The following is a 40,935-nucleotide window of genomic DNA, read 5'->3' as shown; positions in this document are numbered from 1 at the left end:
GAGTAGCGACCCGGAAGTGCGAGGAGTAGCGACCCGGAAGTGCGAGGAGTAGCGACCCGGAAGTGCGAGGAGTAGCGACCCGGAAGTGCGAGGAGTAGCGACCCGGAAGTGCGAGGAGTAGCGACCCGGAAGTGCGAGGAGTAGCGACCCGGAAGTGCGAGGAGTAGCGACGCGGCGGGGAACGGTCGGTTCGCCCTCAGAAGTTCACGGCCTCGATGTGTTCGCTGACGGCGGCCTGTCCCATCGCGGTGAGGCGGGGGCCGGATTCGTCGTCCGCCACGAGTCCCTTCTCGATGAGGTCGTTCAGGAGGACCGTGAGGCGGCTGGCGTCGAGGCCGAGGACGGTGGCGACGTTGGCGTCCGGGCCGCTGGAGTAGATGGCGACGAGCGCCTCGACCGCTTCCTCGGTGAGGTCGACGTCCGCGAGTTCCTGCTTGAGGTGGGTGTACCGGAGGCGGATGAACCGCCCGAGGAGGTTCATCTTCCGGCCGGAGTCGAGCGCGAGTTCGGTGGTGACCTGCTGGCCGGCGTCGCCGAGGTGGCGGACCGAGAGAATCTTTCGCGTGGTGCCGCCGACGTCGCGGTCGACGCGCTCGAAGTGGGTGACAGTGGAGATGTCCAGGGAGAACCCGGCGTCGCCGCGCACCGCGACCGTGCCCGGGGAGACGGCGAGCGCGCCCGACGCGAACGACTGGTCGGTGACGCGGCCGCCGCGGCGCGCCGGGTGTTTCGCGTACACGGTCGACCCGTTGAGGAGGCCCTTGAACACGAGGACGACGAAGCGCTCGACGGTGTCGCCGGCGCCCTCGATGACGGCGACGCGGCGGTCCCCGTCGCGCTCGTAGGCGACGGTGACCGTGTCGTCGAAGAACTCCGCGAGGTCGCCGGGCGCTGTCTCGTGCTGGACGTCGAAGACGCCGCCCAGGGGGATGGTCGTCGTTTCGTCCCCGGTGGCGAGCACGATGCGGCGCTTGCTCATGACGACGCGGCCGCGCACGGGCTCGGCGTGCGTCGCCGTGTCCGGGACGAACGACGTGACGAAGTCCGCGATGGCTGATTCCGACATCTCTCCCCCGTTCTCGACGCCAACTCGTCTGTGAGGTAGAATAAACGTTACTCCTCGCTCGGCGGAGCCCCCCGCGGTCGTCGCCCCACCGGTGCTACGCCTCTGGCAGCCGCCGGTAGATGCGGATCCGGGGGTCGGCGGCCTCGAAGCGCTCCTTGACGCCGCCGGGCAGCGTCTCGGTCTGCCCGAGGACGAGGTGGCCGCCGGGCCTGATCGAGGAGCTGACTGTCTCCAGGATGGGGCGCTTGTACTGCTTGTCGATGTAGATGCAGACGTTCCGGCAGGCCACCAGGTCGAAGCCGGACTTTGGGTCGCCGGTGATGAGGTCGTGGCGTTCGAACGTCACGAGGTCTCTGACGTGGTCGGCGACGACGAAGCCGCGGTCGCCGCGCTCCTCGACGTACGCCATCGGGTCGTCGAGGAAGTCCAGCTGGTCGCGGATGTCGGCGGTCCGCGTGCTCTCGTAGTAGCCGCGCCGAGCGCGCTCGAGGGCGTCCTCGTCGATGTCCGTCGCGAGGATGTCGACGTCCCGCGCGGGGATGCCGGCGTCCAGCGCGAGCATCGCGATGGAGTACGGTTCGCGGCCGTCCGCGCACGCGGCCGACCACACGGAGACCCGCCCGTCCGCGGCTTCCTCGACGAGGACGTCCCGGAGCGCGGTCCAGACCTTCGCGTCGCGGAAGAACTGGGTGACGTTCACGCTGAGCGTGTCCAGGAGTTCGGCGCGTTCCTCGTCGTCCTCGCGGAGCACGTCGAGGTACTCGGCGTACGAGTCCGCGCCGCGGCGCCGCATGCGCGCGGAGACGCGGCGGTCCAGGTAGGCGTCGTCGTAGTAGCTGCTCGCGAAGTCCGTCTCGGCCTCGACGAACGCCAGCAGGTCCTCGAACGAGCTCATATCGTCTCCACCTCGCTGTCGACGCGTGATATCTGCAGGTCGCCGCTCGCCGGGGAAAAGGACACCGACCTGCCGCTGTGCCCGCCGGTCTCGGCGGCGACCAGCGGCACGCCGGCGTCCTCGAGCACGCGCCGCGCCGCCTCGACGTTCCGCTGGCCGATGGCGCCGCCGACGGAGATGTCGAGCATCGCGGAGCCGCCGACGACCTTCGCGGCGACCCGGTCGGGGCTGGCGCCGCGTCGGTAGAGCGCGGACAGCAGCTCGTCGAGGCCGGCGTCGACGTACTTCGCGGGCGTCTCGACGGGCGACGGCGCCTCCGGGAGCATCGCGTGCAACAGCCCGCCGACCGCCCTCTCCGGGTCGTAGACGCCGACCGCGACGCAGGACCCGAGTCCGCTCGTGACGAGCGCGGCCTCGCCCTCCGCCACCCGCCAGTCGGCGACGCTGACCCGGACCTTCTGCGCGCCGCTATTCACGTCCGTCACCCCGGTCTCCGGACGCGTCCTCCGGCGGGAAGTCGGGCTGGTCGCTGCCGGCGTGGCTGTCGGTGGTCTCACCGTCGGCGAGTGCGTCGGCGACCTCGCCGAGCGCGTCGACGTCCCGGGGGCTCGGGAACGCGCAGACGCGGCACGTCAGGTCGGCCCCGAGCGCGACGGTGGCGTCCACGACGGTGACCGCGTCCGCTTGCCGGCCGTACGCGGCCGCCACCGTGTCCAGGACCGCGCGGCCGTCGTCGCGGACGTGCGAGGGCGTCGAGACGTCGATGGTGGTGTCGACGGCGTTCGCCCAGCCGTCGACGACGCCGCTGGCCGCGACGTTCCCGAGTTCCGCGACCGCGCTCTCGGCGATCGCTGGGTCGTAGTCGTCCCCGGGGAGGACCGCGTCCGCGACGACGCCCGGTTCGCGCTCGTCGAACAGCACCGCGACGACGGCGTCGACGGCGCCCTCGGTTTCGAACACCGCGCCCTCGTAGGCGTCGTCGTCGAGCAGGGCGGGCACGCGCTGCACGGGCACGAAGCCGAGGTGGGACTCGACGCCGTCCGGGTCGAGGCCGGTCATCACGGCGAGGTGGTCGGCGACGGCGGCGGCGCTCTCCGCGGTCAACTGGGCGTACGCCGCGAACCGCTCGGCGGACGGCGCGTCGGCCCCGCCGTCGAGGTACGCGAGGAACGGGTCGACGTCCGGGAGGACGGCGAACTGGCACGCGCCGTCGACGTCCGCGAGCGCGACGCGGCTCTCGAAGACGAACGCGGCGCCGTCGGCGACCGCCGCGTCGTCGACCACGGCCGCCGGGTCCGCGACCGTCTCCGGCGGGTCGACGTCGATGGTGCCGTCGACCTGCTCGGCCCAGGCGTCGACGAAGCCGCTGGTCAGGATGTTCGCGACCTCCGGGAGCGCGCCGTCGCCCGTGCCGAGCGCGTCGGCGACGCGGGCCGCGAACGACCGCTCGTAGGAGACGACCGCTCGCCCGGAGAGCGCGCCGTCGAACGGCACCGCGATGCGAGTGGCCGCGTCCCCGAGGAACGCCGACAGCCCGTCGGCGTCGACGAGCGTCACGCGCGTCAGGTCGCAGTACGCCGGCACGCCCGTCAGTGCCTCCAGGGAGTCGGCCGCGCGGCCGCCGCCGCGGTCGCCGGTCCGGCCGAACGCCGCCAGCGAGTCGAGGGCCACCCGCATCAGATGTCGTTGATCATCGAGACGAACTCCTCGACGTCCGGGAACGAGTAGATCTTCGCCTCAACGTCCGCGTCCGGCGCGTGCAGCGTCGCGTCGAACACCATCGCGATCTCGTGGTCGTTCGGTTCGACGCAGTGCGCGACGATGTCGTCGCCGGCCGCCCGGAAGAGGTTCGGCGTGGAGATGTCGATGGTGCGCCCGAGGACGTTCGCCCAGCCGTCGATGAACCCGCTGGTCATGATGTTCCCGACCTCCTTGATGGCCGAGCGCTCCATGTCGCTGTACGCGCCGCCGTCGCTGTCCACGCCGCCCATCATCGTGGACGCGACGCGGCGCGCGCTCCGGTCGTCGAACAGCACCAGCACGGAGCCGTAGGGCTCCTCGAGCAGCGGCACGTTCACGCCGACCTGCTTCTCGGCGCCGAGGTGCTCGGCGAGGTCCTCGACGTCGAGGACGTTGATCTTCGTGATCTGCATCTCCGTGTCCACGCCCGTCAGCTGGCTGAGGTTGTCCGCGACCGTGGTCGCGCCCTCGCGTGCGAGCTTGTTCACCGTCTGCAGGCGCCGGATGTCGATCATCGTGCTCATGCTTACAGGGTGGAGACGTCCAGGATGGTGACCACGTCGCCCTCGCCGAGCACGGCCGCGCCGGACAGCCCCGGGATGCCCGAGAGGATGCCCTCGAAGGGCTTGACGACGACCTCCTCCTGGCCGCGGACGTCGTCGCAGTGCAGCGCGACCTGGCGCTCCGTGTCCCGGACGCGGACGAGCATGCCGTCGCCGTTCCTCGTCTCCCCGGGGACGTTCAGGGCGTCGCCCAGCCGGATCAGTGGGTAGACCGTCTCGTCGTACGTTACGACCTCCTCGCCGTCGACGGTCTGCACCGACGTCATCCGCGAGATCTCGTCGACGGTCTTGATGGGGATGCCGTACTCCTCGCCGCCGCTCTCCACGAACAGCACCTTCACGATGGCGACCGTGACCGGCAGCGTCATCGTGAACGTCGTGCCCTCGCCGGGGACGCTGGAGACGGCGACGGAGCCGTCGAGGCGCGTCACCGTGTCGCGGACGACGTCCATGCCGACGCCGCGGCCCGAGACGTCCGTGACCTCGTCGTTCGTGGAGAACCCCGGGTGGAAGACGAGGTCCTCGACCGCCGCGTCGTCGAGTTCCTCGGCCTCCTCGCGGCTCAGCACGCCCTTCTCGACGGCCTTCTCGCGGACGCGCTCGCGGTCGATGCCGCCGCCGTCGTCCCGGACCTCGATGACGACCTGGTCGCGGTTGCGCTCCGCGGAGAGGGTCACCGTCCCCTCCGGGTCCTTGCCGTTCGCCTCGCGCACCTCGGGGTCCTCGATGCCGTGGTCGACGGCGTTCCGCAGCAGGTGCATCAGGGGGTCGCTGATCTCCGTGAGGATGGTGCGGTCGAGTTCGACGTCGTCGCCCTCCACGACGAAGTCGATCTCCTTGCCCTGCTCGCGCGCGAGGTCGCGGACGAGCCGCGGGAACTTCCCGACGATCTTCTGCATCGGGACCAGCCGCATGTCCATCACGGTGTCCTGGAGGCTCCCCGAGATCTTGTCGAGCTCGTCGAGCTCGTCTTCGACCTGCCGCGTGCTGTCCTCGACGCCGCGTCGCAGCTTGATGCGCGTGGTGACGAGCTGTTCGACGAGCCCGTGGAGCTCGTCGAGCCGGTCGACGTCGACGCGCACGGACTGGATCTCGGTGTCCGTCGAGGCGACCGCGGAACTCCCGTCCGCGCCGCCGCCACTACTGCCGCCGGACGCACTCACGCTACCGCCGTCGCCACCGCCGGCCGTCTGCTCGTCGCTCTCGGCCGTCCCCTCGTCGGCGACCGTCTCGGCTTCGCCGTCGTCCGTGTCGCCGTCGCCGCGCTCGCTGCTGGACTGCTCGCCGTCGTCGCGCTCGCTCTCGCCGCCCGCACTGACCTCGGCGCCGTCCAGTTCGGCGACGGTGGCGTCGTCCAGTTTCGGGAAGCCGCGGACGGTCGCGGCGACGTCGTCGACCTCGCCGGCGACCACGAGGTCGAAGCCCTCGTCGTAGTCGCCGTCGTTGATGGCGTCCGGGCCCGGCGCCGTGCCGAGCAGGTCGAACGCCTCCTCGGCGGCCTCCAGGACGAACATGCCGTCGACGCCCTTCATCTGGGAGCCCGCCATCGAGACGCGGACGTGGAAGACGGGGTCGTCGACGCTCGCGACGGTCTCGCGGTCGACGACCGCGTACGGGTCGACGCCCGCCGCGCCGCCGCGCTCCGCGTCGTCGGCCGGTTGGTCGCCGGCACCGGCCTCGCCTTCGTCGAGGACGGCGCGGACGCGCTCGACCGTTCCGGAGACGTCGCGCTGGACGTCGCCGGTCGCCTCGATCTCGTCGAGGCAGGCCTCGATCTCGTCGACGCCCTCGAAGATGCGGTCCATGCGGTCGCCCGTGACCTCGAGGTCGCCCTGGCGCATCGCGTCCAGGAGGTCCTCGACGGCGTGCGCGAGGTCGCTTGCGTCCTCGAAGCCCATCGCGCCGAAGTTCCCCTTGAGGGTGTGGGCGGTGCGGAAGATGGCGTCCATCGCCGCCTCGTCGTCCGGGTCGGACTCCAGTTCGAGCAGCGCGTTGTTCAGTCTCGTGACGTGTTCTTCGCCCTCGCGAACGAACGCTTCCAGGTAGTCGTCCATCAGGAACTCCTCCGTATCGAGTCGGTGATCGCTTCGGTCAGCCGGTCGGCGGGCAGCACGTCGTCGACGCAGCCGGTCTCGATGGCGCGCTGCGGGATGCCGAACACGGCGCTGGTCTCCTCGTCCTGGGCGAGCGTCGTGCCGCCCGCCTCCTTCACGGCCTCCACGCCGGCCGCGCCGTCGGTCCCCATGCCGGTGAGGACGGCCGCGACCAGCGGGTCGGTGACGCGGTCCGCCGCCGACTCCATCGTCACGTCGATGGCGGGCCGGACGCTGTGCTTCCGCTCGTTCTGGTCGAGGCGGACGCGGAGGCGCCCCCTCGAGTAGCCGGCGACGCGCATGTGGTAGTCGCCGCGCGCGACCAGTCCCTCGCCGCCGCCGATGCGCGCGCCGTCCTCGGCCTCCGCGATGTCGTACTCGCTGGCGTGATCGAGGCGCCTCGCGAACCGACTGGTGAACTGTGCCGGCATGTGCTGGACGACCAGCACGCGGAAGTCGGCCGCGCGCGGCAGCGAGCCGAGAATCGACTCCACGACGTTCGGGCCGCCCGTCGACGCGCCGATGAGCAGCGTCGGGTGGTCGACGAACGCCTCGTCGTCGACGGCGTCGCCGGACGTCGACGCGGTCTGCTCGACGCCGTGGCCTGCGGTCGGGTCGGCCGCCGCGACGTCCTCGACCGCGGCGACCAGTTCCTCGCTGTGGCCGGACAGCTCCGTGGAGATGGTGCCGCCGGGCTTCGCGAACGTGTCCACGGCGCCCTTCTCCATCGCCTCCAGGGTGGCGTCGGCGTCCTCCGTCGTGAGCGCCGACAGCATCAGCACCGGCACCGGGTGGCGGTCCATGATCTCCTCGACGGCCTCGATGCCGTCCATCTCCGGCATCTCGACGTCCATCGTCACCACGTCCGGGTCGAGGCGCTCGACGGCCTCGACGGCCTCCCTGCCGTTCCCGGCGGTGTCCACGACGTCGACGCCGCCGTCCGCGAGGATGTCGCTGATGACCGTCCGCATGAAGTGCGAGTCGTCGACCACCAGCGCCTCGGTCATGCCGCCAGGACGTCGGAGATGGCGTCCATCACGCTGGGCTTCTGGAACGGCTTCGTGATGTAGCCGTCCGCGCCGGCCTTCACGGCCTTCTTCATCTTCTCCTCCTGGCCGATGCTCGTGCACATGATGACGTGGGCGCCCGGGTCGTGGTCCTTGATCTCGGCGGTCGCCTCGATGCCGTCCCGGATCGGCATCACGATGTCCATCATCACGAGGTCGGGGTCGTACTCCCGGTACATCTCGACGGCTTCCACCCCGTTCTCGGCCTCGTCGACGATCTCGAACTCCTCCTCGAGGATCTCGCGGAGCAGATTCCGCATAAACTCCGAGTCGTCCACCAGTAGGACCTGCTTCGCCATGCTACGGGCGTTCGGGGAAGGGGCTAATAAAGTCTCGTCGCCGATTATCAGCGCTGATTGTCGCCGCCGTCGCCGACCGCGTCGACGAGGCGCTCGATGTCCAGCCAGAGCACGAGGTCGACGGCGGCGTCCTCGACGGCCTCGTCCTCGTCGACGCCCTCGGGGAGCTTCCGGATGACGCCCTTCACGAGGTCGCGCTCGACGGCGGACGTGCCGATGCGCTCGACCGCGTCGCCGCGGTCGACCTGCGCCTCGGGGTAGCCCGAGACCTCGGTGACCTCCGCGACCCGGAGCCCGATCTTCTGCTTGTCGTCGGCGCGGTCGAGCACGAGGATGTTGTCGGAGGCGAGGTCGCCGCCGATGGCGAGGAACTCCCGGGGGTCGACGATTGCCGTGGTCTCCCCGCGGAGGTCCATCACGCCCTCGACGGCGTCCGGGGCGCGCGGCACTCGCGTCACCTGCTTGGACTCGACGATGCTGTCGACGGCGTCGATGTCGATGGCGCAGACCTCGTCGCCGAGCTCGAACTCGACGACGTGGGCGGCGTTCTGGACGACGCCGCCGGCCTCCTCGAGGTTCATCATGCCCGACGAACGGACAACCACGGCCAAGAAGCTTTCGCGGCGGTTATCAGCCGCGACAATCAGCCGGTCCGACCGGGCCTGCCCTACCGGTCGGGGAACGCGAGGCCGCCGTCCTCCGAGACGGCGGCGACGAGGTCGGAAACGGAGTCGTTCGGGCCGATGTCGTTGGCCTCCAGGTACGCGACGAGGCGCTCGGTCGGGTACCTGACCTGGACGCTGGACTCCGAGAGGAGGATGCCGAGCGCCTCGTCGACGGGCGTGCCGGCGGCGACCTGCTGGGCGTACCAGACGAGCAGGCCGTCGAACGCGGCGCCGATGTCGTCGGTCGCGAGCTCCTGGTGGGCGACGGTGTCCCCGGACTTCGCGGCGATGCGGTACGCGTAGGCGGCGTCGTGGTCGGCGAGTTCGTCGCGGAGCCACCGCTTGACGTCGCGACCGGTGGTCTCCGGGTCGGAGCCCGACCCGGTGTCGGGGTCGGCTTCGTCCGCCGCCGAACCGGCCGCGGTGTCCCCGTCGGCGTCGCCACCACCGTCACCGCCACCGCTCTCGGCGTCCCGCTGGGGGTCCGGCGCGTCGGGTTCGCGGTCGGCGCCGATGACGTAGCGGTCGTCGCCGATGGCCGCGACCTCCTCGCGGGCCTCGATGTCGAGTTCGTCCGGCGAGAGCACGTCGCCCTCCCGGTCCGGGTCGCCGCCCTGAGCCATGCGTGAGCGTTGACGGCCGCGAGTATAAAGTCTGTCGCGGGTCTGTCTCGGCTCCGTGCGGGCGACGCGACAACTGGTGGGGAGAGGGTCCGTCGCTACTGGTGGGGAGAGGGTCCGTCGCTACTGGTGGGGAGAGGGTCCGTCACGGTCGACCGGAGCGAGACTCCGTCGCGGTCGACCGCGAAAAGATATTCTCACGGCACTTTTAGGAGGCAAATTTTAATACTCGTACGATAACACGATGTGACTGTCATGGTGAGACACACCAGGCGCACGTTCCTGAAGGTGAGCGGGTCCCTGCTGGGGGGAGTCGCCGTCGGGTCGACGGTCACCGCGGCCGAGTCCGCGGAGCGGTTCCTCGTCGACACGAAGCGGGGGTCCGCCGGGCGGCTCGAGCGGAGCGACCTCGCGGTCGTCCACGACCTCCCGGAGGTCGACCTCGCGGTCGTCGAGGGGAGCGAGTCGGCGCTGGCGGACTCGAAGTTCGACTACGCGCCGGACACGACGTACGAACTCGACCTCCCCGTCGACGACGCGCCCGTCGAGGCCGAGGAGAGCGCGACCGACGAACCCCTGTACCCGCTCCAGTGGGACAAGCACGTCCAGGGCGTCCCGGACGTCCACGAGACCACGCGCGGCGAGGGGACGCGCGTGGCAATCGTCGACACCGGCGTGGCGGCCGGCCATCCCGACCTCGCGCACGCCGTCGACGAGGACCGCTCGCGGGACTTCACGGGCGACGGCTACGGCAGCGGCGGTCCGTACGGCGGCTACCACGGGACGCACGTCGCCGGCATCGTCGCGGCCAGCGACGAGAACGAGGCCGGCGTCGTCGGCACCGCGCCCGGCACGGAGATCGTCGACTGCCGCGTGTTCTCGCAGACCGGGAGCGCGTCGTTCGCGGACATGATGGCGGCGCTCGTCTACAGCGCGCGCATCGAGTGCGACGCCGTCAACATGAGCATCGGCGCGTACCCCGTCTCCCGGGCGGGCCTCGGGTCGTTCTACGGGAAGGTCCTCAACCGCACGACGACGTACGCGAACAGACAGGGGACGCTGCTGGTGGTCTCGGCCGGCAACGACGCCGCCGACCTCCAGCACGACGGCCCGGTCGTCAGCCTCCCGAACGAGGCCGCCCAGGCGCTGTCCGTCAGCGCGACCGGCCCAATCGGCTTCCAGTGGGGCGAGGAGGGGCTCGAAGACGGGCCGCGGAGCCCGGCGTACTACACGAACTACGGCACGAACGCGGTCGACCTCGCCGCACCGGGCGGCGACGTCGACCTCGAGGCCGCCGCGGAAGACGAGGTTCCCTGGTACTACGACCTCGTGCTGAACACCGTCGCCGAACCGGAGTTCAGCGACGACGGCGAGTACCTCGGTGCAATTTACGACTACAACTGGGTCGCCGGCACGTCGATGGCGGCGCCGCAGGTCGCCGGCGCCGTCGCGCTCGTGAAGAGCGTGGCGCCTGACCTGAACGCGAACCAGGTCGAGAGCGTCCTCGAGCGCACCGCCGACGTTCCGGACGGCTACGACAAGACGTACTACGGGAGCGGGTTCCTGAACCCGCTGGCTGCCGTCGAGGACGTCGAGTAGCCCGCCGACTGCTCCGCGTCGCCGACTGCCACACGCACTTTTTTCGCGGCAGGTGTCGAACGGTATGACATGTCGTGGTACGCAGTCGACGCCCTGGAAGACGCCCTGGACGAGGCACGCGCCCTCCTGTTGCCGTTCGACGCCGGCGTCTGGGTCCGGCTGGCCGTGGTCGCGCTGTTCGCCGGCCTGTCGCCGCCGCAGACGCCGACCGTGTCCGTCGACGCGCCGCCGCAGGCGGTCCTCGAGTACGGCCGCGAGGTGACCGACCCGGCGTTCCTCGCGGCGGCGCTCGCGCTGGTCGCCGCCGTCGCGGTGGTCGGACTGGCGTTCGCCGCAGTCGGGTCCGTGATGGAGTTCGTGCTCGTGGACGCGCTGCGGTCGCGGGACGTGCGAATCCGCGAGCCGTTCGGCGCGCGACTCGGCGCGGGCCTCCGGCTGTTCGGCTTCCGGATCCTGGTCGGCGTGGCGGTCCTGCTCGCCGTCCTCGGGGTCGCCGTCCCGGCCTGGCTGGCCGCCGTCACGGGGACGCCGCTGCCGCTGCTCGCGCTGGTCGTGACCGTGCCGCTGGTCGTCGTCGCCGGCCTCGCGGCGGCGGTCGTCCTGGAGTTCACGACGGCGTTCGTCGTGCCGCTGATGGCCGAGCACGGCGGCGGCGTGCTGGCGACGTGGCGCGAGCTCGCGCCCACGTTGCGCGCCGAGTGGCGGCAGTTCGGCGTTTACGCGCTCGTGAAGCTCGTGTTGCTGTTCGGCGCCAGCCTCGTGTTCGGCATCGCGGCCGCCGTCGTCGCCGTGCCCGTCGGCCTGTTCGTCGTGCTCGGCGCGCTCAACCCGCTCGCGTTCCTCGCGGTCGCGGCCGCCGTCGTCGTCGGCGTAGCGGTGCTCGCCGCCGTCAGCGTCCCCGTGGTGACGTTCGTCCGGTACCACTCGCTGTGCACGCTCGACGCCTCGGGCGCGGACTTCGCGCTGCGCCGAACGCGCTAGCCCGCCTCACTCTCCGGTGAGCGCGGCGAGCAACTCGATGGCGAGGCCCTTGTCGAGCGGGTCGTTGGCGTTCCCGCACTGGGGGGACTGCACGCACGCCGGACACCCCGACTCGCAGTCGCAGGCCCGGAGCATCGCGAGCGTGCGCTCGGCGAGGACGGCGACCTCGTCGAAGCCGGCGCGCGCGAGGCCGACGCCGCCCGGGTAGCCGTCGTAGACGAAGACCGTGGGCCGGCCCGTGTGCGGGTGGACGGGCGTCGACAGGCCGCCGACGTCGCCGCGGTCGCAGAGGAGCGCCGTGGGGAACATCGAGATCATCGCGTGCTCGGCGGCGTGGATGGCGCCCGGGAGGTCGCCGCCCTCGCGGAGCGCCGTCTCGACGTCCGGCGGCACGGTGAAGTAGAGCGCGCGCGTCTCCAGGGTCTGCGGCGGCAGGTCGACGGACATCGTGCCCAGCGACTCGCCGCGCTGGGGGTCGCGGCGCTCGTAGCCCGTGACCTGCTCGGTGAGCGTGACGGCCGCGAACCGCACCGGGACGTCGTCGCGGGCCAGCGGCGCGCGCTCCGCGCGGTCCTCGCGGACCGCCAGCTGCTTGTCCGTGAGGACGCGCGTGTAGTGGTCCGCCCACGTCGGCTGGAGGGTCGCGACGCGGCGTTCGAGGTCGAGGTCCGTGACCTCGTAGCGCTGGCCCTGGTGGTGGTAGACGGCGCCCGGGTGGGCGTCCCGGAGCGCGTCCGCGAACTGCAGCGACGCGACGGCGTCCCCCGAGGGGTCGAGCAACTGGACCTCGCGGTCGTCGATGGAGCGCAGGCTCAGCTCGTGCTGGGGGCTGCCGTCGCCGGCGTACGTCCACCGCGTCCCGTATTCGGTGTCGCGGCGCTCCAGCAGACCCCGGCGTTCGAGTGCGTCCACGCGCTCGTCGAACCGCGGGAAGTAGTCGGCGTCCCCGGGGGACAGCCAGTTCTCGCGCGCGGCGCTCTGGAGGTGGGGGTCGAGGAGGTGCTCGTTCGCCGGGTCGACGATTGCGTCCTCCGGGTCGCCGGCGAACAGCGCCTCGGGGTGGGCCATCACGTACTGGTCGAGCTGGTCCTCGCCGGCGACGAGGACCACGGCGGCCGGGTCGGTGCCGCGGCCGGCGCGGCCCGCTCGCTGGAACGTGTTCATCCGCGTGCCCGGGTAGCCGTCCAGGAGGACGGCGTCGAGGCCGCCGACGTCGACGCCGAGTTCGAGCGCGCTCGTCGTCCAGACGCCGCGCAGGCTGCCGTCGTGCAGGTCGGCCTCGAGGCCGCGCCGCCGGTCGTCGGTGAGCGCCGCCTGGTAGGCCGCGATCCGGTCCGCGAACTCGCGCTCGCAGCGCTCGCGGAGGTCGTCGGCGGACGCGGTGGCGTTCCGCTCGGCGCCCTGCCGGGAGCGCGTGAACGCGAGCGTCTGGTGGCCCGCCGTCACGAGGTCGGCCATCAGCCGCCGCGTCTCGACGTGGTTCGACCGGCGCCGCCCCTCGCCGCCGGACTGCTCGGGCGGGTTCCACAGCACCCAGTGGCGCGGCCCGCGCTCGCTCGCGTCCTCGTCGACGAGCGCGAACCCGTCGGCCGGCCGGCCGGTGACCCGGGCCGCGTGCTCGACGGGGTTCCCGATGGTCGCCGAACAGCAGACGAACTGGGGGTCGTCTTCCCCCGACGGTCGGCGCCCTCCGGACCCGGCACCGCCGCCGAACCGCTCGCAGACCCGCCTGAGTCGCCGCAGGACGTGCGCGACGTGGCCGCCGAAGACGCCGCGGTACTCGTGGACCTCGTCGAGGACGACCGTCTCCAGGCCCGAGAAGAACCACTCCCAGAGCCGGTGGGCGTGCGGCAGGAGCGCGTAGTGCAGCATCTCGGGGTTCGTCAGGAGGACGGTCGGCCGGCGGTCGCGCACGCCGCGCTTCTCGGACTGCGAGAGGCGGCCGGTGTACGTCTCGACGGAGACGCGGCTGCCGAACCCGAGGTCGGCGGCGAGGTCGGAGAGCGTGTCGTGCTGGTCGGCGACGAGGGCGTTCTGGGGCGCGACGTAGAGCGTGCGGCCGCCGCGGTCCATCGCGCGCTCGAACGCCGGCACGGTGTACGCGAGGCTCTTCCCGCTCGCCGTCGGCGTCGCGAGCACGACGTCGTCGCCGTCCCGGACCGCTTCGACGGCGTCGGCCTGGTGGTCGTAGAGGGCGTCGATGCCGCGGTCGGCGAGCGCCGACTCGAGGCGCTCCTCGACGTCGACGTCCCGGGTGCTGGCCTCGCGGCCGGGGAGCGTGCGGTCGTCGACGACCTGGCCCGCGTAGTGGGGGCGGTCGCGCAGCCAGTCGGCGAAGTCGTCCACGCAGGCGAGTGCGTGCCGCTTCGCCTAACGGCTTCCGGTGGCCGACTGACATCGACTCCGGTGGCCGACTGACATCGACTCCGGTGGCCGACTGACATCGACTCCGGTGGCCGACGAACTGCGGAAGAGGGCACGGGACGCGTCCGCCGGCGAGCGACAACTACTTTCCCGCCGGCGCGCGGACTCGCAGCCATGTTCCCGCGGCTGGAGTACCTCGAGTGGATTTCCGGGCGGCCGGAGGTCGCGCTGTACGACCTCGGGTCCAGCGACCTGCGCGGCGACCGCGACCACGAGCCCGAGGCGGTGCCCGGGCCGCTGGCGGGCCTGGACGACCCGCCGCGCGGCGCGACCCTGGAGACGATGATCGCCGGCGAGTACGGCGTCGAACCCGAGCAGGTGCTCGTGACCGCCGGCGCGACGATGGCGAACGCCGTCGCGGCCGCGACCGCGCTCGACCGCGCGGAGCCCGAGAACGACGAGGGGACGGACGGCGAGGGGGCGGCCGCCTCGCACGTGCTCGTCGAGAAACCCGGGTACGAGCCGCTCGTGAAGACGCCGGCCGCGTTCGGCGCGTCCGTCGACCGGTTCCTGCGCGGCGACGACTACGGGCTCGCCGTCGACCGCGTCGAGAACGCGCTCGTCGACGCGACGGCGCTCGTGACCGTGACGAACCGCCACAACCCCAGCGGCGTGCGCGCCGACCGCGAGACGCTCGCCGACCTCGCCGGCGTCGTCGCGGACGCCGACGCCCGCCTGCTCGTCGACGAGGTGTACGCGCCCTTCGGGACCGGCGACCGCGAGGGCGCGTTCGGCGGTCCGACCGCCGCCGGCCTCGAGCGGGCCGTGGTGACGAACTCGCTGACGAAGTACTGGGGGCTGGGCGACCTCCGCGTCGGGTGGCTGGTCGCCGACGAGGCGTTCGTCGACCACGCGCGTTCGGTCGCCCACCACTTCGCGGCCGTCGCTGGGCCCAGTCGCGCTCTCGGGCGGCGCGCGCTCCACAACGCCGACCACCTCGACGCGCGCGCCAGCGGGCTCGTCGAGGACAACCACGCGCTCCTCCGGGAGTTCCTGGACGCGCGCGACGACGTCGAGGGGTTCGTCTCCGAGGGCTGCACGTACGCGTTCCTCGACCCCGAGCACGCGGACGGCGACGAGCTCGCGGCGGACGCCTGGGAGGAGGGACTGCTCGTCGTCCCCGGTCGGTTCTTCGACGACGACGGCCGCGTGCGCGTGAGCCTCGGCCGCAGCCCCGCGGAGGTCGCGCCCGCGCTCGACGCGCTCGGCGACCTGCTCGACCGGTACGCCTGAGGGGGCGTCGGGCCGACCGCGAGGCCGGCGTCGGACGCCCGCGGGACGTAGCTCGAACACTTAAGGGGCACCGCGACAATCACGACGACATGGACTCCGAAGCAGACGAGATCACCTCGCTGGTCGGCCGCGAGGTGTACTCCAACAACGGCGTCTTCGTGGGGGAAGTCGAGGACGTCCGCCTGAACCTCGACACCGAAGTGGTCAACGGCCTCGCGCTCAGCGAACTCAACCCCGACCTGTTCGCCGCGGAAGCGACCGGCGAGAAGGGCGTCATCATCCCGTACCGCTGGGTCCGCGCCGTCGGCGACGTCGTCCTCATCAACGACGTCGTGGAGCGCTACGAGTCGAGCGACGAGGAGACAGAAGTCGCTGCGTAGCCCGGCCCGCCAGTCACTCCGCGTCGAGGGCGGCGAGCACGGCGTCGAACACGCGTTCGCCGTCGACGGCCAGCGACTCGCAGCGCGCGGTCACCTCGTCGACGTAGTCGTCGTCGGCGACCAGCCCTTCGTTCGACCGGACGGTGAACACCGACGCGTCCAGCGCCGCCCGCGCGTGGTGTGCGCCGATGGCAGCGTCGGCGGCGGCGGGCCCGACGCCGTCCTCGGTGACGACAACCGCCGCCTCCAGGACCGTCAGCGCGGCCTCGGCCGTCGCGAGCGGGACGCCGAGCGCGCGCTTCGCCGCGGCGTCGCCGCCGGGCCCCTCGGCCTCCCGGCCGAACAGCTCGTCGACGACCGCCGCGTCCGCGTCCGCGAGCGCCAGCAGGCGCTCGCGCTGCCCCGCGAGCGTCTCCCGGGCGTCCCCCATCGCCGTCGCCGCGTCGCCGTCGCGCGCGTCGGCGTGGATGCAGGCCATCTCGCACAGCGACGCGCCGACCGCGCCGACGACCGCGGTCGCCGAGCCGCCGGCCGGCGTCACGCGCTCGGAGGCGATGCCGTCGAGGAACTCCGCGAGCGTCAGCGCGTCGACGTTCATGGGTGGGAAGCGACGAAGGACTCGAGCTCCCGCCGGGCGTCGCCGTCCATCGGCGGCTCGCTGTAGTCGTCGAGGCGGTCCGCGACGCGTTCGCGGCCGAGTTCGAACGCGGACTTCCGGTCGTCGGTCGCCCAGTCGTCGTGGGCGCGCTTGTCCACGACCGCTGCCTGGTGGAAGGAACCGGCGCCGTCGCCGGCGCCGTCGACGAAGTGGCCGCCCGGGTCGGTCGCCGCGATGCGGTCCAGCGAGACGTCCGCGTCCGCCGTCGAGACGCCGGCGCGGAGGCGGTCGAGTGCGCGCAGCGCCTCGCAGTCGAGGACGAACTTCTCCGGTGAGACCGCCGAGTACGACTCGAGGACGCCGGCCGCGTTCAGCACGAAGTCGACGCCGCTGAACGCCGTCACGGCGTTGACGAGCGTCGACTCGAAGCCGCTCTGGTAGTCGACGAGCTTGGCGTCCGAGAGCCCGCCGCCGCCGCGGGACGGCAGCCCGTAGTGGCGGGCGAGCTGTGCGGCGAACGCCGCGAACAGCGCGGACTCGGGGCCGCCGATGGAAAGCGACCCGTACCGGCTGTCGACGCTCGCGGACGGGACGCCGTAGACGACCGGCGTCCCGGGGTTCGCGAGCTGTGCGAGCGTCGCGGCGACCAGCGTCTCGGCGTTCGCCTGCGCGAGCGCCGCTGGCAGCGACGGCGGCGCGGACGCGCCCGCCATCGTGAACGAGGAGACGACGAGCGGCTGGCCGTGGTCGGCGTACGTCAGGAGGCCGCCGAGGTTGTCGGCGTCGATGCGCCGCGGCGGCACGGTGTTGACGAGGCCGGCGACCGTCGGCTCGGAGAGCCCGGCGCCGTCGGTCGCGATGGCGACCGCCTCCATGCAGGCCTCGGCGGCGTCGCTGCCGTGCGTCGGCCCCATCACGGGCTTGTCCGTGAGGACGAGCGAGCGCTCCAGCATCGCGAGGTGTCGGTCCTCGCGCGGGACGTCGGTCGGCTCGCAGAGGTTGTAGCCGGCGCACGTGATGGCGTCCTCGGCGTGCGCGAGTTTCACGAGCGTCTCGTAGTCGGCCAGCGACGCGTCCCGGCGCCCGCCCGCTGCGGTCCGGACGCGGGACGGACCGAACCCCGGCGAGCGCACCGGCGGGGCGTCGCCGCCGACGACGACGTCGTTGTCCGGGTTGCGCGCGTGGAGCGTGAACGTCTCCGGTGCGGCGTCGAGGGCGTCACCGACCACGCCGCGCGGTAGCGTCGCGACGTCGTCGCGGTCGACGCTGCCGCCGTTCTCGACGACCAGTTCGCGCGCCCGCGGGTGGCACAGCTGGATGCCGAGCCGTTCGACGATCTGCATCGACCAGTCGTGGACGGTCCGGACGGCGTCGTCGTCGAGCCACTCCAGGGGGCCGGGCGGCGACGTTGCGGTGTGTGACTCCGCCACGCCTGTGGTGTTCCGCGGTGCGGCACATAAGGGTTCCCGGCAGCCGTCGTCGGCGTCGTCGACGGCCGCGGCCGTGAGGTGGACGCTGGCGGACGACAGGGGTGCTCTCTCGGGTTCCCGGTCGAGGCGCGCCGTCTTCAAGAGTCCACGCGCCTGTCACGTATTGGTTCGGCGGCGGACCCCCTCCCGGCCGACGTGACGGCCTGACCGCGGCGGCGCTGGCGAGTGGGCGTCGCGCTGTTGGAGCGGCGGTGTGCGCGGCGGCGCTGGCGAGTGGGCGTCGCGCTGCAGAGGAACGAAGTGGGTGCGGCGGCGCCGACAGTCAGTCGTCGGCGGGCGCGTCGCCGTCGCTCGGCTCGACGTTGACCTCGATCTCGGCCGCGGCGGCCTTGTACTCGGGGATCTTCGCGCGCTCGTCGAGGACGTCGTTCGTGAGCAGGTTCGCGGACGCGGCCGCGAAGTGCGGCGTCGTCCACACCGACCCCTCCTTGATGTCCTCGGTGACGTTCGCGGTGACCGTGATCTCGCCGCGGCGGGACCTGAGCGTGACCTCGTCGCCGTCCTCGACGCCGTAGCGCTCGGCGTCGCCCGGGTGGACGTCGACGAAGTTCTCCGGCGTCTGGCGGTTCAGGGTCGGCGACCGCCTGCTCATCGTCCCCGTGTTGTAGTGCTCCTCGAGGCGCGCCGTCGTCAGGATGAGCGGGTACTCCTCGTCCGGCGTCTCCTTCGGCGGCTGGTGGCGGACGCCCTCGATCTGGCCGAGCCCGGACTCGGTCTCGAATTCGTCCTCGTAGAGGTAGGGATCGCCCTCGTCGCCGGGCTCGTAGCACGGCCAGTGGATGCCCTCCTCGCCGAGCGCGTCGTAGGTCATCCCGTGGTAGATGGGACAGACCTCGCGGAGCTCCTCGAAGACCTCCTCGGGCGTGTCGAAGTCGAAGGAGCCGTCGCCGAACAGCCGCTCGCCGACCTCGGTGAGGATGTCGAGGTCGTGGCGCGTGTTCTCGTGGACCTTCTGCACGGGGCGCATCCGCTGGACGCGGCGGTCCGTGTTCGTGACGGTGCCGCCGCGTTCGGCCCACGACGTCGCCGGCAGCACGACGTCCGCGTACTCGGCGGTCTCCGTCATGAAGATGTCCTGGACGACCATGAACTCGAGGTCGGCGAGGCGCTCGGCGACCCGGTTCGCGTCCGGCTCGCTCATGATCGGGTTCTCGCCCATCACGTAGAGGCCGTGGACGGACTCGCCGGCCTCGTGGGAGATCTCGACGTTCGTCAGCCCGGGCTCGTCCGGCACCTCGAACCCCCAGACGTCCTCGACGGACTCGCGGGCCTCGTCGTCGTCGACGAGCTGGTAGCCCGGGAGCACGTTCGGCATCGCGCCGACGTCGCTGGTGCCCTGGACGTTGTTCTGGCCGCGCAGCGGATTGACGCCCGTGCCCGGCCGGCCGACGTTCCCGGTGACCAGGGCGAGGTTGATCTCGTTCTGGACGTTGTCGACGCCGCAGGTGTGCTGGCTCATCCCCATCCCGGTGAAGATGGCGGCGTTGTTCGCCTTCGCGTACTTCTCGGCGGCCAGCTCGATGTCCTCGAGGGGGACGCCGCACTCCTCGGCGGCGGCCTCCTTGTCGAAGTCCGCGAGCGTCTCCTCGAGGTGCTCGAAGCCCTCGGTGCGCTCGGCGAGGAACTCCTCGTCCACCCAGTCGTTCTCCAGGACGGTCTTCAGGACGACGTTCAACAGCGGGATGTCCGTCCCGGGCTCGACCTGGAGGTGCATGTGGCGGTCTGTCTCCTGGATCTCGAACGACCGCGTGGTCTTGTTCGCGTGCGGGTCGACCTGGATGACGGTCGCGCCCTCAAGGACCGCCTGCCGGAAGTACTGGCTGTTCGCGATGGGGTGTTGTTCGCCGGGGTTCGCGCCGTGGATCCAGAAGACGTCGGCGGCCTCCTCGAGGTCCGCCATGCTGTTCGTCATCGCCCCCATCCCGAGGCTCGTGCGCAGCGCCCACACCGTCGACGCGTGGCACATGCGCGTGCAGTTGTCGACGTTGTTCGTGCCGTAGCGGCGCGCGAGCTTCTGGACGAGGTAGTTCTCCTCGTTCATCGTCTTCGAGGAGCCGTAGAACCCCATCGCGTCGGGCTCGTACTCCTCGCGGATGCGGGACATCTCGTCGACGACCCGCGACAGCGCCTCGTCCCACGTCGCCTCGCGGAACTCCCCGTCCTCTCTGATCAGGGGCTCGGTCAGGCGGTCCTCGTGGTCGACGACCTCGGTCGCCGCGCCGCCCTTGATGCAGACGCGGCCCTCGTTGACGGGCGCGTCGCCCCACGGCATGAACCGCATGTCGGCCGGCTCGTCGCCGGGGTCGACCTGGATGCCGCAGCCGACTCCGCAGTACGGACAGATCGTCTTGACTGGTTCCTGTTCGTCACTGGACATGGGTCAGGTGGTGGACGTGCGGGCGTTCATTGGCGCTCTCTCACGTGGAGGTTCGGGGCCACGAGTAAGAATCTTTCCGGGAGCGTGGGCGCGAGGCGGACTTGTCGAGCGCGCGCGGCCGTCGCGGCGGTTCGCCACGCAGGCGCGGTCCGCGGGGAAAACGTTCACGCGACTGGCCGGCGAACCCGCCGGCGATGGAACTCACCCGGGACGTCGTGGAGACGAGAGCCGCCGAGTACGCGGACGAGGAGCCGTTGTACGCCGTCGAGCGCGAACAGGTGGAGACGTTCCCGGACGCGGTCCGCGACGGCGAGTACGGCTGGCGGGACGCCGAGTGGGTACTGCAGTGGTACTTCCGGCGGTTCCTCGGCGCGTACCCGGACGCCGAACGGCGCGCCGTCGAGGCGGCGTTCGGCGAGAACGACTACGAGGCGCTGCGAGACGCGCTCGACGCCGCTGTGTCCGCGGAAGCGGTCGCCGCGCGAGTCGACGCGCTGACCGGGCTGGCCGGCGTGGACGTCCGCGTCGCGTCGGCGTTCCTCCAATTCCTCTTCCCGGAACGACACGTTGTGGTTGGCGACCGCGAGTGGGGGGTGCTGGTCGCCGCGGACGAACTGGCCGACCCCTATCCGGACGCGCTCGACGCGGCAGACTACGAGACGTTCGACGACGCGTGCCTGGCGCTCCAGCAGCGCCTCGGCGTCGACGCGTGGGCCCTCTACCGCGCGCTCTGGCGCCTCGGCGCCGAGTGAACGGCGACCGGGCGCCGCTATTCGACCGCGTCGAACACTGGGTTCCCGGCGAACAGGCCGTCCGGGTCCCAGTCCGCCTTCACGGCGCGGAGCCGGTCGTAGTTCCCGCCGTAGCCGGCGCGAACGCGCGGAGCGTCCTCGTCGTCCGCGAGGAAGTTCAGCGGCGCCGCGCCGGTCGCGTACGGGCGGACCGCCGCGTGGAACTCGTCCACCCAGTCGACGTGTTCGTCGTCCGCTCCGGGGTCGGTCCATCTCGCTTCGACGAGCACGTGGTGGTCGGCATCCCGGTGCGGGTACGCCGTTTCGTCGCGGGACGGCTCGGTCTCCGCGCCGCCGCGCGGGGACACGAACACCGTCCCGCCGGCCGACGGGGCAGCGCGACCGCGGTCGACGACGACCTCGACGGCGTCGTCCGGGAGCGACGCGAGGTACTGGCTCCGCAGGTGGGTGCGCATGCGTCCGCGGCTCTCCCCGGCGCCCTGCCAGGCGACGTACGACCGCTCGCGGAGGCTGTCGGCGACCGGGTCGCCGAACGACCGCAGCGGCTCGAACACGCGGCGCGCGGTCGCCGTCGACCCCGCGTAGCACGCGATGAGCATCGCGACGCGCGTCTCGTGGACCGACTCCGGGTAGTACGGCGCCGCCGGGAGTTCCATCAGGCCGAACAGGAGCCTCGCTTCGCGTGGCATCCCGTCCGTGAACGACGCGTACCGCCGCGCGAGCTCGGGCGCAGCCGACAGGGGGTAGATCAGCGAACCGGCGAACACCGTCGCCACCTCGTGGAGCCGGAACTCGAACCCGGTGACGACGCCGAACCCGCCGCCTCCGCCGCGGAGCGCCCAGAAGAGGTCCTCGTGGCGCCGCTCGCTCGCGCCCACCACGTCGCCGTCGGCCGTCACGACCTCCGCGGCGAGGAGGTTGTCGCACGTCAGGCCGTGCTTCCTGCTGAGCCAGCCGACACCGCCGCCGAGCGTCAGCCCCGCGACTCCGATGTTCGGGTCCTGGCCGCCCGGGACCGCGAGCCCGAACGCCTGCGTTTCGCGGTCGACGTCGCCCCAGGTCGCGCCCGGACCGACCGTCGCCGTCCGCGTGCCGGCGTCGACGGTGACGTCGTCCATCGCGGCGAGGTCCAGGAGGAGGCCGCCCTCGCAGATGGCGCTCCCCGAGACGTGGTGGCCGCCGCTCTTCGCGGACACCCGGACGCCGTGTTCGCGCGCGGCGTTCACGCCCGCGACGACGTCGGCCGTACTCGTGCACTGCAAGACCGCGGCGGGTTCGCGGTCGACGCGGGCGTTCCACACGCGGCGCGCCTCGTCGTACCCCCGGTCGCCGGGTTCGAGGACGGTGCCCCTGGCGGTCGAAGCCACCTCCTCGACGAACTGCGTGCCGTCCTCGTCCGTCACTGGACTGTCCTCCGGGCTGGTTCGTCGGCGTGTCGCGGCTCGGCGAGCAGTTCCTCGGCGTGTCGCGGCTCGGCGGCGACGCCGACGAAGTCGGTGGGCACTGCCAGCGGGCTAGAACAGCCCGGAGATGGTGCCGTCCTCGTCGATGTCCATGTTCGCGGCGGCCGGCTCCTCGGGCAGCCCCGGGAGCGTGAGCACGTCGCCGGTCAGCACGACGAGGAAGCCGGCGCCCGTCGACGCGTACACCTCGGTGACCTCCAGCGTCCAGCCCTCGGGCGCGCCCTTCTTGCTCGCGTCGTCGCTCAGCGAGTGGAACGTCTTCGACATGCAGACCGGCATGTCGTCGAAGCCGTGGTCGGCGAGGCGCTCGATGTCGTCCTCGGCGCTGCCGTGGTACTCGACGTCCTCGGCGCCGTAGATCTCCGTCGCGACGGTCTCGATCTTCTCCTTGATCGGGAGGTCGGTGTCGTACAGCGGCTCGAACTCCGAGTCGGACTCCGCCGCGTCCACGAGGTTCTCGGCGAGGTCGACGCCGCCCTCGCCGCCGTCGCTGAACACGTTCGACTCGGCGGCGCGGATGCCGAGGTCGTCCCGGCAGTGCTCGAGGACGGCCCGGACCTCCGCGTCGGTGTCCTCCGGGAACCGGTTGACGGCGACGACGACCGGCACGCCGAACTGCTGGAGGTTCCGGACGTGCTTGTCGAGGTTCTCGAAGCCGCGCTCGACGGCGTCGACGTCCTCCTCGTCGAGCGCGTCGACGTCGGGGGGCCACATCTCCTGGCCGTGGTACTTCAGCGCGCGCACGGACGCCACGAGCGTCACCGCGTCCGGCTCCATGTCGCCGAAGCGGCAGACGATGTTCATGAACTTCTCGGCGCCGAGGTCCGAGCCGAACCCGGCCTCCGTGACGAGGTACTCGGCGAGGTTCGACGCGGCCTCGTCGGCGATGAGGGAGTTCGTGCCGTGCGCGATGTTCGCGAACGGGCCGCCGTGGACGAACGCGGGCGTGCCCTCGATGGTCTGGACGACGTTCGGCTGGAGGGCGTCCCGCAGGAGGATGGTGACGGCGCCGGTCGCGTCGATGTCGTCGACCGTGACGGCGTCGCCGTCCTCGTCGTAGCCGACGACGATGCGCGCGACGCGCTCCTTGAGGTCCTCGAGGCTGTCCGCGAGGCAGAGCACGGCCATGAGCTCGGAGGCCGCGGTGAGGATGAAGCCGTCCTCGCGGGGGATGCCGGTGACCTCGCCGCCGAGGCCGACGACCGTCTCGCGGAGGACGCGGTCGTTCATGTCGATGGCGCGCGGCCACGCCACCTGGTTGATGTCCACGTCGAGGTCGTTGCCGTGCTTGACGTGGTTGTCGAGCATCGTCGCGATGAGGTTGTGCGCGGACGTGAGCGCGTGGAGGTCGCCGGTGAAGTGGAGGTTGATGTCCTCCATCGGCAGTACCTGTGAGTACCCGCCGCCGGCGGCGCCGCCCTTCACGCCGAACACGGGCCCGAGGGAGGGCTCGCGGATGGCGATGAGGGCGTCCTTGCCGATCTGGTTGAACGCCTGGCCGAGGCCGACTGTCGTGACGGTCTTGCCCTCGCCGAGCGGCGTCGGCGTCATCCCGGTGACGAGCACGAGTTTGCCGTCGTCGCCGTCGTCGCTCGTCCGCTCGATGGCGTCGAGGCTCACCTTCGCCTTGTGTTCGCCGTACAGTTCCAGGTCGTCGCGATCGAGGCCGAACGGCTCGACGACGTCCGCGATGTGGTCTTTCTCGACTGACTGGGCGATCTCGTAGTCGGTGGGCATGCCCGAGTCGCTGTCTGGGGGTGACATCGTATCGGTATCTCCTGGTGTCGTCGTTATCAAAGCGCGCATTACGTGTAACTCTGTTTATCATTCTTGTTCTCGCGACGAGGGGTCGCGCGGCGGACCGCGGGCGGGCCTGCGGACGCGCCGCGCGCGCCGCGGCCGTCCGAGTCCGCCGTCGCCCCAGGCCCAGCGCGCTGATACGTTGTGCTTCGCGGCCGTCGCGGTCCGACCGGGCGGAGTCTTCTTCCGGTCGCTCGGGGATGCACGTGGCATGGAGTACCACGAGGCGGTGGGCCGCCTGGAGCGACTGCGGACCCGCCGGCCGAAACTCGGCACCGAGACGACCGCCGAGCTCCTCGGGCACCTCGGCGACCCCCACGAGGGGCTGACCGCCGTCCAGGTCGCCGGCTCGAACGGGAAGGGCAGCACGGCGACCGTCCTCGCGCGCGTGCTCAAGGAGGCGGGCCTGACGGTCGGCCTGTACACGTCGCCGGACCTGAACGACCTCCGCGAACGCGTCCGCGTCGACGGGCGGAAGGTCCCCCAGCACGCGGTCGCGGACTTCGTCGAGGAGGCGTGGCCGCACGTCGTCGAGCAGGCCGCCGACGGGGACGAACCGACGTTCTTCGAGGCGTTCACCGCGATGGCGCTCTGGGAGTTCGACCGCCGGGACGTCGACGTCGCCGTCCTCGAGGTCGGCATCGGCGGCCGGTACGACGCGACGAGCGTCGTCGACCCCGTCGCGAGCGCGGTCACGAGCGTCAGCCTCGAGCACACCGACATCCTCGGGTCGACCGTCGCGGAGATCGCCCGCGACAAGGCCCAGGTCGCGCCGGCGGACGCGCCGCTGGTCACGGGCGCGGGCGGCGACGCGCTCGCCGCCATCCGCGAGGAGACCGACGTCGTCACGGTCGGCGGCGACGGCGACGGCGGCGTCGACGCCGCGCGCGCGGACGTGGTCGCCGAGCACGGCGAGTTCGCGTCATCCGCGGCGGTCGAGGTGTCCATCGAGGGCCGGGACTGGGCGGTCGACGCGCAGTCCTCGCTGCTGGGCGCCCACCAGGCGCGCAACGTCGGCGTCGCCGCGGCGCTCGCCATGCAGGTCGGCGCGTCGACAGGCGCCACCGTGACCACCGGGGACGTCGCCGCCGGCGTCAGGAACGCGACCGTCCCCGGCCGGTTCGAGGTGCTGGACGACTCGCCGCTGGTCGTCCTGGACGGCGCGCACAACCCGGCGGCGTGCCGGACGCTCGCGGAGACGCTGGCGTGGTTCGACTACGACGACCTCCACGTGGTGTTCGGGGCGATGCGGGACAAGGACCACGCGGGGATGTGCGGTGCGCTGCCGCCGGTCGACGCCGCGTACCTCGCCGCGCCGGCCGTCGACCGCGCGCAGGGAACCGACGTCCTCGCGGCCGTCTTCGACCGGGAGACCGACGCCTCGGTCGCGGCGTACGGCTCCGTGCTGGACGCGGTCCACGACGCCTGCGAGGCGGCCGGCGAGGACGACTGCGTGCTCGTTGCCGGTTCGCTGTACGTCGTCGGCGCCGCCCGCGACCGCTGGACGCGCGCGCCGCGGCTCGTGGACGCGTCCGACCGTGCCGCGGCGCGCCGCGTGCTGTCGAACGCGAACGTCCCGGCGTCCGTCCGCGCGGACCGCGTCGACGACCTGGGGCCGCTGACGGTGCGGTTGCACGCGCGGCGCGACGAGGCAGCGGCGCTGTCCGACGCGATGGCGGACTGCGGCGGCACCGCGGCGGTGTCCGGAATCGCGGCGCCCGACCGCCACGTCGACGTCGTGCTCTCGGGGACGCGGGCGGCGTTCCGGGAGCTGCTCGCGTGGCTCCGCGACCGCGGCGGGGACGCCGTTCACCTGGCAGCGTGCCTCGAGGACGTCCTCGGCGACGACGGGCCGAGCGTCGACGCCCCGTGGGGGGACGGCACCGCAGTGATGGGCGTCCTGAACGTCACGCCCGACAGCTTCCACGACGGCGGCGAGTACGAGGCCGTCGAGGACGCCGTCGCGCGCGCCGAGGCGATGGTCGACGCGGGCGCCGACGTCGTCGACGTGGGCGGCGAGTCCACGCGCCCGGGCGCCGAGCCGGTGTCCGTCGCGGCGGAGCGGGCGCGCGTCGTCCCCGTCGTCGAAGCGCTCCGGGACGTGGACGCGGCGGTGTCGGTGGACACGCGGAAGCCGGCCGTCGCGGAGGCGGCCCTCGAGGCGGGCGCGGACGCCGTCAACGACGTCACGGGGCTCTCCGACGCGGCGATGCGGTCGGTCCTCGCGGACTGGGACGTGCCGGTGGTCGTGATGCACAGCGTCTCCGCGCCCGTCGAGCCCGGCGAGCGTCCGGACTACGACGACGTCGTCGACGACGTGTTCGGCGAGCTCGCCGAGCGCCTGCTGCTCGCCGAGCGGGCGGGCGTCGACCGGTCGCGGGTCGTCGTCGACCCCGGTCTGGGGTTCGGGAAGTCCGCGGCCGACAGCTTCGCGCTGCTCGACCGGGTCGCGGAGTTCCGCGCGCTCGGCGCGCCGGTGCTGGTCGGCCACTCCCACAAGTCGATGTTCGAGGCGGTAGACTGCGGGCCGGCCGAGCGACTGCCGCCGACGCTTGCGGCGACGGCGCTGGCGGCGGAGCGGGGCGCGGACGTCGTGCGGGTCCACGACGTCGCGGCGAACGCGGCCGCGGTCGCCACCGCGGCGCGGACCGTCGCGGACCCGAAACACGACGTATCAGAGTGAGAACTGCTTGTGGGGACGCGGCGGTGCCAGCGGGTGCGCGAGCGGGTGCGGGTACCCTTTTATGGTGGTCCCACCGGGAGTTGGGAGACGACCATGAGACTGCCAACTGGTAGCGCAGACCAGCGCTGCACACCGGACGATTCGTCGACCGCCGACGGACACGGACCGCGCTCCGGTGGTTCGCGATGAGCGCGTCCGACCTCCCGTCGTCGGCCGAGACCGTCATCCTCGGCGCCGGCATCGTCGGGAACAGCCTCGCGTACCACCTCGCGCGGTACGGACGCGAGGACATCGTCCTCGTCGACAAGGGGCCGCTGCCCGACCCCGGCGGCTCGACCGGGCACGCGTCGAACTTCCTGATGCCCGTCGAGCACTCCAAGGAGATGACGCACCTGACGCGTCGCAGCATCGAGCAGTACAAGGACTTCGACACGTTCACGAACAGCGGCGGCATCGAGGTGGCGCGCACCGACGAGCGCGTCGAGGAGCTCAAGCGCCGCGTCCAGTCCGCGAAGGCCTGGGGCGAGCCCGGCGAACTCCTCACGCCCGAGGAGGTCGAAGAGAAGGTCCCCTACGTGAACACCGACCTCATCAAGGCGGGCTTCCACAGCCCCGGCGCCGGCACCTGCGACCCGCTTCGCGCCGGCGAGGTGATGCGAGCACGCGCGGACGCCATCGCGTCCGGCGAGGTCTCGCCCGAGGAGGTCAGCGACGTCGACCCCGAGGGCGGCGTCTCGTCCGGGGGTTCGGGCTCGGGCGGCCTCCACGTCTCCCCGAACACCGAGGTCCTCGACCTCCGCGTCGAGGGCGGCGAGATCCAGGCGGTCGAGACCGACCGCGGCACCGTCGAGGCCGACGAGGTCATCATCGCGGCCGGGCTCTGGAGCCCGAAGCTCGCGGAGATGGCGGGCGTCGAGATCCCCCTGACGCCGGCCGTCCACCAGATGGTCAGCGTCGGCCCCATCCCGTTCTTCGAGGACTACGAGGGCGAGATCTCGTTCCCGGTCGTCCGCGACATGGACACCCAGATGTACGAGCGCCAGCACGGCAACGACCTCGAGGTCGGCTCCTACCAGCACCGCCCCATCCTCTGGGACGTCGACGACGTGCCGTCCATCGACGAGGCGCCGCTGTCGCCGACCCAGCCGCCGCTGACCGACGACGCCTTCGAGCAGTCGATGCAGGACGCCCTCGAGATCGTGCCGGACCTCCTCGACGACCCGGACGCCGGCATCCGCCACGAGATCGACGGCCTGCTCTCGCAGACGCCGGACGGCGCGCCGCTGCTCGGCCCGCTCCAGGACGTCGACGGCCTCTGGTCGGCGGCCGCCATCTGGATCAAGGAGGCGCCCGCCATCGGCGAGGCGGTCGCCCAGTGGATGACCCGGGGCTACTCGGACATCGACCTGCACGCCTCGAACGTCAACCGCTTCTACCAGTACGGCACCAGCCGCGAGTTCGTGAAGAACCGCGCCCACGAGGGCTTCCAGAAGATCTACGGCATCGTCCACCCGCGCGAGCAGTGGCAGTCCTCGCGGCCGCTGCGGACGAGCGCGTTCTACCACCGCCAGGACGAACTCGACGCGCGGTTCTTCGAGGCCGGCGGCTGGGAGCGCCCGCAGTGGTACGAGTCCAACGAGGACCTCGTCCGGCGGTACAACGAGGAACTCGACGGCCTGCTCCGCGGCGACGAGTGGGACTCGCGGTGGTGGTCGCCGATCATCCTCGGCGAACACCTCCACATGCGCGACAAGGTGGCGATGGTCGGCGACATGGGCTTCGGCATCTTCGACGTCGTCGGCTCGGACGCCGCCGAGTACATGGAGAAGATGGCGGTCGGGCGGGCCGACGTCGACGTCGGGAAGACGGTCTACACGCCCATCCTCGCGGAGAACGGCGGGTTCGTCTCGGACCTGACGTTCGCGCGCCTCGACGACGACCACTACCGCATCGTCACCGGCGGCGCGGTCGCCGGCTCCGACAAGGCGTGGTTCGAGAGTCACATCGGCGACGACGAACACGTCACCCTCGTCGACCAGTCCGAGGCGCTGTGCACGCTCGGCGTCTGGGGTCCCGACGCGCGCAACGTCGTCGACGCGGTCGCCGAGGAGGACATGTCCCACGAGGCGTTCCCGCCGTACACCGCCCAGGAGATCACCATCGGCGAGGTCGACTGCTGGGCGATGCGGCTGTCGTACGTCGGCGAGCTCGGCTGGGAGATCTACGCGCCGATGGGCCAGGGCCAGCGGCTCTGGGACACCGTCGCCGAGGCCGGCGCGGAGTACGACATCCGTCCGGTCGGCATGGGCGTCTACGGGACGACCGGCCGCATGGAGAAGGGCTACCGGCTGTTCGGCCACGAGCTCGAACTCGAGTACGACCCCGCCGAGGCCGGCCTGACGTTCCACGGCGTGAAGGACGCCGACTTCGTCGGGAAGGAGGCGTACGCCGAGGCCATCGAGGAGGAGAACGCGGCGACGCTGTGCACGCTCTCCGTCGACGACCACCGCGCCCCGGACGGCGAGCGCCGCTTCATGCAGGGCAACGAGCCGGTCCTCGACGGCGACGGGAACGTCATCGTCGACGAGGAGGGCCGGGAGTCGTACGTCACGAGCGCGGGCACCGGCCCGAGCGTCGGGAAGCACCTGCTGATGGCGTACCTGCCGCCCGAGCACGCCGAGGAGGGCAACACGCTCCAGGTGGAGTACATGGGCGACCACTACCCGGTCACCGTCGAGGTGGCGGGGAGCCGGCCGCTGTTCGACCCGGGCAACGACCGCATCCGGAGCTGACGCGACGGCGACGACACTCGAGCCGTCGCGTCCCGTCGCCGAATCGACTACCGACCACTGCGGTGCCGCGACACAGATCCGACACGACACTTCGACGAAGCCAATGAAGACACTCGCCTGCGTGAAACGCGTGCCGGACACCGGCGCGAAGATCGTACTGACAGACGACAACCAGCAGATCGACACCTCGAACCTCGGGTTCACGATGAGCCCCCACGAGGAGTGCGCCCTCGAGGAGGCGGTCCGGCTCACCGAGGACCACGGCGGTACCGCGACCGCGCTCACGCTCGGGTCCGCGGAGGCCGACGAGCAACTGCGGACGGCACTCGCGATGGAGGCCGACGACGCCGTCCTGCTGGAGACCGACGGCGACGAGTGGGGGCCGGTCGACACCGCGGCCGCCATCGCCGACTACGTGCGTGACGCCGACGACGACTTCGACGTCCTGCTGTTCGGCAACGAGTCCGCCGACGCCGCGAACTACCAGGTCGGCGTGCACGTCGCCAACCGGCTCGACCTGCCGTGCGTCAACGGCGTGAAGTCCCTGTCGGTCGACGACGGGACGGTCGTCGCGAAGCGCGAAGTCACCGGCGGCGAGGAGGTCTACGAGGTCCCGACGCCGGCCGTCGTCACCGTCAAGGAGGGGCTGAACGAGCCGCGGTACCCGTCCGTGCGCTCGAAGATGCAGGCGCGCAAGCAGGACGTGCCGAACGTGGCCCCGGAGCGCCGCGGCGCGGACACGGTCCGGCGCGTCCGCCTGGACGCGCCCGAACAGGACGACACTCCGGCCGAGGTCCTCGGCGAGAGCGCCGACGCGGCCGACGACGTCGTGGACGTGCTCGCCGACGACCTGGAGGTGCTCTGAGCGTGGTGCTCGCAGTCGTCGAACACGACGAGGGCGGCGTCGCGGACTCGTCGCTCGAGGCCGTCACGTTCGCCCGCGAGCTGGCCGCGCAGACGGACGCTGGCGTGGACGCGGTGGCGTTCGACGGCGACGGCGACGCCCTCGCGGACGACCTCGCCGACTACGGCGTCGGCGACCTCCGGGTCGTCGTCCACGACCGGTTCGACCGGTACGCACCGGAGGCGCGCGCGGAGAGCCTCGACCAGGTGCTGGACGACGGCGGACACCGGGCAGTCGTCGCGCCGGGGACGGACCGCGGCCACGAGGTGCTCGCGCACGTCGCCGCGCGCCGCGAGGTGTCGATGGTGACGAACTGCCTGGACGCGACCGTCGACGGCGACGAGTACGAGGTGACCCGACAGCGCTGGGGCGGCAGCCTCCTGGAGGAGGCGCGCGTCACCGGCGGGCCGAAGCTGCTGACGGCCGCCGAACACGAGGTCGGCGCCGAACCGGCGGCGGACGCGACCGCGCCCGACGTGTCGACGTTCGAACCGGCGCTCGACGACGACGACTTCCGCGTGCAGGTCGACCGCTACGAGGAGTCCGACACGGAGGGCGTGCCGCTGGGCGAAGCCAGGGTCGTCGTCGGCGGCGGCCGCGGCGTCGGCGGCCCCGAGGACTACGACAAGCTCGAGGAGCTCGCGGACCTCCTCGGCGGGACCGTTGGCGCGTCGCGGGCCGCCGTCAACGAGGGGTGGCGGCCCCACGACGACCAGGTCGGCCAGACGGGCGCGAAGATCTCGCCGAAGCTCTACATCGCCTGCGGCATCAGCGGCGCCGTCCAGCACATGGTCGGCTGCAAGGGCGCCGAGAACATCCTCGCGATCAACACCGACCCGGAGGCGGCCATCGTCCAGAAGGCCGACTACGCGGTCGTCGCCGACCTCCACGAGGTCGTGCCAGCGCTCAACGACGCCATCCGGGAACGGCAGTAGGGGGTCGGCCGGCCGAGAACGGCAGTAGGGGGTCGGCCGAACCCAACGCAAGTAACGGGGGTCGGCCACTCGGGCTCGTGCGGTGGGGCGCCGTCAGTCCGTCTCGTCGTCCCTGAGGTCCGGTCGCTCCGGGACGAGCGTGACGTCGCGGTCGTCGAGGTACGCGCGGACCTTCCCCGGGAGCGACCGGTGGCCGCGTTCGTCGCGGCGGAACGTCCACGTGAGGCCGCCGAGCGCGACCACCGAGAGCACGGCGAACGGTCCGCCCGTGAGGACGGCGAGGTCCTGCAGCGACTGGCCGCCGCCGACCAGCAGGACGGCCGTCGCGACGACGCCCTGGACCGCCCCCCAGAAGGCGATGCTGCCGGTCGTCGGCACGGAGCCGCGTTCCGTGCCGAGGATGGCGACGACGAGCGTGGAGACGGCGGCGGACGTGGTGATGAAGACGACGATGAGCGCGAGGAACAGGAACATCAGGAGCCGACTCATGGGGAGCGCGGCGAGCACGGGGAAGCCGGCGACGGCCTCGGAGCCGCCGTAGGCGTCGACGGCGGCGAGGACGTCCGCCCGGCCCGTGTGCTGGACGGCGAGCGTCGTCCCGCCCATCACGAGGAACCACAGCACCGTCGCCAGGGACGTCGCACCGACGGCCGTGAGCACGACCGTGCGGACCGTCCGGCCGGTCGAGAGCGCGGCGAGGAACAGGCCGGCGAACGGCGCCCACGAGAACCACCACGACCAGTTCCAGACCGTCCAGTCGGCCACCCACTGGCCGCCGGCGTGTGCGCTCATGCCGGCGAAGTGGACGGCGTACCGGCCGAGGGCGGCGACGCCGCTGTCGAGGACGAACCCGCGCGGCCCGAGCGCGAGCAGGAGCGCGACGAACAGGCCGAACAGCGCGACGGTGACGCCGGCGACGCGGCGGACGCCGCGGTGGACGCCGGTCTGGGCGGGGATGAGGTAGATGACGGTGAGGCCGGCGACGAGCGCGACGGGGCCGAACAGGCCGTAGGAGACGCTCCACTGGTAGTCGATGCCGGTGAGGAACTGCCGGCTGACGAACGCGATGGAGGTGCCGACGCCGCCGATGGTGGCGAAGACGGCGAGCACGTCGACGGTCTTCCCGGCTCGGCCGTCGAGGCGGTCGACGCCGAGGAGCGGCGCCAGCAGCGTCGACACGCGGAGGGGCGCGCCGCGGTTGTGGACGAAGTACGCGATGGGGACGCCGACGACGAGGTACGCGCTCCAGGCCGACGCGCCCCAGTGGAAGAGCGTGTACGCGAGCGCGTCGACGGCGGCCACCTCGGACTGCGGGGCGGCGCCGAAGTACGGCGGTGGCGAGCGGTAGTGGAACAGGGCTTCCGCCGGCCCCCAGAAGACGATGCCGGCGGCGATGCCGGCGGTGAAGAACAGCGCGAAGTACGTCGGGTACGTGTACGTCGGTTCCGCGTCCGGGCCGCCGAGGCGGACGTCCCCCCAGGGGCCGACGACGAGGAAGGCGGCGTACGCGACGGCGACGACCATCGCGGCGAGGAACACCCAGCCGAGGTCGCCGAACGCGAGCGCCTTCGCGGCGCCGATGGCGGCGGTGGTCGCGTCGGGCGCGAGCAGGCGGACGGCGAAGAACGCGGTGAGGACGGCGACCGGCACGCCGAAGGTCACCGGGTCCTGTCTGGCGACGAACGGCGCGACGAGGGGGCGGAGGTGGCCGTGGCGGATGCGGAGGAGGTAGCGCGCAGACCGGCCGTCGCCGTCCGCCGGCTGGTCGGTCGCCGACGGGAGGACGGCGAGGTAGGAGAGGCCGGCGCTGAAAAACAGCAGCGAGACGACCAGCCAGCCGCGCCCGGAGACGGTGGACCCGACGAACCCGGGGAAGAAGAAGCCCGTGACGACGAGGCCGCCGGAGAGCACGGCGACGGGGAGCAACAGCTGCCGGAGGCGGCGCTCCAGCAGGCCGTCGCTCCGCGTTGTCATGGCGCACACTTCTCGGCGGTCCGGCATAGGTATGACGCACGCGAGAGCGGGTCTCGGGGCAGGCCGACTGCGTGTGACGCTGTACTCACGCTGTAGGCCGAATGCGTGTGACGCTGTACTCACGCTGTAGGCCGAATGCGTGTGACGCCGTACTCACGCCGCAGGCCGATTCCGTGTGGAGTGGTACCGTCGCACACGTTTATACGTCGGTGGGTCCAACGTGTACTGGCTGTGACCGACGCACGCGACGGCCGGGGGGACGTCGCCCTCGAGGAACTGTTCGACCGCTCGGAGCGCGTCCGCCTGGTGGACTGGTCCGGGCTCTCCGGCGCGAAGACGACGGTCCTGTTACTGTCGACGGTGGCGGTCGTCTCGTTCCTGACGGGGCTGTCCCACCTCACCCAGCCGACCGTCTCACTCGGCGGGCCGCTCGCCGGTCTGGCCCCGGGCGCGAGCGGCGTGGTTCGGCTGTACGGCGTCCTCTGGGCGTTCGTGCTGGCAGCGCTGACCGTCGGCCTCCAGCGGCGCCTGCGCGTCGCGTTCTACGGCGTGCTCGTCGCGCTCCCGCTGGTCGCGCTCGTCCCGCTCGTGACCGCGTCCGCGACGGACCTCCCGCTGCTGGTGGCGAGCGCCGTCGCCGTCCCGCACGTCGTCCGGAACCGCCGGCAGTTCGACGAGGCCGTATCCCTCTCGGCGTTCCAGACGGCGGCGGTGGCGGCGTTCGTCGGCGTCCAGGTGTACGGCACCGTCGGCGCGTACGTGCTCCGCGGGGAGTTCGTGCGGATCGACACGCTGACCGACGCGTTCTACTACATCATCGTCACCGGAACCACCGTCGGGTACGGCGACATGACGCCGACGTCGTCGCTCGCGAAACTGTTCACGCTGTCGGTGATCGTCCTCGGCACCGGGTCGTTCACCGTCGCGACCGGGTCGCTGGTCGTCCCGGCCATCGAGTCGCGGATATCGAGTGCATTCGGACAAATGAGCGCTTCAGAACTCTCGCTGTTCGAGGACCACGTGCTGGTCCTCGGCCACGGCGACCTGACCGCACCGCTGCTGGACACCTTCGACGAGTCGACGGACGTCGTCGTCGTCACCGAGGACACGGCCGCCGCGTCCTCGCTGCGGGACGCCGGCGTGAACGTGCTGACGGCCGACCCGACCGACGGCGACGTCATCGGCGACGCGCGAGTCGAGACCGCCTCGGGCGTCGTAGTGGCGACCGACGACGACGCCCGGGACGTCCTGGCGGTGCTGGCGGCCCGGAAGGCGAACCCCGACGTCCGCATCGTCGCCGCGGCGACCGACAGCAAGCACGTCGAGACGCTCGCGGACGTCGGCGCGGACGACGTCGTCAGCCCGACGGACGTCGGCGCCCGCCTGCTCGGTCGGTCCGTGCGCGGCGACCCGGTGTCGCTGTTCAGTGGCGACGCGGAGGCCCAGTGACGAACCCACAATTACCACGGAGCTGGTAGCTTGTGGTTCGGGGTCGGCTCGCCGCCGCGGCGGGACGGCCGGCTGCCGACGCTCCCGACTGCAGAGACCGTGTTTGTCAACCTCTCTCTCCCGTAGAATCGGCGGCCTCGCAGGTCGGAGTGTGGCTCTGACGGCTCCACGTGACAGGCTTGTGCCGCCGCCGACTCCGCTCGTACCGGTGCGAGTGGGCGTCGCGTGCTGCCGACGCTCGACCGTGAAAAAGTATTTCCTGTCGACTTGCGAACAGCGGCCGAGGGAGGACGATGTACGACAACATTCTGGTTCCGACCGACGGGAGCACGGAGGCGGTGAAAGGAGAGGACCACGGCGTCGAACTCGCGGCCGCAGTCGGGGCGACCGTACACGCCCTCTACGTCGTCGAGAAGGGCGGGAACCCTTGGGACTCCGAGTCGATGGAGAACCAGCAACAGCGGGCCCGCGAGTACGGCGAGGGCGTCCTCAACGACGTCGCGTCGGCCGCCGAAGGGCTCGGCGTCGAGGCCGAGACGGCCGTCGAGGTCGGCCCGCGCGTCCACGAGGAGATCAACGAGTACGTCGAGGAACACGACATCGACCTCATCGTGATGGGGTCGGGTTACCGCGGCCGACTCGGCGGCCTGCTCGGCAGCACCGCCGAGAAGGTGCTGCGGTCGGCGGAGGTCCCGGTCACGACGCTGCGGCGACACGAGAACGAGTGACGGCCGGACCGACCACCGGTCGTGCGCCGCGGCCGCGACCCTCCACGGGTTCGGTCCGCGGGGGCCGCGTCGCTCACAGTCGCGTCTCCCGGAAGTAGATGGCGAGCGCCAGCGCCAGGAAGCAGACGCCGGCGACGAGGCGTTCGCCCGCCAGGAACGCGAGCACTCCGACCGCGAACAGGACGACCGGAATCGCCGTCAGCAGTGTCGACTGGTAGGTCACGGGTATGATTCGTCGGTTGGCGTGGGTTCTCGATGACACACAATAGGGTTTCCGGCGAGCGCGAGTGACCGGCCACTGGCGGCTCCCGGGCGGACCTGGACCGGGACTGCCGGGAACGCGAGCGGCAGTCGGTTCCAGTGGTCGGGATTCGGCGTAGTCCCGGTGGTCGGGATTCGACGTCAGTACCAGTGGTCGAGGTCCCAGTGGTACCGGCAGTCCGGGCAGGTCGCCCACTCCGGGACGTCGTACATCTTGGGGTGGCGCTGTCCGTGCTCCATCTCGGCGTCGCAGCGCGGACACACCAGCGCGAGCAGGTCGTGTTCCGCGAACGTCTCCGAGGGGAAGTCCCGCCAGCACGTCGCGCAGTCGAGGCGCTCGATCGCCTGCGACTGGGTCAGCTCGCCGCCGCAGCCCGGACACCGGAGCACCGCCGGCGGCCGGTTCTGCCACCCCTGGACGCTGTCGACGGTGGTGGTCTGGGCCTCGGGGATGGCGAGCGTGAACGGCTCCAGTGACTCGTCCCGGCGGAGCGGCGCGACCAGGCGCTCGAGGAGCCGCCTGCCGGCGCGGTAGAGCTTCCCTGGGACGCCCATTCGTCCGGTCGTTGGGGGCGAACGACCATATTCGTGCTGGAGGCGTCGTGGACGCCGCGCGAGCCACCCAGCGACGGGCCGCTCTCCGATTCGCCGGCCGACGCGCCGCGTCCCGCGAGTTCGCGGCGCCGACAGCTATTCGTGCCCCCGGCCAGAACACCGCGGTCGATGGACCCGCTCCTCGCACCGACGACGATCGTGACTGCCGCCGCGGCCGGCGGCCAGACGGGCGTGGTCGACCCGAGCGCCGTGGCGGCCGCGCCGGCGGCGGTGCGGGCCGTCGCGGCGTTCTGCCTGGTCGCCGTCGTCGGTGGGCTGCTCCGGTGGCGCGCGGCGGACGTCGTCGACCGGGCGCAGGCGACGTGGACGGACAGCGTCCTCGCGTCGCTCGCCTACGGCCTGTCGACGCACGCGGTCCTCGTCTTCGCCGGCGTCTACCTCGCGAACAAGTTCTCGACGTACCGGCTGTTCGGTGGGGCCTCGGGGGACGCGGGGCTCGCGTTCGCGGTCGTGCTCGTCGGCGTCGCCGCGGCGCTCGGGTTCACGGTGGTCGGCAGCACCGTCGCGGACCTCGCCGTCGGCGCGACCGCGACCCAGGGACTGCTCGCCGGCGCGGCCGGCGCGGCCGCGCTGGCCGCAGCGCCGCTGTCCGTCGGGGCCGTCGTCTGGTTCGGCGTCGTCTCCCTGGGTATCGGCGGCGCGGTCCGCGAGTGGGTGCACGCGTCGGTCGACGCCGAGCCAGTCGCCGAGTCCTCGTCGTGAGGGCCTGCGGTCGCGGCGGTCGGCGCCGCGCGGCCGAACGTTCAACCGGCTCGGCGCCCTGCATTACGTATGGTCGTCGTGCCAGGCGCTAACACGCAACGCGGGTCGGTGGACGCACTGACCCAACAGGGGTTGCCGGACGCGGTCACGGCCCTCGTCGGGCTCGCCGGAACGCTGGTGCTGGCGCTCGTGGTGGTGGCGCTCGTCGCGTTCGCCTACCGGTCGCTGACCGGCGGCGTCGACTGGCCCGACGAGGACGCCGGAACGGCAGACGCGGACGAGGAACGCGAGGCCGTCGAACGCGGGGACGGCGAAACTGACGACGAGTGGAAGTACTACTGACGGGCGCGGCACCCGGTCGGCGTCACGTGCGCTCAGGGTGCGCCGGGCGTCGCGACTGTCGGCGGTGGCGCCGCGAAAAGAGCCGCTCGCGGGCGGCCGTCAGTCCCCGGAGCCGGTCTCCGAGCTGTCGGTGATGTCGGTCACGACGTCGGTGCCCGAGCGGTCGACCTCGATGTCGTCCTCGCTGCTGATCTCGCTGATGCGTTCGCGGAACTCCTCGGACTGGAGGATCTGGTACTCCGAGTCCAGCCCGAGGTAGACCGTGTACACCATCAACAGCAGGATGGCGGCGAACGGCAGGCCGGTCGCGATTGCCGCGGTCTGCAGGGCGTTCAGCGCCGCGGAGCCGCCACCCCAGAGGATGGCGGCGGCGACGGTGCCCTCGGTGACCGCCCAGAAGACGCGCTGGGTGCGCGGCACGTCGTGCTTGCCGCCGGAAGTCAGGTGGTCGACCACCAGCGACCCGGAGTCCGAGGACGTGATGAAGAACGTCGCCACCAGCGTGATGGCGACGATGGACGTCAGCGTCGTCACCGGGTACGACTCCAGCATCCCGAACATCGCCCGCGCCTGACCGGCGGTCTCCGCGGTCGTCAGGGTCTCGTAGAGGCCGCTGCCGATGATGTTCTCCGCGTAGATGGCTGCGCCGCCGAAGCTGCCGAGCCAGACGAACGAGAACGCCGTCGGGATCAACAGCACGCCGAGCACCATCTGGCGGACCGTCCGCCCGCGCGAGATGCGGGCGATGAACAGGCCGACGAACGGCGACCACGCGATCCACCAGCCCCAGTAGAACACCGTCCAGAAGTGCTGCCAGTTGGCGTAGCCGCCGTCGGGGAACCCGCCGACGCCCTCGCCCATGAAGCTCTCGGTGAAGAACGACATGTACGCGAGGTTCTGGAGGTAGAAGCCGGTCGACTGGACGATGCTGTCCAGGAGGTACAGCGTCGGCCCGACCACGAGGATGAACCCGAGGAACAGCACCATCAGGTAGACGTTGATGGTGCTGAGGCGCTTGACGCCGCTCTCCAGTCCCGCCGCGACCGACAGCGTCGCGATGGCCGTGATGACGGCGATGATGCCGATCTGGGGGACGGTGCCGACGTCGAGCAGCGCCGACCCCGCCAGCGTCTCGGTCACGCGGTTCAGGCCGACGTTGATTTGCTGGGCGCCGAGCCCCAGCGACGTCGCGAGGCCGAACAGCGTCGCGAACACCGTCACCAGGTCGATGACGTGGCCCGGCCAGTCGTAGATGCGGTCACCGAGCAGCGGGTAGAACACCGACCGGAAGGTCAGTGGGAGCCCGCGGTTGAACGAGAAGAACCCGAGGCCGAGCGCGACGAGGCCGTAGACCGCCCACGGGTGGAACCCCCAGTGGAAGAACGTGACGCCCATCGCCGCCTCGGCCGCGGCGCCCGAGCCGGGTTCGGCGCCGAAGAGGTTGCCGCCGCCGGTGCCGAGGTGCCACATCGGCTCGGCGACACTGAAGAACATCAGGCCGATGCCCATCCCGGCGCTGAACAGCATCGCCATCCACGCGAACGTGGAGAACTCCTGGTCGGCTTCGACGCCGCCGAGCCTGATCTTCCCGTACTTGCTGAGCGCGAAGTACACCAGCGCGATGATGAACACGTTCACCGCGAAGATGTAGAACCACCCGAAGTGCTTGTTGATGAAGTCGAAGACGTTCGTGTACACTGTCCGCGCGTCCGACCCCATCAGGAGGGTGACGGCGACGAACAGCGCGATGATGACGGCGGCCAGCGGGAACACGACCGGGTGGACGTCGAACCCCCACCGCTGGATGTTCGTGTCGCCGGGCTCGCGGTCCGACTCCGGGTGGAACAGCTCCACCTGGAGGCCGTCGGAGGTCTGCCCGGTGGTCTGGTCGTCTCCGTCGGTCATGTGCCACCCCTCCACCGTCTGTCGCGTGCTGCCCCTCGATTCAGTCGGCGTGCACGGTCGTTCGCTCGTGCGGATGCGTCGCTCATGGTTGTCCTGTCTGTGGTGTGTGTCGTGCTGGTCGTGCCTGGTGCCGTCCCGACTGCCCGTCGTTCGCCCGTGCTCGTTCGACTATGCGGCACGTTGGCATCAGTCAGTACCTCGGTGGAAACACTTCGAGATTCTATAATAAACGTTCATGTGCAACTATCCGGGGGTTTAAGTCGGCGCGACTGACAGGTCCGGCGAACCGGGCGCGGCGACGGGGAGACGACGACCCAGCGAGTCGAGGGCAGCGGCGGGGAGACGACGACCCAGCGAGTCGAGGGCAGCGGCGGGGAGACGACGGCGCCCCCTACGGTCCGCCGTGCGGTCTCCCGGCCCGGTCACGCTCCGTCCGCGTCGGCGGCCTGTGCCCGACTGACGACCTCGACGCTGTACCCGTTCTCCGAGATGGCGTCGACGATGTCCCGGGTGTGCTTCCGGCCGCTCGTCTCGAGCTCGAAGATGAGGTCGGCCTCCCCCACGTCGAGGTCGACCAGCGACCGGTCGTGTCGCACGGTCTGGATGTTCGCCTCGTACTCCGCGATGAGCCCCGAGAGGTCCGCCATCTTCCCCGGCCGGTCGTCGATGCGGACGCGAAGCCGCACCACCTGGCGGCGCCGCGTCAGCGCGTGGATGAGCACCGTCCGGAGCATCGTCATGTCCAGGTTCCCGCCGCACAGCAGCGGGACCACCGTCTCGCCCTCCACGTCGAGGTCTCCCGACGTGAGCGCCGCGACCGAGGCCGCGCCGGCGCCCTCGACGACCTGCTTCGCGCGCTCCATCAACAGCAGGATGGCGTCCGCGATCTCGCCGTTCGTGACGGTGACCACCTCGTCGACGTGCTCCTCGATGATCGACAGCGTCAGCTCCGAGACGCCGCCGGTCGCGATGCCGTCCGCGATGGTGTCCACCGAGTCCAGCGTCTGCGGGACGCCCTTCTCGAGGCTCGCCGGCACGGTCGCCGCGCCCTCCGCCTGGACGCCGACGACCCGCGTCTCCGGGCTGAGCTCCGCCAGCGCGGTCGCGATGCCGCTGACGAGGCCGCCGCCCCCGATGGGGACGAGGACCGTATCGGCGGACGGGACGTCCTCGTGCATCTCCACGCCCAGGGTCCCCTGTCCGGCGACGATCTCCGGGTCGTCGTACGCGTGGACGAACGTCGCGTCGGTCTCCTCGACGAGGTCCTGGGCGAACGACATCGCCGCCTGGAAGTCCTGCCCGACGAGCTCGACCGACGCGCCGTAGCCCCGGGTCGCGTCGACTTTCGTCTGGGGCGCGGGCTCCGGCATCACGATGGTGGCGTCGACGCCGAGCTCGGTCGCCGCGAGCGCCACGCCCTGCGCGTGGTTGCCGGCGCTCGCCGCGACGACGTGGTCGACGTCGCCCTCCGCGAGCGCCACCTGGATCTTGTTGTACGCGCCCCGGGTCTTGAACGAGCCCGTCCACTGGAGGTGTTCGA

At 71.7% G+C, this 40,935-nt stretch carries 34 protein-coding genes (1 of these 34 cut by a window edge); 13 read left to right on the top strand and 21 right to left on the bottom strand.

Going from position 1 to position 40,935, the window contains the following annotated elements:
* Nucleotides 1-196: 196 nt before the first annotated feature.
* From U5911_RS13830 to U5911_RS13785, 10 genes are all read right to left on the bottom strand, one after another.
* Nucleotides 197-1,066, bottom strand: a complete 870-nt coding sequence (locus tag U5911_RS13830) for a CheF family chemotaxis protein (protein ID WP_336037631.1) — start codon at nucleotides 1,064-1,066, stop codon at nucleotides 197-199.
* A gap of 94 nt (nucleotides 1,067-1,160) precedes the next feature.
* A complete protein-coding gene (locus U5911_RS13825) occupies nucleotides 1,161-1,961 on the bottom strand; it encodes a CheR family methyltransferase (RefSeq protein ID WP_336037628.1) in 801 nt (266 codons plus the stop codon).
* Nucleotides 1,958-2,446 (bottom strand): chemotaxis protein CheD, encoded by a 489-nt coding sequence (locus U5911_RS13820; RefSeq protein ID WP_336037627.1) that lies wholly within the window; start codon nucleotides 2,444-2,446, stop codon nucleotides 1,958-1,960. Before U5911_RS13820 ends, U5911_RS13825 begins: the two co-directional genes overlap by 4 nt.
* Nucleotides 2,430-3,638: a chemotaxis protein CheC gene (locus tag U5911_RS13815; protein ID WP_336037626.1), complete on the bottom strand. Its 1,209-nt coding sequence runs from the start codon at nucleotides 3,636-3,638 to the stop codon at nucleotides 2,430-2,432. Before U5911_RS13815 ends, U5911_RS13820 begins: the two co-directional genes overlap by 17 nt.
* On the bottom strand, nucleotides 3,638-4,225 hold the full coding sequence (locus U5911_RS13810) for a chemotaxis protein CheC (protein WP_336037624.1): 588 nt from the start codon (nucleotides 4,223-4,225) through the stop codon (nucleotides 3,638-3,640). Before U5911_RS13810 ends, U5911_RS13815 begins: the two co-directional genes overlap by 1 nt.
* Before the next feature lie 2 nt (nucleotides 4,226-4,227).
* Complete coding sequence (cheA, locus tag U5911_RS13805; protein ID WP_336037623.1) at nucleotides 4,228-6,318, bottom strand: chemotaxis protein CheA; 2,091 nt, start codon at nucleotides 6,316-6,318, stop codon at nucleotides 4,228-4,230.
* A complete protein-coding gene (locus U5911_RS13800; RefSeq protein WP_336037622.1) occupies nucleotides 6,318-7,364 on the bottom strand; it encodes a chemotaxis protein CheB in 1,047 nt (348 codons plus the stop codon). The genes cheA and U5911_RS13800 overlap by 1 nt, the downstream gene beginning before the upstream one ends.
* Nucleotides 7,361-7,723, bottom strand: a complete 363-nt coding sequence (cheY, locus tag U5911_RS13795) for a chemotaxis protein CheY (protein ID WP_336037621.1) — start codon at nucleotides 7,721-7,723, stop codon at nucleotides 7,361-7,363. The genes U5911_RS13800 and cheY overlap by 4 nt, the downstream gene beginning before the upstream one ends.
* A 47-nt stretch (nucleotides 7,724-7,770) precedes the next feature.
* Entirely contained in the window at nucleotides 7,771-8,307 is a 537-nt protein-coding gene (locus U5911_RS13790) for a chemotaxis protein CheW (protein ID WP_336037620.1), read from the bottom strand.
* A gap of 83 nt (nucleotides 8,308-8,390) precedes the next feature.
* Nucleotides 8,391-9,011: a DUF7500 family protein gene (locus tag U5911_RS13785; RefSeq protein ID WP_336037619.1), complete on the bottom strand. Its 621-nt coding sequence runs from the start codon at nucleotides 9,009-9,011 to the stop codon at nucleotides 8,391-8,393.
* A 252-nt stretch (nucleotides 9,012-9,263) separates the two neighbouring features.
* Between U5911_RS13785 and U5911_RS13780 the strand changes: the two genes are divergently transcribed.
* The gene (locus U5911_RS13780) at nucleotides 9,264-10,607 is read left to right on the top strand and encodes a S8 family peptidase (RefSeq protein WP_336037618.1); all 1,344 of its coding nucleotides are present in this window, start codon (nucleotides 9,264-9,266) and stop codon (nucleotides 10,605-10,607) included.
* A 69-nt stretch (nucleotides 10,608-10,676) separates the two neighbouring features.
* Nucleotides 10,677-11,588: a DUF7544 domain-containing protein gene (locus U5911_RS13775; RefSeq protein WP_336037617.1), complete on the top strand. Its 912-nt coding sequence runs from the start codon at nucleotides 10,677-10,679 to the stop codon at nucleotides 11,586-11,588.
* 6 nt (nucleotides 11,589-11,594) lie between these two features.
* On the opposite strand, the gene U5911_RS13770 is transcribed toward U5911_RS13775, so the two are convergent.
* Nucleotides 11,595-13,934 carry a DEAD/DEAH box helicase gene (locus U5911_RS13770; RefSeq protein WP_336037616.1) on the bottom strand — a complete coding sequence of 780 codons (2,340 nt, stop codon included), beginning with the start codon at nucleotides 13,932-13,934 and terminating at the stop codon, nucleotides 11,595-11,597.
* A gap of 192 nt (nucleotides 13,935-14,126) precedes the next feature.
* Between U5911_RS13770 and U5911_RS13765 the strand changes: the two genes are divergently transcribed.
* On the top strand, nucleotides 14,127-15,245 hold the full coding sequence (locus U5911_RS13765; RefSeq protein WP_336037615.1) for a pyridoxal phosphate-dependent aminotransferase: 1,119 nt from the start codon (nucleotides 14,127-14,129) through the stop codon (nucleotides 15,243-15,245).
* 89 nt (nucleotides 15,246-15,334) lie between these two features.
* On the top strand, nucleotides 15,335-15,625 hold the full coding sequence (locus U5911_RS13760; protein WP_336037614.1) for a PRC-barrel domain-containing protein: 291 nt from the start codon (nucleotides 15,335-15,337) through the stop codon (nucleotides 15,623-15,625).
* Between the two features lie 13 nt (nucleotides 15,626-15,638).
* On the opposite strand, the gene U5911_RS13755 is transcribed toward U5911_RS13760, so the two are convergent.
* The 3 genes from U5911_RS13755 to fdhF all read right to left on the bottom strand — a co-directional run bounded on the left by U5911_RS13755 (nucleotide 15,639) and on the right by fdhF (nucleotide 20,090).
* Entirely contained in the window at nucleotides 15,639-16,223 is a 585-nt protein-coding gene (locus U5911_RS13755) for a cyclodeaminase/cyclohydrolase family protein (protein WP_336037613.1), read from the bottom strand.
* Entirely contained in the window at nucleotides 16,220-17,653 is a 1,434-nt protein-coding gene (locus tag U5911_RS13750) for a trimethylamine methyltransferase family protein (protein ID WP_336037612.1), read from the bottom strand. Before U5911_RS13750 ends, U5911_RS13755 begins: the two co-directional genes overlap by 4 nt.
* 322 nt (nucleotides 17,654-17,975) lie before the next feature.
* Nucleotides 17,976-20,090, bottom strand: coding sequence for a formate dehydrogenase subunit alpha (fdhF, locus tag U5911_RS13745; RefSeq protein ID WP_336037611.1), 2,115 nt, complete (start codon nucleotides 20,088-20,090; stop codon nucleotides 17,976-17,978).
* A 194-nt stretch (nucleotides 20,091-20,284) separates the two neighbouring features.
* Between fdhF and U5911_RS13740 the strand changes: the two genes are divergently transcribed.
* A complete protein-coding gene (locus U5911_RS13740; protein WP_336037609.1) occupies nucleotides 20,285-20,842 on the top strand; it encodes a hypothetical protein in 558 nt (185 codons plus the stop codon).
* A gap of 17 nt (nucleotides 20,843-20,859) precedes the next feature.
* On the opposite strand, the gene U5911_RS13735 is transcribed toward U5911_RS13740, so the two are convergent.
* Together U5911_RS13735 and U5911_RS13730 are read right to left on the bottom strand one after the other, a co-directional pair.
* Nucleotides 20,860-22,245 carry an FAD-binding oxidoreductase gene (locus U5911_RS13735; RefSeq protein ID WP_336037607.1) on the bottom strand — a complete coding sequence of 462 codons (1,386 nt, stop codon included), beginning with the start codon at nucleotides 22,243-22,245 and terminating at the stop codon, nucleotides 20,860-20,862.
* Between the two features lie 111 nt (nucleotides 22,246-22,356).
* A complete protein-coding gene (locus U5911_RS13730; protein WP_336037606.1) occupies nucleotides 22,357-24,069 on the bottom strand; it encodes a formate--tetrahydrofolate ligase in 1,713 nt (570 codons plus the stop codon).
* 247 nt (nucleotides 24,070-24,316) lie between these two features.
* On the opposite strand from U5911_RS13730, the gene folP reads away from it, so the two are divergent.
* From folP to U5911_RS13710, 4 genes are all read left to right on the top strand, one after another.
* Entirely contained in the window at nucleotides 24,317-26,788 is a 2,472-nt protein-coding gene (gene folP, locus U5911_RS13725; RefSeq protein ID WP_336037605.1) for a dihydropteroate synthase, read from the top strand.
* A 185-nt stretch (nucleotides 26,789-26,973) separates the two neighbouring features.
* The gene (locus U5911_RS13720; protein ID WP_336037604.1) at nucleotides 26,974-29,580 is read left to right on the top strand and encodes a GcvT family protein; all 2,607 of its coding nucleotides are present in this window, start codon (nucleotides 26,974-26,976) and stop codon (nucleotides 29,578-29,580) included.
* 103 nt (nucleotides 29,581-29,683) lie between these two features.
* Nucleotides 29,684-30,445: an electron transfer flavoprotein subunit beta/FixA family protein gene (locus tag U5911_RS13715; RefSeq protein ID WP_336037602.1), complete on the top strand. Its 762-nt coding sequence runs from the start codon at nucleotides 29,684-29,686 to the stop codon at nucleotides 30,443-30,445.
* A gap of 2 nt (nucleotides 30,446-30,447) precedes the next feature.
* Nucleotides 30,448-31,419 carry an electron transfer flavoprotein subunit alpha/FixB family protein gene (locus tag U5911_RS13710; RefSeq protein ID WP_336037600.1) on the top strand — a complete coding sequence of 324 codons (972 nt, stop codon included), beginning with the start codon at nucleotides 30,448-30,450 and terminating at the stop codon, nucleotides 31,417-31,419.
* A 93-nt stretch (nucleotides 31,420-31,512) separates the two neighbouring features.
* Here the strand turns inward: U5911_RS13710 and U5911_RS13705 are convergent, their stop codons facing one another.
* Nucleotides 31,513-33,393: a BCCT family transporter gene (locus tag U5911_RS13705; protein ID WP_336037598.1), complete on the bottom strand. Its 1,881-nt coding sequence runs from the start codon at nucleotides 33,391-33,393 to the stop codon at nucleotides 31,513-31,515.
* 231 nt (nucleotides 33,394-33,624) lie between these two features.
* Between U5911_RS13705 and U5911_RS13700 the strand changes: the two genes are divergently transcribed.
* Both U5911_RS13700 and U5911_RS13695 read left to right on the top strand, forming a co-directional pair.
* Nucleotides 33,625-34,842: an NAD-binding protein gene (locus U5911_RS13700; RefSeq protein WP_336037597.1), complete on the top strand. Its 1,218-nt coding sequence runs from the start codon at nucleotides 33,625-33,627 to the stop codon at nucleotides 34,840-34,842.
* A gap of 293 nt (nucleotides 34,843-35,135) precedes the next feature.
* Nucleotides 35,136-35,570: a universal stress protein gene (locus tag U5911_RS13695; RefSeq protein WP_336037596.1), complete on the top strand. Its 435-nt coding sequence runs from the start codon at nucleotides 35,136-35,138 to the stop codon at nucleotides 35,568-35,570.
* Nucleotides 35,571-35,643: 73 nt separating this feature from the next.
* On the opposite strand, the gene U5911_RS13690 is transcribed toward U5911_RS13695, so the two are convergent.
* Nucleotides 35,644-35,793 (bottom strand): hypothetical protein, encoded by a 150-nt coding sequence (locus U5911_RS13690; RefSeq protein ID WP_336037595.1) that lies wholly within the window; start codon nucleotides 35,791-35,793, stop codon nucleotides 35,644-35,646.
* Between the two features lie 179 nt (nucleotides 35,794-35,972).
* On the bottom strand, nucleotides 35,973-36,386 hold the full coding sequence (locus U5911_RS13685) for a hypothetical protein (protein WP_336037594.1): 414 nt from the start codon (nucleotides 36,384-36,386) through the stop codon (nucleotides 35,973-35,975).
* Between the two features lie 168 nt (nucleotides 36,387-36,554).
* Here U5911_RS13685 and U5911_RS13680 point away from each other — a divergent pair, with 168 nt between their 5' ends.
* Entirely contained in the window at nucleotides 36,555-37,148 is a 594-nt protein-coding gene (locus U5911_RS13680; RefSeq protein ID WP_336037593.1) for a hypothetical protein, read from the top strand.
* Nucleotides 37,149-37,217: 69 nt separating this feature from the next.
* A complete protein-coding gene (locus U5911_RS13675) occupies nucleotides 37,218-37,490 on the top strand; it encodes a hypothetical protein (protein WP_336037592.1) in 273 nt (90 codons plus the stop codon).
* A 99-nt stretch (nucleotides 37,491-37,589) separates the two neighbouring features.
* Here the strand turns inward: U5911_RS13675 and U5911_RS13670 are convergent, their stop codons facing one another.
* Nucleotides 37,590-39,395 carry a BCCT family transporter gene (locus U5911_RS13670; protein WP_336037590.1) on the bottom strand — a complete coding sequence of 602 codons (1,806 nt, stop codon included), beginning with the start codon at nucleotides 39,393-39,395 and terminating at the stop codon, nucleotides 37,590-37,592.
* 422 nt (nucleotides 39,396-39,817) lie between these two features.
* Nucleotides 39,818-40,935, bottom strand: the 3' portion of a protein-coding gene (gene ilvA, locus U5911_RS13665) for a threonine ammonia-lyase (RefSeq protein WP_336037589.1). 151 nt of this gene lie beyond the right edge of the window; 1,118 of the gene's 1,269 nt are visible here — the last part of the coding sequence; the start codon falls outside the window, past its right edge — the gene reads right to left on this strand; the stop codon is at nucleotides 39,818-39,820.

The sequence above is a fragment of the Halobacterium yunchengense genome, from assembly GCF_037031165.1.
In the GTDB taxonomy this organism is placed as follows: Archaea; Halobacteriota; Halobacteria; order Halobacteriales; family Halobacteriaceae; genus Halobacterium; species Halobacterium yunchengense.
Note: the sequence above shows the minus strand (reverse complement) of the source record. Positions and strands in the feature narration are given on the sequence as shown.

Coding starts and splice junctions, on each gene's coding strand:
- U5911_RS13830 (WP_336037631.1), bottom strand. CDS start 1,066: ATGTCGGAATCAGCCATCGCGGACTTCGTCACGTCGTTCGTCCCGGAC.
- U5911_RS13825 (WP_336037628.1), bottom strand. CDS start 1,961: ATGAGCTCGTTCGAGGACCTGCTGGCGTTCGTCGAGGCCGAGACGGAC.
- U5911_RS13815 (WP_336037626.1), bottom strand. CDS start 3,638: ATGCGGGTGGCCCTCGACTCGCTGGCGGCGTTCGGCCGGACCGGCGAC.
- U5911_RS13810 (WP_336037624.1), bottom strand. CDS start 4,225: ATGAGCACGATGATCGACATCCGGCGCCTGCAGACGGTGAACAAGCTC.
- cheA (WP_336037623.1), bottom strand. CDS start 6,318: ATGGACGACTACCTGGAAGCGTTCGTTCGCGAGGGCGAAGAACACGTC.
- U5911_RS13800 (WP_336037622.1), bottom strand. CDS start 7,364: ATGACCGAGGCGCTGGTGGTCGACGACTCGCACTTCATGCGGACGGTC.
- cheY (WP_336037621.1), bottom strand. CDS start 7,723: ATGGCGAAGCAGGTCCTACTGGTGGACGACTCGGAGTTTATGCGGAAT.
- U5911_RS13790 (WP_336037620.1), bottom strand. CDS start 8,307: ATGATGAACCTCGAGGAGGCCGGCGGCGTCGTCCAGAACGCCGCCCAC.
- U5911_RS13785 (WP_336037619.1), bottom strand. CDS start 9,011: ATGGCTCAGGGCGGCGACCCGGACCGGGAGGGCGACGTGCTCTCGCCG.
- U5911_RS13780 (WP_336037618.1), top strand. CDS start 9,264: ATGGTGAGACACACCAGGCGCACGTTCCTGAAGGTGAGCGGGTCCCTG.
- U5911_RS13775 (WP_336037617.1), top strand. CDS start 10,677: ATGTCGTGGTACGCAGTCGACGCCCTGGAAGACGCCCTGGACGAGGCA.
- U5911_RS13765 (WP_336037615.1), top strand. CDS start 14,127: ATGTTCCCGCGGCTGGAGTACCTCGAGTGGATTTCCGGGCGGCCGGAG.
- U5911_RS13760 (WP_336037614.1), top strand. CDS start 15,335: ATGGACTCCGAAGCAGACGAGATCACCTCGCTGGTCGGCCGCGAGGTG.
- U5911_RS13755 (WP_336037613.1), bottom strand. CDS start 16,223: ATGAACGTCGACGCGCTGACGCTCGCGGAGTTCCTCGACGGCATCGCC.
- fdhF (WP_336037611.1), bottom strand. CDS start 20,090: ATGTCCAGTGACGAACAGGAACCAGTCAAGACGATCTGTCCGTACTGC.
- U5911_RS13740 (WP_336037609.1), top strand. CDS start 20,285: ATGGAACTCACCCGGGACGTCGTGGAGACGAGAGCCGCCGAGTACGCG.
- U5911_RS13730 (WP_336037606.1), bottom strand. CDS start 24,069: ATGTCACCCCCAGACAGCGACTCGGGCATGCCCACCGACTACGAGATC.
- folP (WP_336037605.1), top strand. CDS start 24,317: ATGGAGTACCACGAGGCGGTGGGCCGCCTGGAGCGACTGCGGACCCGC.
- U5911_RS13720 (WP_336037604.1), top strand. CDS start 26,974: ATGAGCGCGTCCGACCTCCCGTCGTCGGCCGAGACCGTCATCCTCGGC.
- U5911_RS13715 (WP_336037602.1), top strand. CDS start 29,684: ATGAAGACACTCGCCTGCGTGAAACGCGTGCCGGACACCGGCGCGAAG.
- U5911_RS13705 (WP_336037598.1), bottom strand. CDS start 33,393: ATGACAACGCGGAGCGACGGCCTGCTGGAGCGCCGCCTCCGGCAGCTG.
- U5911_RS13695 (WP_336037596.1), top strand. CDS start 35,136: ATGTACGACAACATTCTGGTTCCGACCGACGGGAGCACGGAGGCGGTG.
- U5911_RS13685 (WP_336037594.1), bottom strand. CDS start 36,386: ATGGGCGTCCCAGGGAAGCTCTACCGCGCCGGCAGGCGGCTCCTCGAG.
- U5911_RS13680 (WP_336037593.1), top strand. CDS start 36,555: ATGGACCCGCTCCTCGCACCGACGACGATCGTGACTGCCGCCGCGGCC.
- U5911_RS13675 (WP_336037592.1), top strand. CDS start 37,218: ATGGTCGTCGTGCCAGGCGCTAACACGCAACGCGGGTCGGTGGACGCA.
- U5911_RS13670 (WP_336037590.1), bottom strand. CDS start 39,395: ATGACCGACGGAGACGACCAGACCACCGGGCAGACCTCCGACGGCCTC.